The organism is Rhodocytophaga aerolata (assembly GCF_030503435.1).
Taxonomy (GTDB): domain Bacteria; phylum Bacteroidota; class Bacteroidia; order Cytophagales; family 172606-1; genus Rhodocytophaga; species Rhodocytophaga aerolata.
In genome coordinates, this window is record NZ_JAUKPO010000005.1 from 288,357 (window position 1) to 346,027 (window position 57,671).

General features: G+C 41.5%; 49 protein-coding genes (1 of these 49 only partly in view). 24 read left to right on the top strand and 25 right to left on the bottom strand.

Translation table 11 applies throughout. From position 1 onward, the window contains the following. The 9 genes from Q0590_RS11755 to Q0590_RS11795 form a co-directional block, all read left to right on the top strand. Window positions 1-362, top strand: the 3' portion of a protein-coding gene (locus Q0590_RS11755; RefSeq protein WP_302037736.1) for an START-like domain-containing protein. The gene continues 34 nt to the left of window position 1, outside the view; 362 of the gene's 396 nt are visible here — the last part of the coding sequence; the start codon falls outside the window, past its left edge; the stop codon is at window positions 360-362. An 11-nt stretch (window positions 363-373) separates the two neighbouring features. After that, window positions 374-1,849, top strand: coding sequence for an LptF/LptG family permease (locus Q0590_RS11760; protein WP_302037737.1), 1,476 nt, complete (start codon window positions 374-376; stop codon window positions 1,847-1,849). Window positions 1,850-2,106: 257 nt separating this feature from the next. After that, window positions 2,107-2,382, top strand: coding sequence for a 30S ribosomal protein S15 (gene rpsO / locus Q0590_RS11765; protein WP_302037738.1), 276 nt, complete (start codon window positions 2,107-2,109; stop codon window positions 2,380-2,382). 345 nt (window positions 2,383-2,727) lie between these two features. Next, the gene (gene pnp / locus Q0590_RS11770; protein WP_302037739.1) at window positions 2,728-4,869 is read left to right on the top strand and encodes a polyribonucleotide nucleotidyltransferase; all 2,142 of its coding nucleotides are present in this window, start codon (window positions 2,728-2,730) and stop codon (window positions 4,867-4,869) included. A 147-nt stretch (window positions 4,870-5,016) separates the two neighbouring features. Beyond that, a complete protein-coding gene (locus tag Q0590_RS11775; protein ID WP_162441898.1) occupies window positions 5,017-5,880 on the top strand; it encodes a sigma-70 family RNA polymerase sigma factor in 864 nt (287 codons plus the stop codon). 538 nt (window positions 5,881-6,418) lie between these two features. Continuing rightward, window positions 6,419-7,417 carry a M23 family metallopeptidase gene (locus Q0590_RS11780; protein ID WP_302037740.1) on the top strand — a complete coding sequence of 333 codons (999 nt, stop codon included), beginning with the start codon at window positions 6,419-6,421 and terminating at the stop codon, window positions 7,415-7,417. Window positions 7,418-7,452: 35 nt separating this feature from the next. Then, on the top strand, window positions 7,453-8,211 hold the full coding sequence (gene map / locus Q0590_RS11785; protein WP_302037741.1) for a type I methionyl aminopeptidase: 759 nt from the start codon (window positions 7,453-7,455) through the stop codon (window positions 8,209-8,211). 58 nt (window positions 8,212-8,269) lie between these two features. Further along, window positions 8,270-8,986 carry a bacillithiol biosynthesis deacetylase BshB1 gene (bshB1, locus tag Q0590_RS11790; RefSeq protein WP_302037742.1) on the top strand — a complete coding sequence of 239 codons (717 nt, stop codon included), beginning with the start codon at window positions 8,270-8,272 and terminating at the stop codon, window positions 8,984-8,986. 126 nt (window positions 8,987-9,112) lie between these two features. Continuing rightward, on the top strand, window positions 9,113-9,541 hold the full coding sequence (locus Q0590_RS11795; protein ID WP_302037743.1) for a DUF3471 domain-containing protein: 429 nt from the start codon (window positions 9,113-9,115) through the stop codon (window positions 9,539-9,541). 104 nt (window positions 9,542-9,645) lie between these two features. On the opposite strand, the gene Q0590_RS11800 is transcribed toward Q0590_RS11795, so the two are convergent. After that, a complete protein-coding gene (locus Q0590_RS11800) occupies window positions 9,646-10,347 on the bottom strand; it encodes an SDR family oxidoreductase (RefSeq protein ID WP_302037744.1) in 702 nt (233 codons plus the stop codon). A 124-nt stretch (window positions 10,348-10,471) separates the two neighbouring features. Beyond that, window positions 10,472-11,380, bottom strand: a complete 909-nt coding sequence (locus tag Q0590_RS11805) for a manganese catalase family protein (RefSeq protein WP_302037745.1) — start codon at window positions 11,378-11,380, stop codon at window positions 10,472-10,474. Window positions 11,381-11,830: 450 nt separating this feature from the next. Between Q0590_RS11805 and Q0590_RS11810 the strand changes: the two genes are divergently transcribed. The 7 genes from Q0590_RS11810 (at window position 11,831) to Q0590_RS11840 (ending at window position 19,420) form a co-directional block, all read left to right on the top strand. After that, on the top strand, window positions 11,831-13,117 hold the full coding sequence (locus tag Q0590_RS11810) for a hypothetical protein (RefSeq protein ID WP_302037746.1): 1,287 nt from the start codon (window positions 11,831-11,833) through the stop codon (window positions 13,115-13,117). Beyond that, window positions 13,098-13,667, top strand: a complete 570-nt coding sequence (locus tag Q0590_RS11815) for an acyltransferase (RefSeq protein ID WP_302037747.1) — start codon at window positions 13,098-13,100, stop codon at window positions 13,665-13,667. The genes Q0590_RS11810 and Q0590_RS11815 overlap by 20 nt, the downstream gene beginning before the upstream one ends. After that, complete coding sequence (locus Q0590_RS11820) at window positions 13,664-14,737, top strand: glycosyltransferase family 4 protein (protein WP_302037748.1); 1,074 nt, start codon at window positions 13,664-13,666, stop codon at window positions 14,735-14,737. Before Q0590_RS11815 ends, Q0590_RS11820 begins: the two co-directional genes overlap by 4 nt. Before the next feature lie 69 nt (window positions 14,738-14,806). After that, window positions 14,807-15,928 carry a non-hydrolyzing UDP-N-acetylglucosamine 2-epimerase gene (gene wecB, locus Q0590_RS11825; RefSeq protein ID WP_302037749.1) on the top strand — a complete coding sequence of 374 codons (1,122 nt, stop codon included), beginning with the start codon at window positions 14,807-14,809 and terminating at the stop codon, window positions 15,926-15,928. Between the two features lie 20 nt (window positions 15,929-15,948). Next, window positions 15,949-16,989 (top strand): glycosyltransferase family protein, encoded by a 1,041-nt coding sequence (locus Q0590_RS11830; RefSeq protein WP_302037750.1) that lies wholly within the window; start codon window positions 15,949-15,951, stop codon window positions 16,987-16,989. Next, window positions 16,986-18,110, top strand: a complete 1,125-nt coding sequence (locus Q0590_RS11835) for a glycosyltransferase family 4 protein (RefSeq protein ID WP_302037751.1) — start codon at window positions 16,986-16,988, stop codon at window positions 18,108-18,110. The genes Q0590_RS11830 and Q0590_RS11835 overlap by 4 nt, the downstream gene beginning before the upstream one ends. Window positions 18,111-18,196: 86 nt before the next feature. After that, the gene (locus tag Q0590_RS11840) at window positions 18,197-19,420 is read left to right on the top strand and encodes an O-antigen ligase family protein (protein WP_302037752.1); all 1,224 of its coding nucleotides are present in this window, start codon (window positions 18,197-18,199) and stop codon (window positions 19,418-19,420) included. A 50-nt stretch (window positions 19,421-19,470) separates the two neighbouring features. On the opposite strand, the gene Q0590_RS11845 is transcribed toward Q0590_RS11840, so the two are convergent. The 7 genes from Q0590_RS11845 to purE all read right to left on the bottom strand — a co-directional run bounded on the left by Q0590_RS11845 (window position 19,471) and on the right by purE (window position 29,917). After that, window positions 19,471-22,494: a serine hydrolase domain-containing protein gene (locus Q0590_RS11845; RefSeq protein ID WP_302037753.1), complete on the bottom strand. Its 3,024-nt coding sequence runs from the start codon at window positions 22,492-22,494 to the stop codon at window positions 19,471-19,473. A gap of 78 nt (window positions 22,495-22,572) precedes the next feature. Then, window positions 22,573-23,805, bottom strand: a complete 1,233-nt coding sequence (locus Q0590_RS11850; protein ID WP_302037754.1) for a nucleoside recognition domain-containing protein — start codon at window positions 23,803-23,805, stop codon at window positions 22,573-22,575. Between the two features lie 187 nt (window positions 23,806-23,992). Then, complete coding sequence (locus Q0590_RS11855; protein ID WP_302037755.1) at window positions 23,993-25,525, bottom strand: serine/threonine protein kinase; 1,533 nt, start codon at window positions 25,523-25,525, stop codon at window positions 23,993-23,995. Continuing rightward, complete coding sequence (locus Q0590_RS11860) at window positions 25,526-27,004, bottom strand: Stp1/IreP family PP2C-type Ser/Thr phosphatase (RefSeq protein ID WP_302037756.1); 1,479 nt, start codon at window positions 27,002-27,004, stop codon at window positions 25,526-25,528. A 162-nt stretch (window positions 27,005-27,166) separates the two neighbouring features. Continuing rightward, on the bottom strand, window positions 27,167-28,648 hold the full coding sequence (locus tag Q0590_RS11865; protein ID WP_302037757.1) for an FHA domain-containing protein: 1,482 nt from the start codon (window positions 28,646-28,648) through the stop codon (window positions 27,167-27,169). 62 nt (window positions 28,649-28,710) lie between these two features. Continuing rightward, window positions 28,711-29,316, bottom strand: a complete 606-nt coding sequence (locus tag Q0590_RS11870; protein WP_302037758.1) for an FHA domain-containing protein — start codon at window positions 29,314-29,316, stop codon at window positions 28,711-28,713. Between the two features lie 118 nt (window positions 29,317-29,434). Further along, the gene (gene purE / locus Q0590_RS11875; protein WP_302037759.1) at window positions 29,435-29,917 is read right to left on the bottom strand and encodes a 5-(carboxyamino)imidazole ribonucleotide mutase; all 483 of its coding nucleotides are present in this window, start codon (window positions 29,915-29,917) and stop codon (window positions 29,435-29,437) included. A gap of 145 nt (window positions 29,918-30,062) precedes the next feature. Between purE and pth the strand changes: the two genes are divergently transcribed. Next, window positions 30,063-30,623 carry an aminoacyl-tRNA hydrolase gene (pth, locus tag Q0590_RS11880; protein WP_302037760.1) on the top strand — a complete coding sequence of 187 codons (561 nt, stop codon included), beginning with the start codon at window positions 30,063-30,065 and terminating at the stop codon, window positions 30,621-30,623. A gap of 33 nt (window positions 30,624-30,656) precedes the next feature. Here the strand turns inward: pth and Q0590_RS11885 are convergent, their stop codons facing one another. Continuing rightward, the gene (locus Q0590_RS11885; protein ID WP_302037761.1) at window positions 30,657-31,085 is read right to left on the bottom strand and encodes a DoxX family protein; all 429 of its coding nucleotides are present in this window, start codon (window positions 31,083-31,085) and stop codon (window positions 30,657-30,659) included. Between the two features lie 145 nt (window positions 31,086-31,230). Here Q0590_RS11885 and Q0590_RS11890 point away from each other — a divergent pair, with 145 nt between their 5' ends. After that, window positions 31,231-31,896, top strand: a complete 666-nt coding sequence (locus Q0590_RS11890) for a response regulator transcription factor (protein ID WP_302037762.1) — start codon at window positions 31,231-31,233, stop codon at window positions 31,894-31,896. Here the strand turns inward: Q0590_RS11890 and Q0590_RS11895 are convergent. Beyond that, window positions 31,873-35,226 carry a sensor histidine kinase gene (locus Q0590_RS11895; RefSeq protein WP_302037763.1) on the bottom strand — a complete coding sequence of 1,118 codons (3,354 nt, stop codon included), beginning with the start codon at window positions 35,224-35,226 and terminating at the stop codon, window positions 31,873-31,875. The two genes, Q0590_RS11890 and Q0590_RS11895, sit on opposite strands and share 24 nt — an antisense overlap. A gap of 319 nt (window positions 35,227-35,545) precedes the next feature. On the opposite strand from Q0590_RS11895, the gene Q0590_RS11900 reads away from it, so the two are divergent. Next, a complete protein-coding gene (locus tag Q0590_RS11900; protein ID WP_302037764.1) occupies window positions 35,546-35,809 on the top strand; it encodes a hypothetical protein in 264 nt (87 codons plus the stop codon). Between the two features lie 12 nt (window positions 35,810-35,821). Here the strand turns inward: Q0590_RS11900 and Q0590_RS11905 are convergent, their stop codons facing one another. The 12 genes from Q0590_RS11905 to rpsT all read right to left on the bottom strand — a co-directional run bounded on the left by Q0590_RS11905 (window position 35,822) and on the right by rpsT (window position 48,514). Further along, on the bottom strand, window positions 35,822-36,037 hold the full coding sequence (locus Q0590_RS11905; RefSeq protein ID WP_302037765.1) for a hypothetical protein: 216 nt from the start codon (window positions 36,035-36,037) through the stop codon (window positions 35,822-35,824). A 139-nt stretch (window positions 36,038-36,176) separates the two neighbouring features. Next, window positions 36,177-38,321 carry a xanthine dehydrogenase family protein molybdopterin-binding subunit gene (locus Q0590_RS11910; protein ID WP_302037766.1) on the bottom strand — a complete coding sequence of 715 codons (2,145 nt, stop codon included), beginning with the start codon at window positions 38,319-38,321 and terminating at the stop codon, window positions 36,177-36,179. Window positions 38,322-38,323: 2 nt separating this feature from the next. Continuing rightward, on the bottom strand, window positions 38,324-38,785 hold the full coding sequence (locus tag Q0590_RS11915; protein ID WP_302037767.1) for a (2Fe-2S)-binding protein: 462 nt from the start codon (window positions 38,783-38,785) through the stop codon (window positions 38,324-38,326). 171 nt (window positions 38,786-38,956) lie between these two features. Next, the gene (locus Q0590_RS11920) at window positions 38,957-40,552 is read right to left on the bottom strand and encodes an amidohydrolase family protein (protein ID WP_302037768.1); all 1,596 of its coding nucleotides are present in this window, start codon (window positions 40,550-40,552) and stop codon (window positions 38,957-38,959) included. 100 nt (window positions 40,553-40,652) lie between these two features. After that, complete coding sequence (locus Q0590_RS11925; RefSeq protein ID WP_302037769.1) at window positions 40,653-41,516, bottom strand: glycoside hydrolase family 16 protein; 864 nt, start codon at window positions 41,514-41,516, stop codon at window positions 40,653-40,655. A 127-nt stretch (window positions 41,517-41,643) separates the two neighbouring features. Next, window positions 41,644-43,230 (bottom strand): ribonuclease Y, encoded by a 1,587-nt coding sequence (gene rny / locus Q0590_RS11930; protein ID WP_302037770.1) that lies wholly within the window; start codon window positions 43,228-43,230, stop codon window positions 41,644-41,646. A 181-nt stretch (window positions 43,231-43,411) separates the two neighbouring features. After that, a complete protein-coding gene (locus Q0590_RS11935; RefSeq protein ID WP_302037771.1) occupies window positions 43,412-43,696 on the bottom strand; it encodes a cell division protein ZapA in 285 nt (94 codons plus the stop codon). A 12-nt stretch (window positions 43,697-43,708) separates the two neighbouring features. Further along, window positions 43,709-44,044 (bottom strand): hypothetical protein, encoded by a 336-nt coding sequence (locus tag Q0590_RS11940; RefSeq protein WP_302037772.1) that lies wholly within the window; start codon window positions 44,042-44,044, stop codon window positions 43,709-43,711. A 50-nt stretch (window positions 44,045-44,094) separates the two neighbouring features. Further along, window positions 44,095-46,509: a phenylalanine--tRNA ligase subunit beta gene (pheT, locus tag Q0590_RS11945; protein ID WP_302037773.1), complete on the bottom strand. Its 2,415-nt coding sequence runs from the start codon at window positions 46,507-46,509 to the stop codon at window positions 44,095-44,097. Between the two features lie 189 nt (window positions 46,510-46,698). Continuing rightward, on the bottom strand, window positions 46,699-47,325 hold the full coding sequence (locus tag Q0590_RS11950) for a DUF1684 domain-containing protein (protein ID WP_302037774.1): 627 nt from the start codon (window positions 47,323-47,325) through the stop codon (window positions 46,699-46,701). An 88-nt stretch (window positions 47,326-47,413) separates the two neighbouring features. After that, window positions 47,414-48,118, bottom strand: coding sequence for a RadC family protein (gene radC / locus Q0590_RS11955; protein ID WP_302037828.1), 705 nt, complete (start codon window positions 48,116-48,118; stop codon window positions 47,414-47,416). A gap of 141 nt (window positions 48,119-48,259) precedes the next feature. Next, window positions 48,260-48,514, bottom strand: a complete 255-nt coding sequence (gene rpsT / locus Q0590_RS11960) for a 30S ribosomal protein S20 (RefSeq protein ID WP_302037775.1) — start codon at window positions 48,512-48,514, stop codon at window positions 48,260-48,262. Between the two features lie 133 nt (window positions 48,515-48,647). On the opposite strand from rpsT, the gene Q0590_RS11965 reads away from it, so the two are divergent. Continuing rightward, complete coding sequence (locus Q0590_RS11965) at window positions 48,648-49,622, top strand: zinc dependent phospholipase C family protein (RefSeq protein WP_302037776.1); 975 nt, start codon at window positions 48,648-48,650, stop codon at window positions 49,620-49,622. A gap of 938 nt (window positions 49,623-50,560) precedes the next feature. On the opposite strand, the gene Q0590_RS11970 is transcribed toward Q0590_RS11965, so the two are convergent. Further along, complete coding sequence (locus tag Q0590_RS11970; protein WP_302037777.1) at window positions 50,561-51,532, bottom strand: aldo/keto reductase; 972 nt, start codon at window positions 51,530-51,532, stop codon at window positions 50,561-50,563. A 143-nt stretch (window positions 51,533-51,675) separates the two neighbouring features. Here Q0590_RS11970 and Q0590_RS11975 point away from each other — a divergent pair, with 143 nt between their 5' ends. Continuing rightward, the gene (locus Q0590_RS11975) at window positions 51,676-51,888 is read left to right on the top strand and encodes a hypothetical protein (RefSeq protein ID WP_302037778.1); all 213 of its coding nucleotides are present in this window, start codon (window positions 51,676-51,678) and stop codon (window positions 51,886-51,888) included. Window positions 51,889-51,945: 57 nt separating this feature from the next. On the opposite strand, the gene Q0590_RS11980 is transcribed toward Q0590_RS11975, so the two are convergent. Further along, window positions 51,946-54,063: a hypothetical protein gene (locus Q0590_RS11980; protein ID WP_302037779.1), complete on the bottom strand. Its 2,118-nt coding sequence runs from the start codon at window positions 54,061-54,063 to the stop codon at window positions 51,946-51,948. A 353-nt stretch (window positions 54,064-54,416) separates the two neighbouring features. Here Q0590_RS11980 and Q0590_RS11985 point away from each other — a divergent pair, with 353 nt between their 5' ends. The 3 genes from Q0590_RS11985 to Q0590_RS11995 all read left to right on the top strand — a co-directional run bounded on the left by Q0590_RS11985 (window position 54,417) and on the right by Q0590_RS11995 (window position 57,531). Further along, on the top strand, window positions 54,417-54,884 hold the full coding sequence (locus Q0590_RS11985; RefSeq protein ID WP_302037780.1) for an HAD family hydrolase: 468 nt from the start codon (window positions 54,417-54,419) through the stop codon (window positions 54,882-54,884). A gap of 16 nt (window positions 54,885-54,900) precedes the next feature. Further along, on the top strand, window positions 54,901-55,812 hold the full coding sequence (locus Q0590_RS11990; RefSeq protein WP_302037781.1) for an SMP-30/gluconolactonase/LRE family protein: 912 nt from the start codon (window positions 54,901-54,903) through the stop codon (window positions 55,810-55,812). Window positions 55,813-56,103: 291 nt separating this feature from the next. Then, window positions 56,104-57,531 (top strand): FGGY-family carbohydrate kinase, encoded by a 1,428-nt coding sequence (locus tag Q0590_RS11995; RefSeq protein ID WP_302037782.1) that lies wholly within the window; start codon window positions 56,104-56,106, stop codon window positions 57,529-57,531. Window positions 57,532-57,671: the final 140 nt, after the last annotated feature.

Sequence of the window (57,671 nt, forward strand, 5' to 3'; positions counted from 1 at the left end):
TCAGAGCCAATAATAAAATGCTGTTTAATTACCTGGTTACCCCAGCAGGCCTTGCCCAGTGGTTTGCAGACCAGGTAACTATTGACGATTACAAGATATTTAACTTTGTCTGGGATAACCGGCCACACTATGCCCGGATGACCGCTCAACGTTTGAACCGCTATGTAAAATTTGAATTTATTCCTGAAGACAGTCAAGCTACTTACGAGCCTTCGTATATAGAATTTAAGCTGGATATGAACGATCTTACGCAATCTTCGTTTCTTAAAATAACCGATTTTTCCGATACCGAAAACGAAGAAGACTTACGTGAGCTATGGACACATCTGGTATCGAATTTGAGGGAAATCGTGGGCGGGTAAGTCTAGCATACATGAAAAAAATTGATAAATTAATATTAAAATCTTTTTTAGGTCCATTCTTTTTAACATTCGTGGTAGTAGTGTTCATACTACTTACCCAAACCCTTATAAAATATTTTGATGAATTTGTAGGTAAAGACCTGGGGTTTGCTGTGTTTTCAGAGCTAATTTTTTACTTTAGCCTTACTACTACCCCGGTAGCCTTACCCCTGGCTATGCTGCTCTCCACATTGATTTGTTTTGGTAACCTGGGTGAGCATTATGAACTGACGGCCATTAAAAGTTCTGGTATTTCTCTGATCCGTGTACTTTTTCCTATTTTCATTTTTGCTATTCTGCTTACTTTCATCGCCTTCTGGTTCAATAATACGATTGTACCGCATTCTAATCTTAATGCATATAGCCTGCTTTGGGATATACGGCAAAAAAAACCATCCCTGGATATAAAAGAGGGTGTATTTTACAATGGCCTCACCGGATTTAGCATTAAAGCAAACAAAAAAATACTTGGAAAAGACGGAAAAGAAACACTGCTGGATGTAATGCTTTATAACCATCAGGATGGCAACGGCAACAACCAGGTAATTCTGGCCGACTCCGCAAAAATGTATACAACTTTTAATGAACGCTATCTGGTGTTGGAATTATTTAGTGGCAACAGTTATGCAGTATTAGAGCCGGACGCACGGAAATCCCAAAAAGATGAATTCCAGCGGGACGCCTTCAAACAAAGTAAATGGATTATCAGTCTGGCATCTTTTGACTTAACCCGGACTAAAAAGGAGTTATTTTCCAGTAGCAAATACATGATGAATGTAGGGCAGCTTCAACATGTGGCAGATTCTGTATATAATGACTATGCCGTGCTACGCAAGAATGCTCCTAGTTCAGCCTCGCAGTATTATTACAACCACTTTAAACCGCTTTCCGCCAAGGTTGATTCTATTCAAGGAAAGTGGATAGATTCTTTAAGCAGCCTCAAGTTAGAGCAGTATGCTGTACAGGATATATTGACTTCGGCCACCAGCCAGGCCAGAAACATGAAAAGCTTTACGCAGAGCCATGTACAACAGATTGATTACACCCTAAAAGAAAGCCGTACGTTCACGGTTGAAAAATATAAAAAATATACCCAGTCGGTTGCCTGCCTGATTATGTTCCTGATTGGTGCACCTTTAGGAGCTATTATTAAAAAAGGCGGATTGGGGGTTCCTGTACTGGTATCTATTACCTTCTTTATTATCTTCTATGTTTTTTCGCTGCTAGGCGAGAAATGGGCCAGAGAAGGAATAGTGGCTATCCCGCCAGGCGTATGGACGGCCAACTTTGTTTTACTACTCTGTGGCTTGTTTTTCCTTCGGCAGGCCAGAAATGACTCCCGGCTATTTGAAGCAGATATGTATAAGGTAGCGTTCAGCCGCTTACTGGAAAAATGGAAAAAAGTTTTTCCTTCCAAACAACGGAAAATAGCAAAGTTGCCCCAATAATCATCTGATCTGATTATTTCTTTATTGGTATGTGCTCACCTCCCACCAGAAGTCAACTTCTGTTATTTGCTGCGTTGACAAGGGTTAAATAAAACCGTTTACCAGGTAAGCACTCAAAACACTGAGATGAGAAAAGCTATAGAATTGAAATAAAATATAGGGAAACTTAAGGTTTATTTGGTTTTGAGAGAACAAGACCCTAAATTTGCGGTTTGTAAAAAGAAGAATTAATATAAAGATTTTCAATCCATCATACGATGTATCTGACTAAAGAAAAGAAACAAGAGTTATTCCAAACACACGGAACTGCTAAGAAGAAAACTGATACCGGATCTGCTGAATCCCAGATAGCTTTATTTACTTACCGAATCAATCATTTGACTGATCATTTAAAAACCCATAAGCAAGATTTCTCGTCCCGCTTAGGCTTGCTGAAGCTGGTAGGTAAAAGAAGAAGATTGCTTGATTATTTGGTAAGCAACGATATTGAAAGATATAGAGCTATTGTGGCTGAATTACAACTGAGAAAATAAAGCGCAGACAAGACAAGGGGAATCTTTCTAATAGGGTTCCCTCTTTTGTTGCTTAAAAGAAATAGTAATTTTACTAGTCAAAATATTGACTTTCCATTCCCCTATTGCGTACCTCTCTAGAATAAATACGCATAGATAATTTAAATGTGCAGGTTTGAATGTGTAGCCATGAATTTAAAATTGTATCATACTTTAGAGGCTAGCGTTGCATAAGCATTTGTACACACAAGTGCCTACCGGTCTATCACATTTTATACGCCTCCTTTGTACAGTTTAAATTACCACATCCCTACATTTTCAATTCCGCAAACTTCCTTTTTTTGTAGTGTTAAAGTTTAGATAGATATGTTACCAAATGTAATCACCAAGACCATTGAATTATCAGATGGACGAAAAATAACCATTGAAACAGGCAAACTGGCAAAACAAGCTGATGGATCTGTAGTCGTACGTATGGGCGATACCATGCTGTTAGCCACTGTTGTTGCTACAGCAGAAGCCCGCGAAGGTGTAGATTTTATGCCTTTGTCTGTAGATTATCAGGAAAAATTTGCGGCAGCAGGTAAAATTCCCGGTGGCTTTTTACGCCGCGAAGGCAAACTTTCCGACCATGAAGTATTGGTAAGCCGGCTGGTAGACAGGGCTATGCGTCCCTTGTTTCCAGACGATTTCCATGCTGATACCCAGATAAATATATTTCTTATCTCTGCCGATAGGAATGTGCCGCCAGATGCCCTTGCTGCATTAGCCGCCTCTTCTGCCATAGCTGTTTCTGATATACCCTTTAATGGACCTATCTCTGAAGTAAGAGTAGCTAAAATAGATGGCCAGTATGTAATCAACCCGCCTACTTCCCAATTAGACAAAGCAAGCCTCGATCTGATTGTAGGGGCTTCCTATCAGGATATACTGATGGTAGAAGGTGAAATGAATGAAGTATCAGAAGAAGAAGTGCTGGAAGCCTTGAAAGTAGCCCATGAAGCAATCAAGGTTCACTGCCTGGTTCAAAAAGAATTAACGGAGGCAGTAGGCAAAACCCAGAAACGAGAATACTCTCATGAAACCAATGATCTGGAATTAAAGGCAAAACTGCACGAATTGCTGTACGAAAAAGCGTATAATGCGGCTAAACAACTGATTGTTAGTAAACACCAGCGTAGCGATGCTTTTAAAGCCATAAAGCAGGAATATTTAGACGCCCTGCCAGAAGATCATACCATAGACCTGGATCTGGTAGACAAATACTACCACGATATTCAGAAAGAAGCCGCCAGAAACCTGGTGCTCAACGAAAGAGTCCGCCTGGATGGCCGTAAACCTGATCAAATCCGCCCTATCTGGAGTGAAATTGATTACTTACCCTCTGCTCATGGTTCGGCCATCTTCACCCGTGGAGAAACACAGTCACTTACTACCGTTACGCTAGGCACCAAGCTGGATGAGCAAATGATAGACAGTGCCATGTTATCAGGTACGAGCAAATTTATGTTGCATTACAACTTCCCTGGTTTTTCTACCGGAGAAGTAAAACCTAACCGCGGTCCTGGCCGCCGGGAAGTAGGACATGGCAACCTGGCTCACCGGGCATTAAAGAAAGTGCTGCCGCCTGAAGATGAGAATCCGTATACCATCCGGGTAGTATCCGATATTCTGGAATCCAACGGCTCTTCTTCCATGGCAACTGTATGTGCTGGCACACTGGCCCTGATGGATGCAGGCATTAAAATTAAGGCCCCTGTATCGGGTATAGCCATGGGTATGATTTCTGATAGTAAAACAGGCAACTATGCAGTGCTCTCTGATATCCTAGGAGATGAAGATCATCTGGGAGACATGGATTTTAAAGTAACCGGTACAGTTAATGGCATTACTGCCTGCCAGATGGATATGAAGGTAGAAGGTTTATCCTATGAAGTACTGGCACAAGCATTAGCACAAGCCAAACAAGGCCGGTTGCATATTCTGCAGGAAATGAACAAGACCCTGGCAGAGCCTAAGGCAGACCTTAAACCAAACGCACCCCGCTCTGTTACCATCCGCATCGAACGCGACCAGATTGGCGCAGTTATCGGGCCAGGTGGCAAAGTAGTACAAGACATTCAGAAAGAATCCGGGGCTACGATTGTGATAGAGGAAAAAGACAATGCAGGCTTTGTTAATATTTTTGCTGTAGACAAAGATGCTATGGAAAAAGCCCTCAGACGTGTGAAAGGTATTGTAGCTATTCCTACCGTAGGCGATACCTACGAAGGCAAGGTTAAAACCATTATGCCTTTCGGAGCATTCGTAGAATTTATGCCGGGCAAAGACGGATTGCTTCACATTTCAGAGATTAAGTGGGAACGGCTGGAAACAATGGACGGCGTACTGGAAGTAGGCGAAGAGATACGGGTAAAGTTAGTAGACATCGATAAGAAGACCGGCAAATACCGTTTATCCCGGAAAGTTTTATTACCTAAACCGGACGGAAAACCTGCAAATTCCTGATTTTTTTTACATAAAGTTCTTGGTTACCCATTTTTGTTACTGCAAACTATTAAGTAGCTTTACACAAGTAGCAAACTGTAATCAGGAACTTTGTGCATTATGTTGCCTTTCCAACGCAGATGAATTCCAATATAAATAATTAACTGAATGAGACAGCTTAAAATCAGTAAGCAGATTACCAACCGCGAGAGTCAGTCGTTAGACAAGTATTTGCAGGAAATTGGTAAGGTCGACTTGTTAACACCCGACGAAGAGGTGGAATTAGCAAAACGGATTAGAGAAGGCGATCAACTGGCTCTGGAGAAGTTAACCAAAGCTAATCTTCGCTTTGTAGTGTCTGTTGCCAAGCAGTACCAGAATCAGGGCTTATCACTGGGTGATTTGATTAATGAAGGGAATCTAGGCTTAATTAAAGCTGCCCAGCGTTTTGATGAAACCAGAGGTTTTAAGTTTATTTCATATGCTGTTTGGTGGATACGCCAATCCATTCTGCAGGCATTGGCTGAGCAATCACGTATTGTGCGCCTTCCCTTGAACAGAGTAGGCTCCCTGAACAAAATTTCTAAAACATTTTCTGAACTGGAACAAAAATACGAAAGAGAACCCTCACCGGATGAATTAGCCGAAGTATTGGAAGTAACTACTTCTGAAGTAGTAGATACGCTGAAAATCTCTGGCAGACACGTATCCATGGATGCGCCGTTTGTACAAGGGGAAGAAAACAGCTTACTGGATGTATTAGAAAACGACAGTGAAGATACGCCTGATTCTGAGTTAATTAACGACTCACTCCGCAGGGAAGTGCAACGGGCGCTGGCCACTCTTACCATGAGGGAAGCTGAAGTGATTACCTTTTATTTTGGACTTAACGGCGAACATGCCATGACTCTGGAAGAAATCGGTGAGAAATTCAACCTGACTCGGGAACGGGTGCGGCAGATTAAAGAAAAAGCCATCAGAAGATTAAGACATACCTCTAGAAGTAAAGCATTAAAACCTTATCTTGGATAAAAACTCTACAAATACATTTATAAAGCCTTCTTAGGGAGGCTTTTTTTATTATAAGAATGCTGTTAACTTGGGTGACCATTGCAAAAAACTATTTTTATGCCATGATCCGAAGAAACACCAGTGAACGGCAGCTAAAAACCTGGGGGCCAACGTTTGTTTAGCAAACAAGCAATATAGTCATCTGACAGTGTAGTTGCTCCATAGAACAGCCAGTTGGCCGGTTAACAAAGGAATGGATATTTGGCAGGTGATTGATAGATAAAGCCCATGTATTGGCAGTAATGATAGAGTGCTTTACAAAATTTTGCTGAATAATACCAAGTATACAAACGAATTAATTAAATGTAACCACTAAAACCGATATAATCTTTTTACATTTATTACATTATCAAAAGAAAAATCTACTGTAGCTATTTAGAGAATTATTGAGATAGAAAAGATACAAACCCGGCTGCCCGGACGAAGGATTTCTAGAGTAGATTTTGTTTTATTGTTTGCACCAATGCGTATATACTGCTGTTTTTTAGTTATATTCTTTTTGCTTTGCTTTCAGGCACACGCACAAGAAGGTAAAAAATTTAAAAAACCTCTCAAAATTAAAGCTCCTGCCGAGCAACCTACCGAACAGCCTGCTCCTCCTCAGGAACCAGAGCCAGAACCGCCTCAGGAGGAAGAAGAATCTGAAATGGATGAAGGACCAGCCTTCGCCCCTGTAAAAGCTCCTTCCATGGTAAGTGAAGATACTACCACCCTTGACGAAGGTGAACTAAGTGTAGTAGAAGTAACAGAAGAAGTAAAAGTAGACTCAGTATGGGTTAAAATTGCTGAATACTATGCCATATGGGACTCCCGGTATGTAAACCCCTACAAAATAGACCCAACAAAGTTTTCCGATACGGTAGTTATTCATCTATACGACGAAGCTAAAGGCCAGATGTGGGCTGCTCCACTAGCCACTACACACGTAACCTCTAATTTCGGATTCCGGGGATACCGCTGGCATTATGGCACAGATCTGGAACTAGATACCGGCGATACGGTAAGAGCAGCATTTGATGGCATGGTCCGTATTGTGCGCTATGACCAGAGAGGCTGGGGTAAGTATGTGGTGGTGCGTCATTATAATGGCCTGGAAACATTATACGGCCACTTGAGCCGGCAAGATGTAGAAACCGGCCAACTAGTGAAAGCTGGCGATGTACTTGGGCTTGGTGGAAGCACAGGCCGTAGTTCCGGCCCACATTTACACATGGAAATACGTTACCAGGGAAATGCAATTAATCCGACTACCATTTACGATTTTACCAGCAACACACTCGTACAACCAGTATTTACATTAACCCCTCAGCATTTTGCTTACTATGGTTCTGCCAAAACAGCTGTTGTACGTAAAACGATGTACCACACGGTACGTTCCGGAGACAACCTGGGGAAAATCGCCCGCAGATATGGCGTGAGTGTATCCTACCTATGTAAAATTAACCGGATTACGACCAAAACCATATTACGGACAGGACGCAGACTGCGGGTAAAATAATAGTTAAAAACACCTTAACACCTCAAGAAATACCTATGTCTATTGAATCTGACAATGACCTGATAGGGCTGAAACTAGCCAGTGAAGCGGTGGCTAATACTTTAAGGCTGATGCAGGAGTATGCACACCCTGGTATGACCACTAAAGAACTGGATGAGTATGGCGGCCAACTGCTAAAACAATATGGTGCCAAATCGGCTCCCCGGGAAACATACGGCTTTCCTGGGTGGACGTGTATAAGCCTGAATAATGAAGTAGCGCATGGCATACCCGCAACAAACAAAATTCTACACGAAGGAGATCTGGTCAATATCGATGTGTCTGCCGAACTGAATGGATACTGGGCAGATAACGGTAGTTCTTTTGTGTTGGGTACAGATATACATACCCATGCACCTTTAGTAGCTGCTTCCCGCAACATCCTACACAAAGCCATAAGTCAGATTAAAGGCGGAGTCAAAATTGCAGACATTGGCCGGTTAATTGAAACAGAAGCCAGAAAAGCAGGCTACAGAGTCATTAAAAACCTGGTTGGCCATGGCATTGGCAGAAGTCTACACGAAGAACCCCATGAAATTCCCTGCTACTACGATCCTTTTAATAAAAAACGGTTCAAAAAAAATTCTGTAGTGGCTATAGAAACTTTTATCTCGACCAAAGCAGTGTATGCGCACGAAAAAGGAGATGGATGGACATTTGTAACCAAGGATGGCAGTTTTGTAGCTCAGCATGAACACACGATTGTTATTACCGATCATACGCCCATTATCCTGACAGCTGCAAATGGCATTTAATCCATCGCTTTCTGTAAAAATTATAAATTAATTAGTTTTGCAACCACCGTAATACTTTATGAAATTAGATATATTAGCTATAGCCGCCCATCCCGACGATGTAGAGCTTTCTTGTGCAGGCACCTTGCTGTTGCATAAATCAATGGGACATAAAGTAGGCGTTATAGACCTGACACGTGGCGAACTGGGTACCAGAGGTACACCTGAAACCCGTAAAGAAGAAGCAGCCGCCGCCAGTAAAATTCTCAACCTGGATGTGCGGGAAAACATGAACTTTTCCGATGGTTTCTTCTTGAACGACCGCTTTCACCAGGTAGCGCTGATAGAAGCCATCCGTGCTTACCAGCCAGAAGTAGTACTGCTCAATGCCATTGAAGACCGCCACCCAGACCATGGCAAAGGCGCTCAATTAGGCATAGATGCCTGCTTTCTATCTGGCCTCTCCAAAATTATTACCTACCGCGAAAATCAGCTACAGGAAGCCTGGCGGCCCAAAGCAGTTTACCATTTCATACAAGACCGTTACATTCGCCCTGATTTTGTAGTAGATATCACGCCTTTCTGGGAAAAGAAAGCAGAAGCGATTAAAGCCTATAAAACGCAGTTTTACAATCCAGATGAAGAAGGACCAGTAACCTATATCTCTACTTCCGATTTCTTCGATTTTTTATCTTCCAGAGCACAAGAATGGGGGCATTCTATTGGCGTAAAATATGGAGAAGGTTTTACTAAAACCCGTCAACTGGCTGTCAAAAACTTATTCCATCTAGTATAAAAACACAGTTAACACTGTTCATACAAGTTATTGGAAAGTATACTTGAAATTAAGATCTGTTAGTTGCTTCTATCTATATTCTCCTTTTTACCTATTCAATAAAAAATCAAACCAATCCTATTACTTATGTTTACGAAACTCAAAAAAAGCACCACTCATTTAATTCTATTTCTGGCTCTTGCTACGCTACATGTGCATTGTACAAAAAAACAAGTAGCCACCGCTGCCAATACGAATTCAACCAATACAACCAGTACCAGCACAACTGCTTCAAGTGAAGGCACTATAGATGCCACAGACTTACAGAAGTATATCGGACGGTATGATATTGAATCTGATGAGATAAGCTGGGCAGAAGTTACAGTTGAAAACAATAAACTATATGGGAAATCAAACGAACAGCCCAAAACTGAACTGATCAATGAATCGGGAGATAAATTCCGGGTACAAGGGCTAGATGCTACAGTTACCTTCACCCGCGATGGCCAGCAGCAAATAACAGGCCTTGTAATCTCTTATCAGGGATACGAATTTAAAGGTGAAAAAGTGAAATAAGTGTGTTTAGCTAGCTAACTAACAGCTGCTGTAAATCAATTATTATATTTCACACAAAAGGCCTGCTGAGTTCAGCAGGCCTTTTGTGTGAAATATAATAATGGTTAAAATGGATTCGTAGCCCAAACACTCACTTCCGGAATAAATCCCCGGTTATCCATTTCCAGCGCAGCCTTTATCACGTGGGCAATTTCTGTTGCCCGCAATTTCTTTGTCTCCTCTGCCCGTTCCTTCCTCTCCGGATTACCAAAAGCCGTAGTTACTTCACTAGGATTGACCAGCATAACCCGGATATTAAATGGACGTAATTCGTCCCGCCAGCACTCGGTCATGCCGCGCAGGGCAAACTTGGATGAGGCATAGATAGAACCATTCTTAAAACCCCGTACACCTGCTGAAGAAGCTATGTTGATGATATTACCGGATGATTGTTGTTTAAAAAGTTTCACGGCTTGCTGGGTCAGCATCGCCAACCCGAACACATTAACAGCATATACTTTATGAAATTGTTCCAGGCGTAGTTCCTCCAGGGAAGCAAACTCTCCTATACCAGCATTATTAATTAATACATCCAGGCCTCCTAGTTGCTCATGCACAGCCTGCATCATTTTTTCAATGCCTTCAGGCTTACCTATGTCTGCAGTTACCGGGATAGCTCCTATCTCCTGAGATGCCTGTTGTAGGCGTTGTTCGTTGCGTCCGGTAATCAGTACTTTGGCACCGGCTTGTATGAGTACCCTGGCTGTTTCTTTTCCTATTCCCAGGCTTCCGCCGGTAAGTAAAATTTTGGCGTTTTTTAATTGCATACTATTGGGGTTTGTTTGAAATGTGTAACTGTAACGGAAATTTTTTTTCTATAGTGCTTATAAACAACAGTCCACAGCTATTTACTGGATAGCTGTGGACTATAAGTTGCGGAAGAAAGCCCTTTTAACTTAGTTTATCTCTAACTTTATCTACTACCGTTTTAATTCCGGCAGCCGCCTCCCCTACTATTCCGCCTGTCATCTGTTCTGTTTGCGCATGACCTTTAGGATCTGGTGCACCTAGTTTAGGCTCCTGTCCGTGTGGTGCAGCTTTTACAAAACTAAAGTTACTTTTTCCATCTATAGAAGTACCCATTGCCCATCTGCCGGTATCAGATAAGCCTTTATCAGTGGGATCAATATTAGTGGAGATAAAAGAGTAAGCAAATTCACTATTCTCTTTGCTTTGCGGGAAACTATTAGGTATCGGATGAACATTCTTCAGTCCTCCCAATTCTTCTAATACCGCCAGCCACTGATTTTGGTGCATAGTATCGCGGGCAATTAGAAATGAGAGCATGTCTTTCATACCAGCATCATCCGTAGATTCGTACAAACGAGTAGCCAATACACGGCCAGTAGATTCAGCCATCACGTTGGCATACATGTCTGCTGCAATATTTCCGCTACCTACTACCCACGATCCATTAAAAGGAACCCCATTGCTATCTACTGCCATGGCGGCTAATCCAGATGATAGAAAATGCCGGGGGTCCATACCACCCATTACTGCACCCAGAAGAGGGTTTTCTCCTACCAACTTGTCTTTTAAATCGTTGGTAGCGCCTTCTAGATTCAAAGCCACTGCAGTAGCCAGCATTTCAATATGGGCTATCTCTTCGGTACCTGTATCCAGTAACATATCGCGGTATTTTTCAGGACCTCGGGAACCCCAGGCTTGAAACAGATATTGCAGGCATACTCTAATCTCTCCCTCAATACCGCCAATGGCTTGCTGAAGCATGCGGGCAAATTGTGGATTGGGTTTGTCTACACGTACTTTGTACTGCAGTTTCTTATCATGATAAAACATAAGCTATTATTTTTTGGTGGTTAATGATATATATAAACCATACGCTTATATTTTTATTTTGTTTAAATCAAATCGAATTAGTCATTTAAATAATCTAACAAAATTATTTAAACATACGAATGTTACTTATAAGATAATGACTAAATACTTTATCTATTAAATATTATTGCAAGGCAAGAAAACGATCCATAGGTTTACGATAGAATTTCTCAAAATCCATTGTTAGTAATTTTAAGTATTTTTGATCTAACTTTGGGTGCATTTTGCAAGGTTGCATGTTCAAACACATATAAATGCCTGTTACAAGTGTTCATTGAATAATGGCATTTTACGGAAAATCCCTATACAGAAACCTGATAATTACGATACAATTTGATTCATGTTATACTATGCTCCTAACAAACGTGTAGGCAGGTATATCTATAACATGGTTTACTTAGAAAACTTTTCATGAAAATAGGTTTTGTGGTACACTTTTTTGATTTCAGAAATGATGTTAGAAAGGTAGTAGAACAAGTTAATAAACAACATCAAGTAATTCTTTTTGCCAGAAAAGAGGATGTAGCTAACATTCAGAAACATAGCAGCAATCAGATAGAAGTGCGGATCGTAGATGAATTTATCCCTACTCCACGCAACATCGTACTTCAGAATATGTTCCGTTTCTTTGGCAAACTTCCCAAGAGCATCCAGAACTATTACTTAATGGAAGTATTTAAAATTTCCCTGAATCCACCTACCGAACAAAAAAAGGCTAAGTCTCTGCTGGATTTAGCCATGAAACTTCCTAAAACAATAAGCTATGATTATTATTTAAATAAGCTGCAATATAAAAAAGCTACTTATATAGATGACATAGACCAGTTTATCTGCTTTACCGATATCAGTGACAGCTATTTTCTGGCGAGATTAATCCGGGAAAAAAGAAATGTAAAGATATACGTATACAGTTGGGACCATCCATGTAAACAAATGAAATACTCCCGCCAGGTGAAATATATGGTGTGGAATGAAGGGATCAAACAAGATTTAATCGAATTGCAAAATGTATCTCCCAAGCAGATTACTGTTTCTGGTGCCTCTCAGTTTGCATATGTTCAACAATTTTTGACTACATACCTGCATCAGGCAAATAACGTATTTCCTTTTCGTTACATATATTTCGGCTGTGCCATAGGCGCTCCAGAAATTGTAAAAGAAGAAATCAAAGTAATTAAGCTCATTAGTGAAGTTATGCAGCAGGTAGTACCCGATATACGTCTGGTTGTTAGGCCTTATCCGGTAATGAAAGACTGGCAAATCTATGAGCCGTTAAAAGCTATGCCCAATATTATATTAGATGATGAGTTCAGGGCTAAAGATCTGTCGGTTGGTGAAGCTTTTATTATGGATAAATTTTCGAAAATACATTTTGCAGAAGCATTTATTCATTTAGGTACTACGCTTGGCTTTGAAGCTTGCTTTTTAGATACGCCTTCCGTTATAATTGACTTTCAATGGTTTCAAGAAAAGAAAAGCCTCCTGAGCATTTACAACTTTGTGCACCAATACCAGAATGAAAAATATTTATTACTATCAGACTACCCCAATGTGGTGCATTCTCAAGAAGAACTTACCAGTTTGATACAAAATCTAGTGATCAACAAAGCCCGTTACCTGAAATATAATTATGCTGTACGGGCCACGACAGCGTTAAAAGATTTTAAGCAATTTGCTGATGCCATACTTCATACCTAACAGCACGATGGCTACCATTAATTTATTTCTATATAGTTTATTTTTTTATGTATTTAACAGGTTCATTACCTATATTCCTTCTTACCACATACGTAGGATTTTTATAAAAAATTTAGTAGCCCACTTAGGTAAAAACAATAGTATTTTAATGGGGGTAGAACTCCGCAAACCCGCCAATATTCATATAGGTGACCATGTAATCATAAACCGTAATGTGCTTTTAGACGGACGGGGGGGGAAACTAGTCATCGGCAACAATGTAGACATTGGCCAGGAGACCAACATCTGGACACTAGAGCACGATGTCCATGATGACTTTCATAGCGATAAAGGAGCCTATGTAATTATTGAAGAGTATGTGTGGATTGCTTCCAGATGTACCATTCTGCCAGGCGTAACTATTGGGCGTGGCGCAGTAGTAGCCACGAATGCAGTAGTAACCAAAAATGTACCTCCTATGGCGATTGTTGCCGGAGTGCCTGCCAAAATCATAGGAGAGCGAAAAAGTAATTTGATGTATACTTTAAAAAACAGACCTTGGTTTCAGTGACGAAAATACTCGTTCTTCCGGACGCCGGACCTCAAAATCCTTTTCAATACCAGATGATTGACTTGCTGAAAAAAAATGGCTATCAGGTAATAAAGGCTCCCAGGAGAAGGTTTTTTGCTACCTTGAGTGCCTTTGATAAATATCAACCTGATATCGTTTATTTTGACTGGATACAGAGTTTCATTCTGGGTAAAACTCTAGTATTGACTCTGGTAAAATGTGTATGTTTTTTTCTAGAACTTCAGTATATAAGCAGGATTAAGAAAAAACCCATTCTTCATACCCTGCACAATATGCATAACCATGCAAAAAGATGGCTATGGATAGAACGGCAAATTTATACGTACTTCTTAAAAAAGTGCTACCGTATACGTGTCTACTCACAGACTACAAAAGATAAGGTAGTGAACATCTTTAAAGTAAATCCTGATAAAATTCATATCATAGAAGATGTTCCTTTCCACTTATATTATCCCAATACAGTTACCCGTGAAGAAAGCCGGAAATTTTTGAATATCCCCGCTCAGCAGTATGTATACTTGTTTCAAGGGATGATAAAACCTTATAAAGGCATAGATGATTTACTTTCAGCCTTTAAGCAGATGTATTCAAAGGATGACATGCTTATTATTGCAGGTCCTACAGATAACCCAGAATATGTATCGCAATTACAAACAATGGCAAAAGACTTGTCTGCACACATACGCTTTGTGAATGAATTCATACCTATACAGCACATTCAGTATTATTTTAATGCTGCCAATGTGGTAGTGCTTCCATTCAAAAATATTGAACATTCTAGCTCCATAGACCTAGCTATGTCTTTTGCTAAGCCAATTATTACCCTTCGAACAGAATTTCTGGCGGCACTGCTTCCACATCAGTTTGGTCTTCTTTTTACAACAATTGATGATCTGAAAGAGAAAATGATAACTGTAAAAACCATAGATGAACAATTTGTTGGGCGAAGAAATTTTTTAATTGCCGATAACTCTAACTATAAAGAATTTTTGTCATTTTTTGATCTTAATGGTCAGTTGAAGAAGCAAAATAAATATATACTGAAGTAGAACGATGATTTGTGTAAAGCTTGGTAGAAACTTTCCATTATTTTAAGAACTTTACACCTGCAAAAGATTATGAAAGTTCTGACAGTATTTGGTACCCGCCCTGAAGCCATTAAAATGGCTGTTCTAGTGAAGAAACTGAGCAATGACCCTTATTTTGAACACAAATTGTGTGTAACCGGCCAACACCGCCAAATGCTTGATCAGGTATTGGAGTTATTTGGCCTGCAACCCGATTTTGACTTGAACATTATGCAGCCCAAACAAGATCTGTCAGACATTACAAGTAATATCCTGCTTGCTATCCGGAATGTATTTAAACAGTTCAGGCCAGAGGTAGTGTTGGTACACGGCGATACTACAACCTGCTTTGCTGCTGCGCTTGCAGGTTTCTATGCCCAGATAAAAATAGGTCATGTGGAAGCAGGTTTACGTACAGGTAATTTGCAATCACCTTACCCGGAAGAAGCCAACCGGACTTTGGTAAGCAGGCTGGCAAATTATCATTTTGCTCCTACAACAAAGAATATTGAAAATTTGTTAAGGGAGGGGATTTCACCCGAAAGTATTATCCAGACTGGCAATACAGTTATTGATGCGCTACAGCAAATTTCCACTACCATTCATTCCCTTTCCGGCTCACTAAAAGATAGCCCAGTAGCAAAATTAATTGAGAATAAAGAGAAAATTCTTCTGGTTACCGGACATAGACGCGAAAATTTTGGACAAGGGTTTATTGAGATCTGCAGAGCCCTACGAACAATCTCTGAGAAATATCCCCGGCTGCATATTGTTTATCCTGTACATTTGAATCCTAATGTGCTGGAGCCTGTGCATAGCATCATAGGAAATATTGCAGCTATTCATTTGCTGGAACCCTTATCGTATACCGATTTTGTTTTCCTGATGAAAAACAGCTACCTGGTATTAACTGATTCGGGGGGAGTGCAAGAAGAGGCTCCAGGCCTGGGGAAACCCGTACTGGTAATGCGGGACACAACCGAACGTCCGGAAGCAGTAGAGGCCGGTACGGTGAAGCTAGTAGGAGCAAATGAACATAATATTGTTCAGGGTATTTCCGAGTTGCTAAACAATGAAAGTTTATATAGGCAGATGTCAACAGCAAGAAATCCGTATGGAGACGGCCTGGCCAGTGACCGGATTGTTACATTTCTAAAAAATCTCTCCTACTAATTAATTTTATCTTTTCCTTGATGAGCAAACCTGCACTTTTATATATTTCTATTAATGACGGCTCAGATACAAGAATAAACAAAGAAATTCAGACATTAGCTGCCCACTTTTCTATATACTACATTGGAATAGGAAAAAGTGAAGAAAAAGCATTTGTACAACGTTATTGTAAAAGTTTTCAAACAGTAAAAGGGCATCACAAAAGTTTACTAGCCTTACTTAAGTTTTATCTGCTTTTTTTAAAATTATACTTTACCAGGCCCTTTCAAGCAATTCATGTAATCAATGAACAACTATTACTGATTTTTTATCCGTTTCTATACGTGAGTAGAAAAAAAGTAGTGTTAGATATTTTCGATTCTATTTTCCTCCGGTCAGGCAAACAAATGGAGCTGCTCAAAAAAATCACCTACCATTTACCCGTTGTTATTCTGGTTACGGATGATAATCGCAAAACCTTAATGCCTATTCAGTTTGGGAATAAAATAAAAGTGCTGGAAAACTATCCTTATAAATATGCAGGTGTAGCTGCTAAAATACCGGATCCTGGTAAACTGGTTATTTTTTACAACGGCTCTATGAGTAAGGCCAGAGGAACGGAAATACTACAACAGTTACTACGCCTTTCTCCGGATATTTCCATAAAAATGGCAGGATGGATTTATGATGAACCTACAAAAGAATTGTCCTTGCACCCGCAAGTAACATATCTGGGAGTAATTACCCAACAGGAATCCATGCAAGTGGCCAGTACCTGCGATTATATACTTTCTTTGTACGAACCTAAAAATGAGAATAATATTAATGCAAGTCCTAATAAAATATATGATGCCATTCAGGCCCGTACGCCGGTGATTATTAATGCAGAAGTTAAAATTGCCGGTTTTGTAAAAAAGCAAGGGATTGGCTATGTTACAGATTCTTTTTACAACCTTAATTATCAACAGCTGCTACAAGACCTATGTAGGCTCAAGGGTACATTTGTCTTTAGCCCAGATCTACAGCATACCTATACCTGGGAAGCAATTGAACACAAATTAGTAGAGGCACATAGACAATGAAGATATTATTATGTACCAATGCTTTTGAAAATATTACCAATGGACCGGCAAAATTTGCCAATCTGGTATTGCAAATCAATGACCGCTATCCTCAACACCAGATCCGGATTTTAACAGAGGATGTTTCCGAAAGCAGACTAACTTCCCTAAAATATGTATATAAAGTAACGCTGAACTATCCTGGGTTTCTACGACTATTTGGTCAGTTTCTCCGTATGTTTATCTACTATAACAAAGCTAAGCAGATACAAAAAGAATATGACTACGATGTATTAGTGTATATTAATTCATTTAATGGATTATGGGCTTCCTTGGTATCAGACAAACCTACCATAGGAATGATTAACGATGATAATAACTTACGTACTAATTTCAAAAATTTTACTAACCAAAGGTGGGCAAAGAAGATAATATTTAAATATTTAGAGAAACTTTCTGCAAAGCATCACAAAGGCATTATTTCAAATTCAGATTATCTAACTCAGCAAATACTTAAAGCCTATTCACTACCATCTACCAGAGTGACCCGGCTTTATAAATCTATAGATCTAGATAATACCACTTTCCAACCTCATAGAGAATTTAAACAACCTATACGAGTTTTATTTATAAAAGCAGATTACATTAGAGGCGGCCTTACAGTATTGGCTGCTGCGCTGCAAAGCCTGCAACCCTTAACTTTTGAATTAACGATTATAGGTCCAAGCCAAGGGTTTGGCAACCATATCTCTTCTATCTTTAAAGACACCACAAATACCACTGTTCACTTCTTAGGTGAACAACCACAAGCAACTGTATTTACGCTCCTGACAACACAAGATATCTTTTGTGTTCCTTCTTTACAAGAAGCTTTGGGAGTTGCCAATATCGAAGCATTGGCTTATGGAATTCCAGTTGTAAGTACAAAGGCAGGAGGTATACCAGAAGTATTAGATAATGGCAACAATGGATGGATGGCAGTCCCCGGTAATCCACTAGATCTGGCCTCTGCTTTACAAGCCTGTATACAGAACACTGAACAACGATTACAAAAATCGATAAATGGCCGCAGGTACATTGAAAGGTTCTCGGCTCCATACATGTTTAAAGAATTTCTTCGTATTTTAGAAGAATGCAAGTAAGCATCGCAGAACAAACTCAACCGGCTTCATCCGTTGCCGCGCAAACTACACCCACTAAGCGCGACTATCATCGTATACTTTTCTTTATGAATGTAGTATTAGTTGTGGTAGGTTATGGCCTTGCGCATCCAACAGGGTTTGCTTCAGTTGGGCCAATGAAAATACTCCGAATTCTAGTTTTAGGTTTTTCATTATTCTACCTTTTTAATTCTAAAAAGCATTATCAGTATATCTTCAAAGGAAGTTCATCCTGGATTCTATGGGTATTTATTACACTGAATATTTATGTTCTGCCTTTTAGCGCAAACATTTTTATAAGTTTTGAGAAATTTATCAATCTTGTTCCATATTTTATTTATATAAATTATTTTGTTATCTATCTCTTCCGAGCTTACGATAAGGAATATGTTATTACCTTTATTTTAAGGTGTCTCAATATAACCTATTTGATCCCAGTAGCTTCATTTATTTTGTTTGGTGGCGGCTTTGCACAAGACGATATTTATGGAGAAGTAGTAGGTGGCTTCGTCTCTAATCACTATGGGTGGGGTTGTGCCATATTCTTGGCCTCCAGCTTAGATTTACTGAGAAATAGAGTTATTGTCTCTAAAAACAAGAAAATTCTCCTCATTTTTTTATGCCTGATTGCAACCTATATATTAGCCATTAGTGGCTCTCGAAGTGGATATTTAACTTTTGCCCTCTGCTTTCTGATTTTTGTGCTTAAAAACAGTAATACTAGTTTTTATATAAAAATATTTAGCACCATTGCTGCAACGTACTTTGTGTTTCATCTCTACACAGACAATGATTCAGCTTTAAATAAAAGATTAGCAAAAACAGAAACGCAATTGGAAAAAGGAGATGCCAGAAGTGCAATTTATGAATTAGGATTTAATACAATGGCAAATCACCCCGAAAACATTCTCACCGGTTTTGGTTTTTATACATTTAGAGAAGCCATGTTTGAATTGAATTCCAATGTTGATCCAAAAGTGCTTAGAATCAACCTTCATAATTCTTATTTAGAATTGTTTTTTGGTAGCGGTTTGTTCGTTTTTACGTTTTTTTTATTATTTTTTGTAGGGAAAAGTTTATGGAATTTTGCTGTTTATCACTCGTCGCGTTATACCTTTCTTCCACCTATCCTGCTAATTCCTTTTTTTGAGAACAATTTTAATCCAGGACAATTTTTATTCTTTCCCTGGTTTGCCATCATGTTCTATTATATTCATTACAATGAGCGGCAAATAAAAATTGAAGAGGTTATCACACCAATGCCCCCAGTTAGAAAACACCAGTTCTTATAGCCAGCTTCCTTTAGCGGGAGTTAAATCTTTTTATTAACCTCCCTTTCAATCTATTTTCTGTCTACGTCCAGTAAGCTACTATTTACCTGGCTTTGTTGAATTACTTCATAAACAGCTTGTTGTATGCCTGTACGTGTATTGAGCTGGCCTAACTTTGGATTATTTCTGGTAGGATATACGCGGTTAGACAGAAATACATAAAGCAGGTCATTGGCAGGGTCAACCCAGGTGAAGGTACCGGTAAATCCTGAATGGCCGAAACTTTCTTTACTGGCACTATAGGCTGCACTCCCACTCCGTGATGGAATAATATCCGGCTTATCAAACCCGATGGCCCGCCGGTTGCCACTCTCACAAAACTGGCATTGAGTAAACTCACTAAGGGTAGCTGCATTGATAAATTGCCTTCCTCCATACATCCCCTTCTGCAAATACATCTGCATGAGTTTAGCTAGATCGTTGGCTGTACCAAACAATCCGGCATGGCCAGATAAGCCGTTTAACATGGCTGCTCCTTCGTCATGTACACGGCCATGAATCTGATTTTTCCGGAATAAAGAATCATATTCGGTGGGCACAATCCTGGAAAGAGGAAAATGTTTGTATGGATTATAGGTTAGGGTATATGCTCCCAGTGGTTGATAAAAAGTCGTTTTCAGGTAACTTTCAAAATCCTGTCCGGTTTGCTTTTTTACCAGTTGTGGATACAGATAATAGGATAAATCGGAATACACATAGCCTGGTTTTTCGTTCAATGGGGAATTCTTAATGGCTTTGTATAGCTTTTTATGATAATTGCGGTTCAGGTATAAGTTATCAGCAACTTTGTAAGGAAAACGTCTGCTGGAATCTGCTTTGAAGGTAAACCACTTAAACTTCCCGTTTTTCTTAATAGTACTCTGCCAGAAGGGAATCCAGGCTTTCAGGCGGGCCTGGTGTGTGAGTATTTGCCGGAAAGAAAGATCTGCTTTGTTGGAATTTTTGTATGCCGGCAAATAGGTTCCAAGCGTAGCATCTACATTAAATTTCCCTTCATCCTGCAATTTCATGAGGGCAGGCAATGAAGCACTGATTTTAGTTATAGAAGCCAGGTCGTATACATCAGTAGGGCTTACAGGCGTAGTATTGTCGTACGTATGATAGCCATACGTTTTATGGAAAATCACCTTTCCTTCTTTTGCGATCAGTACCTGACACCCTGGAACGGCCTTTTCATTTAGCGCCTGCATAGCCAGTGAGTCTATCTTACGGGTTAGCAGGGCGCCATCTATACCAACTTCCTCTGGCATGGTATACTTTAGCCGCCTCAAATCATCAGACTGCATACCCATAAACAAAGGAAAGTCGGGTTTAACAGATACCGGAAGTTTACCAGTAGCAGTAATGGCTCCAAAAATCAACTGGGCAGCCAGCTCCTGGGCATGGATACTTTCCTGATAAGCCATCACCAGTCCGGGATATTTTTGTATATTGGTTAATTTGGAGAGGGTATACACATTGCCAAACAGGCTAATCACCGCTTTTTTAGAAAGGGCTAATTGCTTTACGGCATTGATCATAGAAGGAGTAATACCAAAGTTGCGGGGCGGACGAATAGAGGGCACGTGTACGCCAACAATTACCAGATTGTAGGCCTTTAACTTTTCTTGTAAAGCCGGCAAAGCGTTCTCCTGGCTGTTGAGGGGCAAAGTAAAATGATCTACGTTGGTGTATTTTGCCAGCATTTGCTGGTAAGGGGTAACGGCCTCTACACCTATCGAAACAGAAGCTATTTTTAAGGTGTCCAACCGGAGTAGCGGAAGAATACTTCCTTCGTTCTTCAAGACGGTAAGCGAAGCTTCTGTTAGCTTGCGGTTAATTAATTGGGCTTCCGGCCGGTTCAGGTCTTCTACCAGATTAGCCATTTCAATGGGTGTATAGGTATGTAAACCTGCCCAATATTTCGCAAACAGAATTTTACGGCAGCGGATATCTATTTCCTGCTGGGTAATCTGTTTATTTTTGATTGCCTTTTTAATTTCTTCTATTGCTTTGGGTACACTCTCTGTGAATTCCAACACATCATTACCGGCCAGTACAGCCTTTACATCGGCTACTCCCGGGGAGTAATAACTGGTAACCCCTTTCATATTCATGGCATCCGTAAAGATCAAGCCTTTAAAACCTAATTCATTCTTCAGCAGGTCCGTAATAATGGGTTTGGACAATGTAGAAGGAAGATTTTTAGCAGTATCCAGCTGAGGGATACTTAGATGCGCCACCATTACCCCACCTATTCCTTCATTAATAAGTGTTTGGAAAGGGTACAATTCCAGAGAATCCAGCCGCTGTCTGTCATGTTTGATGACTGGAAGGGAGTAATGCGAATCGGCATCGGTATCGCCGTGTCCCGGAAAATGTTTGGCTGTAGCTATAATTCCGTTATCCTGCATGCCTTTCATATAAGCATAACCTTTTTCAGCTACTTTATATTTATCCTCCCCGAAGGAACGGAAGCTAATGACCGGGTTATTCGGATTGTTGTTCACATCTACTACCGGAGCAAAATTTACATGCATCCCAATCCGCTTAAATTGCCTTGCCACTTCTGACCCCATCTGGTAAATTAGCTGATTATCCTGTATGGCGCCTAAAGTCATCTGGTAAGGAAAACGGATAGTGCTATCCAGCCGCATGCCCAGCCCCCATTCGGCGTCCATAGCTACCATTAATGGCACCTTAGATATCGCCTGGTAATTGTTTGTTAAATTGGCTTGCCGAACTGGCCCTCCCTGAAAAAAGATCAACCCACCAATTTTGTATTGCTGAATCAGCTTGCTAATGGTATCTGCATGCCCTGGACCTCGGTTTGAATAGGCGGCCACCATCAGCAACTGGCCTATCCGCTCATCTGGGGTGAGTTTATTCATCACTGAATCTACCCACTGCTGGCCGCTAGGCAAAAAGGGAGGTTCTGCATGGGGATTAGCTCGCTGTTGCTGAGCAAAGGCTGCCATGGTTAAGCAGGTGAAAACAAGTAGAAAGAAAAACTTATATATCCGGGAAGCAAACCAAACAGGTAAATAGGTGGACATTCTGGTAAGTAGGTTAAATGCTTTAAAAAAAGATTGACAGACAAAACATGCCGGGCAAGCTTCTGTAGAAAAATAAAATTAATGAAAAAACAGATATGCTAATGAAATAGCTGCAATAACACCGGCTAAATCAGCTAACAATCCACAAGTAGCGGCATTACGCGTTTTGCGTATCCCTACTGATCCAAAGTAAACAGCTAATACATAAAAAGTAGTTTCAGTAGCACCATTCAAAATAGAGGCGGTTCTTCCGGCAAAAGAATCGGCACCATATGTTTTCAGGATGTCAACCATCATGCCCCGGGCGCCTCCGCCGCTCAAGGGCATCATTAAGGCTACTGGCAAGGCAGGAACAAAATCGGTGTTAAAGCCTAAGAAACCAAAAAATGCTCCTAATCCATTTACTAAAATATCCAGTGCTCCGGAAGCTCTAAACACGCCAATAGCTACCAGAATAGCCACCAGATAGGGAATAATAGTAATGGCTACATTGAACCCTTCTTTAGCCCCCTCAATGAATGCCTCGTACACGTTAATTTTTTTCAGAAAAGCAGAAGTGATGAATGAAACAATAACAGAGAACAACAAGACATTACTGGCTACGGTAGAAATAAGGCTGATCTGCTCCTGGGTAATGGTAGAAAAATAATAGATAAGCCCACCCAATGCTAAAATAATAGTACCCAGATATGCAAAAATTACTTTATCAAGCAAGTTTATTTTCTGGGAGATGGCAACTACAATAATCCCTGTAAGTGTGGAAAAAAAAGTAGCCAGCAGGATTGGTAAAAATACATCGGATGGGTCGGCTGCCCCTTGCTGGGCACGGTAGGTCATGATAGTTATCGGAATTAAGGTAAGACCAGAGGTGTTCAGCACCAGAAACATGATCTGCGGATTAGAAGCGGTGTCTTTTACCGGATTCAGTTCTTGCATGCCTTGCATAGCTTTGAGTCCTAGTGGCGTAGCAGCATTATCCAGGCCCAGCATATTAGCCGCAAAATTCATGAGGATAGCTCCCATTACCGGATGGTTTTTGGGTATTTGTGGAAAAAGCCTGCTAAAAAAAGGGTTTACCAGGTGGGTCAGAAAACCAATAGCTCCTCCCTTCTCTCCCACCCTCATCAGGCCTAGCCACAGCGTCATAACGCCTGTAAGGCCCAGGGATATTTCAAATGCCAGCTTGGAGTTATCGAACGTAATACCCACTATGCGCTGGAATATTTCGGTATCATTAAAAAAAAGAAGCCTGACTACAGCAATAACAAAGGCAATTAGAAAAAAGAATATCCAGATATAATTAAGAACCATAAAAGTAGATGTGCTGATTGAAACCGGGCTACCTTCGCTGTTACGCTGGCAGGCACTGATGAAAAGCTTGTAAAAGCTTTCAAATAAAGAAATATCTGGAAAACAATAAAAACAATCTAGTATATATTATTACACTTCGCCGGCGCATTTATCATTCACTCATTTTCAAAACGGATGGGCCAGGTACTTATAAAGTATCGTTAGGGCTGTCTGCATCTGTAGTTTGCACTGCCTGGGCAGAAGCAATAGAACAATCTACCCGTGAAGCCCGTAATTGCCTATCTATCAGAAAACGTTCTTCTTGCCCGGCATCCAGGCGGCCGTGTTCATAAATATAACTTCCTACCTGGCTGTTGTTTTCGTCATAAAACGCAAACTTGATAGATACATTATCATAGGCGGTATCTTGTGAAGTATTCGACAAAACGATCAGAACTTTAATATTCTCCCGTACACTGTCCTGTTCTGAATCTGAGATTTCGCAATATAAGGTAATAGAAGGTACATTCACCCCTGGTTCACGCCTGATAATATCTTCCGGAGCAATAACTTCTGTTTCTCGTTCCGCTTCCCTTTGAGTAGCTTCTTCCTCCCTGTTTTCGGCGTTTTTATTTCCTGAGGCTTCCTCTTTGGCAGGTGTATTCTGCCTGGCTGGTCTAGCATTGCCTGACTCTCCTCCTGTGTCTTTCTGGCTAATATACCATACACCTGCTGCTAGCACAATGGCCAGCAACATACCCATCAGCCATGACTTGCTTGATTGCTTTTTAGCCTCAAAAGGCGCCTTTTCCTGTGCGGGCGGTTGTTGGTAAGTGGTTTTTGAAGTAGCACTTCCTGCTGGGTCAGGCGTCATAGGTGCCGGCCGGACGTTTGTTTGAGTTTGGCTTGCCGGAGAAAAGCTACTTCCCTGGAGGGCAAGCCTAAACTCCTGGCAATCCTGGAATCGGTCGTCTGGATTTTTTGCGGTGGCTTTATCTATAATCGCTTGTATGCGGTTGGAGATATTGGGGTAATAGGTTTTTGCCGGAGGAAGCGGCTCATTCACTATTTTATTATACACAGCAAATTCTGTCGCCTCTGGGTCATCATATGGGCTTCGGCCAGTCAGCATCTGAAAGAAGGTAACTCCCAGAGAATAAACGTCACTGCGTTTGTCAACCTTTTCGCCTTTTACCTGCTCTGGGCTCATGTATAGTACTGTACCCATCTTTACACCAGTCTGGGTAAGGGTTTGTAATTTCTGGCTTAGGAGTTTAGCAATACCAAAATCCAGTATTTTTATCTTTTCCCTGGCCGTAATCATAATATTGGCCGGTTTCACATCCCGGTGTACCACGCCTTGCTCGTGCGCATAAGCAAATCCTTCTAAGACTTGTGCAAACAAAGGAATGGCCCGTATTTCAGGAATAGGGCCAGAAACCGTCTGGATGTATTCTTCCAGGGTTTTGCCTTCTACATACTCCATGATCAGGTAAAGGGCTTCTTCTTCCTCCAGATAATCGAACAGAATTACAATGTTGGGATGATGTAACTGAGAAAGTGTAGCTGCTTCATTCTTAAACCGGGCCCGGATACCAGGATTCTTTACTAAGGTAGGATTCAGGGCTTTGATGGCTACCTTCCGGTTTAGCTGGGTATGTACAGCCAGATACACACTGCCCATTCCTCCTTCGCCCAACAGCGATTCTATTTTATAATTTAGGATTTGCTTGCCAATCATCTACTTTTTTTCTGCGAAAGGAATTACCAGTGTTTCTCCTCTGGCCGCCCGGTCTGCGGTTTTTCCATTAGCCGCCATAATCAATTCTTTGTTTACGCCGTATTTTTTACTTACCACATCCAACACATCGCCTGGCCCTACTGTATGTGTGGCTTTTACTTTTACGCGGAGTTTGGTAGCATCTGCCTTTATATCCGTATCTTTTACGGAGGGATTCCAGGATTGCAATGTTTTGTTAGTCACATTATACCTTCTGGCTACGGCGCTGAAGGTTTCTCCGGTACGCACCGTATGGGTTATAAAGGTTTCTCCGGTAGATCCAGAAGAAGTTTTTTCAGCTGTTGCCGGAGAAGTATTCTTACCTGTGGCAGGTTTAGCAGATTCTGTTTTTTTAGAAGTTACTGGCGCGGTAGTCTGGCTGACTGGTTTTGGCTCTGCAACTTGTGTTTCTTCTCTGGCCGCATTGTCAGCCGGGTCAGCACTTTCTTCATCAGAGGAGGCCGCTTGTTCCAGTTTCAGCTCGGAAGTAGAAATAGTTTGGTCTGACAGCTGGTCCATGCCAATAAAAAATAGGATGGCTACTATTCCTATCATCAAACAAAGGATGATAAAAGCCGGGTCTATCTTCTGGTTTTTAGCCGCACTGGCGGCCTGAGTTCTGGTGCTTTTCTTTTTAGTTGTAGTGGTTTTGGTAGATGCCATATCTTCTGCAATAGTTGGGGTGGTACGGCTGTTGAACTGGATCAACTGCACAGTAATATTATCGTATCCGCCGGCTTCATTGGCCATTTCTACGAGCCGCAATGCTTTATGCTGAACAGAAATAGGTTCATTCAATACACGTTCCATACTTTTATCATCAATCATTCCATTCAGTCCGTCGGTACAGAGAAGAAGGATATCATTTGATGCCGGAAGCAGCGGTTTTTCGCTGACAGCTACTTCCAGGTGGGGCATGGTACCTAAGGCTTGCGTAATTTCATTCTTTCTTGGATGGCTTTCGGCCTCTTGTTCGGTAATCATGCCGGCGTCTATCATTTGCTGTACCACCGAATGGTCTTTGGTTAGGCGGGTAAGCTGCTGGCCAGTCTGCAAATAGATGCGGCTATCCCCGGCATGTGCATAATAAACGGCTCCTTCCCTTACCAGCACTACCACACAGGTAGTACCCATGCCACGCAGATGCGGATTCTGGCTGGCGTAGGTCAGTATCTGCTGATTAGCATAGAGAATAGATTGACGCAAGGCTTCCTGTACCTGATCGTAGCGGCCATGTTCAAAAAATTTATGAATGCTTTCTACGGCCAACTGTGAAGCCGTGGCCCCTCCTACATGTCCGCCCATGCCATCGCATACTACAAACAAATACCCATTTACGGTTTCAAAATAGCCCAGGTAATCTTCATTGGCCTGCCTGACTCTTCCTATATCTGTATGATTTCCGAATTGAAATTCTTTACTATCTTTTCCAGCTGACATTATAGTAACAAATGAGTAATGAATAATGATGAATTAGCTCTATAAGCTCAGTGCCTCCCCTTGCATCAATCGTGGTTTTTACTAATAAAGCTACAATAAAATGGCAGTATTTCGCCTACTATTTTCTTTTTATATCTGCCAGATTCAGGCAACATCCGTTTTCTATACCACAAACTTTGCCTGAGCAGTACCCATGCGGATAGTGTCTCCTGGCTTTAGTAAGTGTTTGCCCTGAATTCTGGTTGTATGAATGAAGGTGCCATTGGTGCTGCCTAAGTCGGTTATATAAAACTGGCCACCTTCCTGGGTAATGGTGGCATGTTTGCCGGAAACGGTAGCCTCCGGAATAACAATATCATTTCCTGCAGCCCTGCCTATGCTAAGCAGTGGACGGTCTAGAGCAAAATTTTGGGCAAAAGTACCGGCTGTAACTTGTATAGCCGGGGTAGCTATTCCTCCGGCTACCATTGTTCTTTTTAAATCTTTCGGAGGAGCCTGGTTGATGGGCTTACTTACTGGTTTTACCTCAGGTTGGGCCTGCCTTTCCTTTATTTCTGCTTCACGAAATCTGGCTTCTTGCTCTGGTATTTTACTTGATTCATCCGCTACTTTTTTCTGCCTGGCCTGGTAAACCAGCCAGCCCATACCTCCGGCCAGTACTAATATTATTGGAACGACATACACTCCATACCCGGATAAAAAGCCTTTCTCTGCTTCTGGAGCTTTATAGGTAGCCGCCTGCCGTTGACCCTTATACCGCACCTCGTATTGAAACATACGTCCGTTTTTTGGATTGGAAGTGGTAAAAGCCAACACATAATCGCCTGAAGAGGCGGGTTTGGTAGGTGGCAGGCTAATGAAGTCACGGGATGCCGTACGGATTTCGCTTAAAGTTTTGGCCAGGGTAGTTTCGCCATTGGTACGGTCGCTGAGGCGTACAAAGTTATCCGGCGCATAACGGTTGCCGGTTTTGTAGGTAATGGTGTATACAGGAATTTTTAATCGTTGCGACTTTTCAATGCAATCGTCCGCCTTAATGGGTGAACGGCTGTTATTAATGGCGGCTGAAAGTACAATCAACTGTTTGTTTTGGGGCAGATTCTGTTTTTCCGCCATGTAGTCCAGTGCTTCATAAATAGCTTTGTATACATCGGCTGCATAGGTAGTATCGCGGCTGGTGGTAACTTTGCTTGTAATTTCATTTTTCAGCGTGGTAATATCCGAAGTGAATTCCGCACTGAGCATATTCAGCGCTTTGTTACTTTTATTTGCTTTGCCGAAATAGGCTACATTTACTTTGTCTCCAGTCCGTAATCCGCTTAAAGCCTCAATCGTGGCTTGTTTAAAATTATTTAATGCCGTACCATACGTAAATCCGGAAGCTTCCATCAATAGAAAGATTGCTTTATTTTTACCGGTATCTGAGGCCGAATCTGGTGCCTGGCTGAAATCGAAATTCAGCTCTTTGCCCTCTTCTACTACTTTAAACTCAGAAGATTTTGGCGAAGTGCCGGCAGGAACCTGTACCGTAGAACGGATAACCGGAAAAGCGGAAGCATCGGTGCTTTTAATGGTGAAGCTCTGGCTTTGTGCTTGAAAACCAACGAAGCTCAGCAAAAACCAGAAAAGAAGGATAATCCTCATAAACAACTCAGTTAATTAGTATTTACACCCGAACAACATGCAGTAAATCGCTTCTGTCCTTTTTATCCGACAGTTCTGAATTTAAATACGGTACTACCAATTTTTATGGTATCACCATCTTTCAGGTTGCCTTCTTCTTCAAACGTATCATTAATAAACGTACCGTTGGTAGATAATTCATCTTTAAACTTAAAGGCCCCCATACGGTTGAGAATTGTTAAGTGTTTACTGGAAACAGCCCCATCATTAGTTACTACAATATCGCAACCTAGATCAGAACCGATGGTATTACGGCCTTCATATACCCGAAAATCAGCTCCATTTGAATCAATAGTAAATGAAACAAGCCAGCCAACTAATTTGCGTCCTGTTTGTGGAGGAGCCGGTTTATGCTGTGGTGTGGGGCTGCTTACCGGCGAATTGCCAGTAAAAATCTGGGTTTTGGCCAGATTACTTGTGTTCCCAGGCTGTGTATTGCCTAACTCTTCGTTGGGTGTTTGCATAATTTTGGTTTTATCTAAGCCTTCCTCTACCACCGGATTAACTACTCTGGTTTTATCCAGAGCAGCAGGCTCCGGACGGTGAGCCGTTGTTTTGGGGCAATATGGGCACTCTGCCAGCGAACTCTGGTAGTAATGTCCGTTCTTACATAAAGTAAATTCACTCATAGCTTTCGTAAGTCTTTAATATCTGGTCTTCAGTCTTTAATAGTAACTTTATAGTTGTGTAGGGCGAGAAAAACATCCTTATTCACTTCTCCAATCAACACATCAACTTATAAGCATATTATTTTCCTTCCAAGTTACGGACAGAATCTTCTACTTTTTCACGCAATCCGTCTTTATAACGTTGCAGATTTGCTGCTATTACTTCATCGGTAGTACCAATAATTTGTGCTGCCAGGATGCCAGCGTTTTTAGCTCCATCCAGCGCAACGGTAGCTACTGGCACACCGCCAGGCATTTGCAGAATAGATAAGACAGAATCCCATCCATCTATGGAGTTGGAAGATTTAACTGGTACGCCAATAACTGGCAATGTTGTTAGAGAGGCTACCATACCCGGCAAGTGAGCGGCTCCCCCGGCACCGGCAATAATCACTTTCAACCCCCGGCTTCTGGCCGATTCAGCGTACTGAACCATGCGGTGTGGCGTGCGGTGTGCCGATACAATGGTGAGCTCGTAGGTTACGCCCAGTTCTTTTAATACATCAGCAGCCGCAGACATTACCCGCATATCTGACTCACTGCCCATAATTATTCCGATCATAGTTGTGTAGGTCTTTCAACAGACAAGGTTAATAAAAACTTTTGTAATTTCGCTTCTATATATAGGGTTTGTGCCTATTCTGGAAAAGATTCTACTACTGAATAAATAATGCAGACTCGTATCATCGCTTAAACTCAAAAATAGAATGAAATATTTGATAGTCGGCTTAGGAAACATTGGGCCAGAATATGAACTAACCCGCCATAACATTGGCTTCCTTACCGTAGACCAGCTAACTGACAAAAACGGGACAGATTTTGTCAGCAACCGCCTGGCCTATACTGCTGATTTCCGATATAAAGGCAAAAGCATTTATGTGCTAAAGCCTACTACGTTTATGAACCTGAGTGGCAAAGCTGTAAACTATTGGATGAAGGAGCTGAAAATTCCAATTGAGAATGTATTGATCATTACTGATGATATAGCCCTGCCTTATGGAAAGCTGAGGCTGCGCCCCAAAGGCTCGCATGGTGGGCATAATGGATTGCGGAATATCGAAGAAACGTTAGGAACACAAGAATATGCCAGGTTGCGGTTTGGTGTGGGCGGAGATTTTCCCAAAGGAAAACAAATAGAGTATGTATTGGGGAATTTCGATAAAAATGAATTTGCTGAACTTCCGCTGCATATTGACAAAGCCTGTGACATTGCTTTGTCCTTTTGCTCGGCTGGTATTCAGAATACGATGAATCAGTTTAATAACTAAGTGATGTGCAGGTGCTAAGCAGGAGACTAGCTTTTAAAGATTATTATTTTTCCTATCGAATAACAGGTAATCCAGGCTCCATTTGCCAGGGCCGGCAAAGAAAAAAACAAGAAAAAGCAGCATATACATAAAAGACACTTCAGCATCACTCCAGAATTTGCCATTGTTGGCAATAAAGGTAGCCACAAACATGGTAGTTGCCAGCATAAGGGATGCAAGCCTGGTGAATAAACCTAAGGCTAGAAATAGTCCACCAAAAAATTCGGTGCCTTTTGCCAGATAAGCCAGAAAATACGGAGCTGGAAACTTAATTACATTTTCAAAAAAATCGAATTGCCCTTGCATTTCACTACTGCTAAAAAGCACTTTCCCGTATTTCATGATCAGCATACCAGTAAATATCCGGACAAGTACCAGCCCATTGAGCCAAAAAGGAGCAGAAGTAAAAAATTGCCTGAACATAGAATAGCTGCCTAGGTAAGAGAAACGATGTTTAAATTTAACTAAATAAGCTTAGCAACTGAACAAAATAATTCAATAAATACTCAATTTTAAGTATTTACATGGGCCGGATTATCGCGTATATTCGCTTTATGATTTAGCTCTTATGCCCTCTCTTATACGACTGATTATTGCCGATGACCATCAGATGTTCCTGGATGGCATATGTGAACTGACAGCTAATCTGCCTGATGTGGAGGTAGTGGCGACGGCTGCCAACGGCGAACAAGTAATCCATCTGCTGGAACGCATGCCCTGCGACATGGTTATTCTCGATATTCAGATGCCAGTACAAGATGGCCTGACTACTACCCGGCAAATAAAAAAACGGTTTCCACATGTAAAAGTGCTTATCCTGACGATGAATAACGAACTCTCCTTAATTAAACATATGCTGGAGGCCGGGGCGTTAGGGTATATTTTGAAGACCAATGGCCGGGAAGAACTAGCCAGAGCCATCCGGCGGGTGGCCAGTGGACTCAATTATTTCAGCGATGCAGTAGCTCAGGAACTTGCCCGGCAATACTTAACTTCCGAAGGAGCCAAAACCAGAGAAAACGGCAATACAGCCGCGGAAGCTCATCTCTCCGACAGAGAAAAAGAAATAATAGCCCTGGTCGCCCGTGAATATTCGTCGGTAGAAATTGCTGATATATTATTTATTGCCCCAACTACTGTGGATACTCACCGGAGAAATGCCATGAACAAGCTGGGTGTAAAGAATCTGGCCGGCCTGGTGAAATATGCACTAAAATCTGGTCTGATCAATTGACCTTCCTGCACCTGGATTAGAACCTGCCTCATCCTCATCAGTATAGTTCTGTGCCGGTATCTGCACGATAAATGTAGTTCCTTGCCTCTCCCCATTACTTTCTACCTGTATAGTGCCGGCATGGAGCTGTACAATCTGATGTACAATAGATAGTCCAAGTCCGGTAGAGTTCTCTCCGCCAGTAGGCCTTGCCGACAAGCGCTGAAATGGCCGGAATAGTTTCTGAAGCTCATCGGGTCTGAATCCTGGGCCCTCGTCCTGCACAATCAGTTTAATCCTGTCATTTGCAGCCTGTACATACACCCATATATTTTTATGTGGTGGTGTAAATTTGATAGCATTACTTATCAGGTTTTCTATCAGATCATTCATCAGATCCAGGTCTACCTCAGCATAACAGCCCTGTTCTCCTTCAAAATAAAGCTGCTGATTTTTATGCAAAGCCAGAGGTATATTCCGGTCTACAACTACCCGTACCAGCAAAGCCATATCAATTACGTCTTTTTGCAAGCTTATAAAGGTACTGCCCAGGCGGTTGCGTTTCAACAAGTTGGAAATCAGGTGAAACATATTCTGCGATGTTTCCCGGATGGTGTTTACCAGCCTGTCTACTTTTGCCGGATCATGTAAAGATTCTTTCACCAGATCGGTATACATCAGAATGCCCCCTAATGGATTTTTCAGATCATGTACTGTAATATTGGTTAACTCTGTTTTCAGGCGGTTGGCTTCTTCGGCTATCTGCCTTTGTTGCTCGGCTTCCTGCTTTTGCCGGTTAGTTTCCTGTAGTGACTGCTCCAGCTGCAGGCTTCGCAGCCGCAATTCTTCCGTACGTTGTTTTACCAGATTTTCCAGCTTTCTGTTTTGTATTTTAATAGTCCGGATGCGAATACCATATACCAGAAATATAAGCGACAAAGCTAGTAGCCCAAGTATAGCTCTGAACCATCGCTGCTGCCATAAGGGCGGCTCTATATAAACGTTGATGGCTGTCCCCTGCTCATTCCATATGCCATCACTATTGGCTGCTTTTACAAAGAATGTATATTTGCCACCTTCCAGATTGGTATAACTTACATACCGCCGGGTGCCACTATATACCGTATCTTCATCAACGCCAGACAAATAGTAGGCATATTGGTTTTGTGCTGTTTCTTCGAAGCTGAGAGCTGCAAATTCAAAAGAAATATTATTTTCGGTGTACTGAAGCTCTATGGTAGGTTGCGCCAGCAGGTGCGGACGTGAAGTATTGGCTATTTTTACATCTGTAATCACTATGGGCGGCACAAAACTATTGTCACGTATGCTATCCGGATGAAAAACATTCAATCCTTTAAACGTACCAAAATACAATTGCCCTGTAGCTCCCTGATGGTACCCTCCCACACTGTATTCATTGCCTAGCAAGCCGTCGCCCTCATCATAGATGGTAAACTTTTGTTGAATGGTATTATATCTGGCTAAGCCCTTATTTGTACTAATCCAGATAGTGTTATTCTCATCTCCAACAATGCCATAAATCCCATTATCGGGCAAACCATCTTTCTGGCTGATAGTTGTAAACGTTCCTTTCTGCAGATCAAAGCGATTCAGGCCACCTTCCGAGGTTCCAATCCAGAAGATGCCCTGCTGATCTTCATACACACAGCGGATATAGTTACTGCTTAGCGTTTCGGGCTTTCCAGGAGTGTGAGTATATCTTTGGAAAGTTTGTGTGGCTTTATCAAATCGGTTCAGCCCATCTTTGGTACCAATCCAGATATTCCCCCGTCGATCTTTGTAAAGGCACCGGATGGCATTGCTACTAATACTGCCGCTATCATCCGGATGGTGCTGAAAATGCTGAAAATGCCCTGTTTTTGGATCAAGCTTATCTAGTCCTCCTTCATACGTACCCACCCAGATATAGCCTTCGTCTGCCAACAGGGCCAGTATCCGGTTATCAGCCAGACTTAAGCTGTCCGTTGAATTATGAACATACCTGGTTATTTGGTTTGTTTTGGAATCTATTCTATTGAGTCCATCTTCGTACGTCCCAACCCATATATTCTGCTCCGGATCTTTACAGAGAGAAATCACCGCTAAACCGGAAATAGTGTTATTATTGGTTGGATCTGGCATATGATGCCGGGCTTTGCCAGTTAACAAATTCAAGTGATCTAATCCGCTGCCATTGGTACCCACCCACACCTGGCTATCTGTATCTTCCAGAATAGCCCGTATAGCGTTGTCACTTAAGCCATCTGGTTGTCCTGGATCAAACGCATAGGTTCTGAAACTGGAGCCTAAAGGGTTGAACTGATTTACTCCTTGTCCGTTGGTGCCTACCCATATTAACCCCGACTTGTCTTGAAATAAGGTATAGATGGTACTGCTGCCGAGTTTGTCTGGCAAATAGGGATGATAGGCATATTGTACAGCTTTGCCTGTACGGGGATTAAATTTATTTAACCCTCCGCCCCAGGTACCTACCCACAGGTTGCCCTCCTGGTCGCCAATGATAGCTGTAAGGTTATTATGCGATAGGCTCTGTGGATTGGCAGGATTATTTTTATATACCTGAAATTGAGCTGTTTGCTTATCAAACCGTAATAAGCCATCGCCATCGGTTGCCAGCCACAAAAATCCTGCATCATCTGCACAGATTCCCCATACAGGTGCCATCTTTTTCTTACCAGATGTGTCTATATGATATGCCTGAAATGTTTTATTCTCTGGATCAAATTTATTTAAGCCTCCTCTCTCCGTGCCAATCCATAGCATCCCTGCCTCATCGGCATACATGGCCTGTATATAATCGTCAGAAAGGCTGTTGGTATCTCCTTTTTTATGCCGGAAACTGGTAAACGTGCCACTATCCGGATTGAATAAATTAAGTCCGCCTCCATAGGTACCTACCCAAAAATTATTTTGTTTATCAATAGTAATGGCATATACGTCACTGTGGCTCAAACTGTCGGGTTGGGTAGCATCGTGTTTATATTGCTTGTATTTCCCGCTCACCGGATCGAATTTGATCAAGCCATGATTATCGATTCCTAGCCAGATATTGCCTTGCGCATCCTGATGTATTACCCGGATAATATTGTTAGGTAATGCAGTTGAGTCGGTGTGGCTTCTGCTGAAAACTTTAAAGCCATAGCCATCAAACCGGTTTAATCCATTTGGCGTGCCAAACCAAAGGTAACCCTTATTGTCCTGGGTAATACTCGTAACTGAACCATGGGAAAGACCTTGCTTTGTGGAAATCCGTTCAATGCGGATTGATTGAGCATTTAGTAGAGAAGCAGAAAAAAAAATAGCAGTTAAAAGATGAACAATACACCTCATAAACAGTGCGATAAAAACCAAATATACTTATTTTATAGCCATCGTAAAAGGTATTTTTATATTTTGCATGTTACTTAATTTCATCATTTACAGTAGAGCTACTACAAAACAGTATAGTGTATTTTCTTCGTCAGAATCAATCATTAGTTAAAAACAAACTTCTGAGCAGTATAGTATATAAAAAAGTAGCATGCTGAATAGCCTTTGTCTGATAAAATCGTATAACTCCCTTATGCTTAACTGGTAGCTTCTCTACATGAGGGATAATCCCTTTTTGTGTGAGCTCACTGTGTGCTATAGCCTACTTTTTACTGAACGTATGAAACAAAGAGAAATTACTGACAGCCAAACTACTAAATGGATATGTGTACAAGCGTTAGCTGGTATTGAGGGGAAAACCGCCAAAAAAGCAGAAAACCTATTGGAAGGCAATGGAAATAAAATCCCTGTGGTTTGTACTCCCAGCGGAGGCGAACAATCTGTGCGCTTACTGCTAAATGCCGACTGGTACGAACGATTGCCGGATGAAAAATTGATTCAGGCCATAGAGCAAGCCAGCAAAGAAGATAAGCGGGAGTTCTAACCAGTTGGTTATTTATTGTTTCAACATTTGTTTCCGGTAATCGTTGATTGCCTGCCGTAATACAGCTACATAGGTTTCTTTATCTAAGGCACTATTAGCTGGTATCCGGTCGGTTTCATCAACTACCTGTAGGTATTCTATAAAGTCTTCCAGGCCTTTAATTTTGATAAATTCTATGGAGGCCCGGTATACCAGACCTTTTTGGTAGTCAAGTTCTTCCTGATCCATTAGTTATTTTTTCTAACCTAAGAGCTAATACGAAAACTTTTAAGATTGTTTTGGCTATTTTACTCTGTAAAATACAGAAGCCTGATACAAAAGTTAACTTGTGTACCAGGCTTTGTTGAATAGATAGCTATGCTTTACATCAGGAAACTCCTTTGAAAGCATCCTGCTCTATAAACGGCTGATTTTTTAAGCGTTTGTTGGTTGCCTTAAAAATAGCATTGGCTACAGCAGCTCCTGTTGGAGGAAGAGCTGGCTCACCCAACCCAGTTGGATCTATGCCATTATCCACAAAGTGGACTTCTACTTCCGGAATTTCGTTGATGCGGATAAGCCGGTAACTGTTGTAATTGGTTTGCTCTGGTGCACCCTCCTTAAAAGTCAGATTACCATACATGGCATGGCCTAAACCATCTACAACACCTCCTATTACCTGCTGACGGGCGCCGCTTAGATTTACTACTACTCCACAATCGGCAGCTGCATATATCTTTTTCAAGACTGGTTTGCCATTTTGCATCGCTACTTCTCCAACCTGAGCTACATAAGACAGGTGAGAGAAATACACACTAAATCCTTGGGCTACGTCTTTCTTTTTACCCCAGCCAGACTTCTCGGCTGCCAGTTGAATGACAGCTTTCATACGATCTATATCGTATTTGATTTCGCCGACAGGTGCTTTCTTGGCTTTATCTAGTAAGTCCAAACGGAACTGCACCGGATCTTTGCCTGCGGTAATGGCTACTTCATCCAGAAACGATTGTTCGGCAAAAGCAAGGAAATTGGTAATAGGTGCCCGCCAAGCTCCAGTAGTAATCGGAGACTTATGCTCTACAGAATCTATCAACAGATTATCTACCGCACCAGAAGGGAAATTATGTTCACGGGTAGAATTACCTGCGTTGATCCCTACGCCCCGGAGCTTATAGCCGATCATGTTGCCTTGTGCATCCAGGGCTGCCTCAAAGCGGTAACGTACAGCCGGACGGTAGCTTCCGCCAGTCATGTCGTCTTCCCTGGTCCAGATTAGTTTTACTGGGGCTTTTACTAACCTCGAAACTTCTACAGCTTCAATGGCAAAATCAGCTTTCAGACGGCGGCCAAACCCCCCTCCCATCCGTGTCATTTCTACCGTTACTTTCTCAGGGTCTATTCCCAGTAGCTTAGCGGTTTCATTTCTGGCCAGGTCTGGTGTTTGAGTAGGCCCAACCAATTCTACGCCATCTGGCCGCACATGAGCAAAGAAGTTCATGGGTTCTAGCGGGCTGTGGGGCAGAAAGGGGCATTGGTATTCACTCTTTATTACTTTCGCTGCATTCTTAAAAGCGGCTTCCACATCTCCATCTTTCCGGCGTTCGGTGGCTTCCCCGTTGTTCATCAGCTCCGTAAATAAACGGTCGTGGTCGGAAGTACTTTCCAGATCCCCTTCTTTTTCGTATTCTACTTTTAAGGCTTTGCGGGCTTTCATAACCTGCCAGGTAGATTTACCTACCACAGCTACATTGTTGTTGAAGGTTACCACATCTACAATTCCGGGCATGGCTTTAGCAGCTGTAACATCGGCTGATTTAATTTTCATGCCGAATGCAGAGGGCCTTTGTATCATGGCATACAACATGCCTTCCCGGTGAAAATCTATTCCGAACAGCGGCTTTCCGGTGAACAGGTTTTTGTTTTCTACATTTTTTACTGACGTTCCAATGAGCTTAAAGTCCTTGATGTCTTTCAATTTTACATCAGTTGGTGCAGTAAGCTTGGCAGCATCAGCAGCTAATTCGCCATAACTTAATTTTTTATTGCTAGCCTTATGAATCACCATCCCTTTTTCCGTAGATAGTTCACCGGCCGGTACATTAAGCCGTTTAGCCGCTGCTTCCATCAGCATCTGACGGGCAGTAGCACCTGCTTGCCTTAGCCGCTTCCAGGAGTGCGGAATAGCCCCACTGCCTCCGGTTACCTGGCGTTCAAATTTATTTTTATCCAGAGGAGCCTGTACTGTTTTTACTTTCGTCCAGTCTACATCCAGTTCTTCGGCTACAATCATGGGAAAGGCTGTTTTAATGCCTTGTCCCACTTCCGGATTGGGAGAAAAGATAGTAACTATTCCATCTGCCGCAATAGACAAATAACTGTTAAACTCTGTGCCTGCTGCGAGGGCAGTATTATTTACAACGGAAGCAGTAGCTGCTCCAGAATTGGTCCAGTTGAAACCTAGCAAAAGGCCACCACCTGCTGTAGCAGCCAGCTTCATAAAATTACGTCTGCTTGTATGTAGTTGAGTGGACATGGCTATTTGGTTTTAGTGGAGGCTACTTGTACAGCTTGGCGGATGCGGTGGTAGGTTCCGCAACGGCAGATATTGCCGGTCATGGCAGCATCTATTTCTTCAGAAGAAGGCTTTGGCTTTTTCTTTAACAGGGCGGCAGCCGTCATGATCTGGCCGGCCTGGCAATAGCCGCACTGCGCTACGTCTACTTCGTCCCAGGCTACTTGTACTGGGTGGTCGCCTTTTTCAGAAAGCCCTTCAATGGTGGTAACTTTGGATGTACCCACTGCGGAAACCGGCAGTACACATGAACGGACAGCTTCACCATTTACATGCACGGTGCAGGCACCACACTGTGCAATTCCACAGCCATATTTGGTGCCTACCAGGCCCAGGTGGTCGCGTAGCACCCAAAGCAGTGGAGTATCCGGCTCCACATCGGCCTGATAACTCTTACTATTGATTTGTAACTTATATTTAGCCATTGGTTATAAGTAGTTATTTTAATAGGACAAGTTAAAAAAAATATTGCAATTTTATTAGAAGACTAGCGTAAAATATCCAAAATAGCCCTTTTACATTCCTATAAATTTAGTATAAGGTAAATTTCACGTCTGCTTTTCCAATAGCATACCGTTTTAACGACTTTATGTACTTTACTTTTTTACACCTGGTTGTGCCACCTGGTAATTAGATTTTGCTTTGGCATCAGCTACCATTTTGCGTACATCAGCAAGTAGTTGTTTAGCATCGTATACTATTCCATCTTTTATGGTGTACTTTACCCCTCCTACTCTGGTAACTTCGTTCTGTTCGTTGAGTTTAATAGCTCCGGTGCCATAGAGTACTTTCAGGTTTTGCAAAGGATTTTCTTCTACAATTACAAAGTCAGCCAATTTACCTACTTCTACAGATCCTATTTCGTTAGCTAGCCCTAATGCTTCCGCACTTTTCAGCGTGGCAGCCCGGATCACTTCTAGGGGATGAAACCCTGCTTCGCGGAGTAATTCCAGCTCCCGGATGTAGGCAAACCCATAAAGTTGAAAAATATACCCTGAATCTGAACCTGTTGTTACACGGCCTCCCCGGTTTTTATATTCATTGACAAAGGTCATCCACAGGCGGTAATTTTCCTTCCAGGCTACTTCCTGCTCGGTGCCCCAGTAATGCCAATGGGAACCATGCGAAACCCGGCTAGGTTGGTAAAATTCCCATAAAGAAGGCAGCGTATATTCGTCGTGCCACTCTGCCCGCCGGGCGAGCATCAGCTCCCGGTTAGCTTCGTAGATGTTAAACGTAGGATCGATGGTGAAATCCAGGGCAATGAGTTCATCCATTACTTTATTCCATTTTTCAGAATAGGGTTGGGCTGCCTGTTTCCACAAAATACCTGCTTCCCCGAAGCGGTGTTGTTCATTCTGGTAATTATACTCTACCGGATAGTCCTGGATGGTGCGGTCAGTAAATAGGGCTTCTGGCAATCCATACCAGTGTTCCATAGTGGTAAGTCCCATTTTAGCCGTTTGCAGGACATTCAGCCAGGCTACATCCATTTGTGCATGGTGACAAGCCGACCGTAACCCTTGCAGTTTGGCTTCGCTTAGTGCGGCTGCCATAATATCTGGACGGGTTCCGAAAAACTTAATGCCATCGGCTCCCCGTTTAGCCAGGTTTTTTACCCATTCTTTAGCTGCCTCCGGAGACGTTACGGGGGTTTTAGCATCTTGTCCGAAGTAGGCATATGCTTCTATGCGGGGAGCAGTAATGGTACTCTGGATGCTTTTGTTTTTATGTTCCAAAGTCCAGGTAAGGCCATTGGCGCAGGAGGGGTCGCGGATGGTAGTAATGCCGTGTGCCATCCATAATTTAAATACATATTCAGCGGTAGTGCCCTGTTCTGCCCCTCCACTGTGGCCATGCATATCTATAAATCCTGGCAGCAGATACATTCCTTCTGCATTTAGTTCTTTATCACCAGGATTAGCTGTTGGCCGGCTCTCTGGTTTTATAGGCACACCAGGGTAACCTACTACTTTAATAGTCTTAATCCTGTTTTTCTCTACTACAATATCTACCGGTCCAATAGGCGGTGCCCCTGTGCCATTGATCAGTGTAACTCCGCGGATAATTAGCTGATTAAAGGGGCCTTCTCCCTCAGCTCTAGGTGGAGATTTAGGCACTTCCTTTTCCTGAGCAAACGTAGATAACGTAACTGTGCTGAGAAGTATAAGGAATAGGATGGTTTGTTTCATGAAATCACAGGCAATTATAAATGTATATCAAACGAAAAAATTAATAAGGCAAGAACAGGTATTGAATCATCCACTCTGTAGCACATCTTAAATTAGCACCTTATCCTGGCTTTTTGTATATCCGTACATAATCTACCAGCAGTTTCTGTGGAAAAACTGTTGTATCATCCGGGTTGCCCGGCCAGTTACCGCCAATAGCTAGGTTCAGGAGCATATGAAACTTTGCATTAAACGGATAAATATGAGGTTTGAGGTCTTCTGGTTTAATGGTAAAATAGTGTGTACCATCTATATACCATCGAATGAGGTTTTTATCCCAGATAATAGAATATACGTGAAAATCGTCGGAGAAGTCTCCGGCAGGTAATACATAAGATGTAGTTTTCTGTTGATTATTTGGCCAAGCGGGGCCAAAGTGAACCGTACCATGTAACGTATTGGGCTTATTACCAATTATTTCCATAATATCTATTTCGCCACTTCTGGGCCATCCGCCAAATTCTTCGTCCGTAGGCAGCATCCATATGGCAGGCCATATTCCCTGGCCTTTGGGCACTTTAGCTCTGACTTCAATTTTACCGTATAGCCAGTCAGCTTTCCCTTTGGTATTGAGGCGGGCCGAAGTATACTTTCTGGTTTTGTAGTCCTCTTTAATAGCCTCAATAACCAGGTTGCCATTCTCAAGGTAGGAATTTCTGGTATCTGCTGTGTAATACTGCAATTCATTGTTTCCACCACCGTTATCATTTACTTCGTGTTGCCATTTTGTTAAATCAATCTGGTTACCATCAAATTCATCACTCCAAAGTAACTGGGAATAGGCAGAAGGCGGAGAAGGTTGCTGAGCGGGCGTAATGGGTTTATTATCATCGTTGGATGCTACTTTATCTTTACAGGCAAGGGCTAGGAAAACAAACAGGAATAGGGCGGTGAATTTACTAATCAGGATATAGTTGTCAGCCATGTGTCAGGAGAATTGAAACCAGCCTAAACTTACAAATTACTAGCATAAACTGCACATAATCTACTAAAAAACAAAAGAGACGCGTTTTATCGCGTCTCCATATAATCAGGTTATGTTTATGTATCCATTACTTGGCATAGCTCACCGCACGCATTTCCCGGATTACGGTTACTTTTATCTGACCCGGATACTGCATATCTTTTTCTATTTTCTGTGAGATATCGTACGAAAGCAGATTAGCTCTTTCATCGGTTACATTTTCTGCATCTACCATCACACGCAGTTCGCGGCCGGCTTGTATTGCATAACATTTGGTTACTCCCTGGAACGAAACAGCCAGTTCTTCCAATTCTTTCAACCGTTTGATATACGATTCCATTACCTCGCGGCGGGCACCTGGCCTGGAACCAGAGATAGCATCACAGGTTTGTATAATCGGAGAGATAAGCGAAGTCATTTCTATTTCATCGTGGTGTGCACCTATAGCGTTGCAAACTTCCGGATGTTCTTTGTATTTCTTTGCCAGCTCCATACCCAAAATCGCATGAGGCAGTTCAGGTTCTTCGGGCCAGACTTTCCCAATATCATGAAGCAAGCCTGCTCTTTTAGCTAACTTCACATTTAAGCCTAATTCAGCTGCCATGGTTGCACAAAGTTTGGCTACCTCTCTGGAGTGCTGCAACAGATTTTGACCATACGAAGACCGGAAACGCATGCGGCCTATCAGTTTGATCAGTTCCGGATGTAAGCCATGTATGCCAAGGTCAATAACAGTACGTTCCCCTATCTCGATTATTTCTTCTTCAATATTCTTTTGAGTCTTTGCTACAATTTCCTCAATACGTGCCGGGTGAATGCGGCCATCTTGTACGAGTCTATGTAACGATAATCGGGCAATTTCCCGGCGGACAGGATCAAACCCAGAGATAATAATAGCTTCCGGGGTATCATCTACGATGATTTCTACACCGGTAGCAGCTTCCAGGGCACGTATATTCCGGCCTTCCCTGCCAATAATTTTCCCTTTTACATCGTCGCTTTCAATATTAAAAACCGATACACAGTTTTCTATAGCATTCTCGGTAGCGGTGCGTTGAATGGTTTCAATCACTACTTTTTTGGCTTCTTTGGTAGCTGTCAGACGGGCTTCTTCTACAATGTTTTTGATATAGGAAGAAGCACGGGTTTGAGCTTCATCTTTCAAGGCTTCCACCAACTGGTCGCGGGCTTCATCGGCGGTGAGGTTGGCAATTTTTTCCAGCTTGGCCACTTGTGAGGAACGCAGTTTTTCAGCTTCTTCCCGCTTTTTATTGGTGATATCCAGCTGCTCGGTCAGATTTTCCTTCATACTGTCGAGTTCAGCCTCGCGGCGCTTGTTCTGCTCCAGCATTTTGGCAATATTTTGCTCTTTCTGGATCAGGCTTTGCTCCCGCTGCTTCAGCTTATTTTCATTGGTAATCAGAATTTGTTTTTTCTTGTTGGCTTCTTCTTCAAATTCAGCTTTCAGTTTTAAAAACTTCTCTTTTGCCTCTAAAATGCGGTCTTTCTTTATATTCTCTGCAGTAAGTTCTGCTTCTTTAATAATTAGTTTAGCTCTGTCTTGAGCTTCTACTTCCTCTTTTTTGAATACTTTTCTTAAAAGTACTCTGCCAATCACTATTCCTATTCCTAGTGACAGAAGGGCGGCTATGGATACTACTACTACATCGGGCATATCTTTTTGTAATTGAACGGTAAAAATATAGTTACAAAAAGCAGAGCCTGAAGAAAACTGTATTACCTATCTAAAGTAATCGTAAACGAATGGTAGAAAGAAGTTGAAGTAGAATACATTGCTAATGCTAATAATACCAAGGCAAACCCATGCGATAACCTTAGTCACCTAATGCTAAATTTTACAAAGCAGAGGATAGCAGATGATCCAGGCGATCCATTTTGTCTGTGATCACCGAATTTACACCCAGCTTATCTTCGTCTGCCTGTATTTTTTCAACCATACAATCAATAGCAACCATTGCCAGTAAATCTTGCTTATCATCTATTCCAAATTGTGCTCTGTATTGTCTGAGCTTATCATTAATGGCTTTACCGGCATTTCGTAGCTTTGCCTCTTCACTTGCCGGAGCTTTAATGGGATATTCACGGTCAGCAATTTTTATTTTTATCGAGAGGTTTCCCATTCTAATAAATGTTTATTTACTCAGATGAGCAATGCATCTAGTTAACTCTTGTATATATTCGTCAATTTTTAATTTCAGATCTGTAGTTTCTTCCGAATCTGCAGGTATTGAGTTTACAAGTTTACTAATTTTATAAACATTTTGAAAATTATTTTCATTCTTCGATGTTTCCTGTTTTTTACCAATCGACCGTATTTCTGCCGCCTGATTCTTAACGGTACTTTTCAGCTGTTCATTCTCCGTGGTAAGCCGTTGCACTTCGCCTTTCAGGTGATCTGATAAAGCAATTAACTGTAAAGCTTTACTTTCCAATATCTCAAATTTCGTTATAGCTTCTTCTAGGTTCATGGCTTTGCCTTGTTTGTACTAACTGTAAGTATATAAAAGCGTACTTTTTCTTATTTGCGAATAACAGCACTTAGCTCTTTTTCAAACACTTGCATTAACCGTTGCATCGTTTTATCAATTACTACATCGGTAAGTGTAGCGTTTTCATCCTGCAGAATAAAACTTACCGAATACGATTTTTTCTCTTTTCCTATGTTTTCTCCCTCGTATACATCAAATACATTTACCGATTTAAGCAAGCGGCGTTCACTCGCCATAGCTAGTTGTCTGATGGTCTGGAAACTTATATTTTTATCAATTACCAGAGACAGATCCCTGCGTACTTCCGGGTATTTGGGCACTTCTTTTACTTCCAGATTCCCTGAATATTGTTTTAATAAATAATCCCAGTCAATATCTGCATAAAATACCTGCCCTTTCATATCCATAAATTTACAGATAGATGGTTGCAACAGCCCTATGTTAGCTACCTCCCGGTTGTTTATTTTATAACATAGCCCATACGAGAATATTGCCAGTTCGGTATCTTTACTTTCTATGTTTTTTACATGCATCCGTTGCAACAACTTCTGCACGGTGCTAAGCAGATCATGAAAATTTACAGATTTGCTTTTTTGCTGCCAGCTTTCAGCCTGCTTATCACCTGCTAAGAACAAAGCCAGCCGGTTTTTTTCCACGTATTTACCCTCAGTTTTGTAGTAGGTGGTACCAAATTCAAATAGTTTCAGCTCTTTCTGGCGCCGGTTGCTGTTATAGGCCATCACCTCTAGCCCTGAAAACAGAAGTGTCTGGCGCATCACGCCCAGGTCTTCACTCAGTTTATTTAGTATTTCTACATTTTGCCCGGCAGCTACAAACGCAAACTTCTCGGTATAAATGGCCTTTGTCAGAGAATTGGTAATAATTTCATAATAGCCATTATCCGATAGCAAGGCCGTAATTTTATATTGCAGTTTGTTTTTATCAACTGACGGAAATTCAGCCAGGTAGTCTGCATGTAAACGGTCAGGAATTTCTATATTGTCGTAGCCATATATGCGTAAGATTTCCTCTATCACATCCGCTTCCCGTTGTACATCTACCCGGTAAGGAGGAATACTAAGTTGCAGTGCAGCATCTGTTTCACTAGTAATGTGAATATCCAGATTACTAAGGATGGATTTAATGGTGTCCTTATCTAATACCTTCCCAATAAGCCTGTTAACGTTTTTGTAGAGGAGGTTTACTTCAAAATTTGCTACTGGCTGAGGATAAATGTCTATAATTTCTGAAGTAACTACCCCGCCTGCTAGTTCTCCAATTAGTAAAGCGGCCCGTTTTAATGCATATACGGTAATATTCGGATCAGTACCCCGTTCAAACCGGAAGGAAGCATCCGTTTTTAAGCTATGTTGCTGGCTTGTTTTGCGAATGTACACTGGATTAAAGCAGGCACTTTCCAGAAATATGGCTTTTGTTTCTGTAGTAACGCCTGAGTTAATTCCTCCAAAAACACCAGCTATGCACATAGGTTCTTCTGCATTACAGATCATCAGATCAGTATCGTGCAGCTTTCTTTCTTGTCCGTCTAAGGTTACAAAAGGGGTTCCCGGAGATAGCGTTTTTACTACTACCTTATTGCCGGTAATTTTTGCCGCATCAAATGCATGCAAGGGCTGCCCTAATTCGTGCAGCACAAAATTGGTAACATCCACCACATTGTTAATGGGAGTTAAGCCAATAGACTGCAGCCGTTTTTTTAGCCATTCGGGAGACTCTTGTACTGTAAGATTGCTAATGGTTACACCAGAGTATCTTGGCGCTGCTTCTGTATTTTCTACGATCACTTCAATAGAAGCACTTGTTTGATGCACATGAAAAGCCTCTACCGACGGCAGTTGGTATTCGCGGTGAAGCAAGGCTTTTAAATCACGCACTACGCCTATATGAGAGGCCGCATCAGCCCGGTTGGGAGTTAAGCCGATTTCCAATACATAATCTGGCTCCAGGTTAAAATATTTGGCAGCAGGCGTTCCATTGGGCAGATCGGTATGGAGCACCATTATTCCGGCATGTGAGGTACCTATGCCTATTTCATCTTCCGCACAAATCATCCCTTCTGATACCTCTCCACGAATCTTGGCTTTTTTTATTTTTAATGGTTCCCCTTCGGAAGGATATAACGTAGCACCCACTGTCGCCACCACTACTTTTTGTCCGGCAGCTACATTAGAGGCTCCACAAACAATAGGAACCACCGAGCCATTGCCAATATCTACAGTAGTTAAACTGAGCTTATCAGCTTCCGGATGTTTTTTGCAGGTAAGCACCTCTCCTATCACTATTCCTTGCAGCCCGCCTTTTATCGATTCTACTCCCTCCACATGTTCTACCTCTAGCCCCGACCGGGTTAGCAGATTTGCTATTTCCTGTGCACTTTCGTCTACTTGTATATATTGCTTTAACCAGTTATATGATATCTTCATGAAACAGATGTTAATAAAAGTTGCCAATCAGCAACATTTTTTAAACTCAAAAATAAAAAAGGTTATTGAGTAAGTAGGCGAAGAAAGATATTTATTTTATTAGCACCAAAATTAAAACCTTTGACGTAATCACCTAATCCTGGTAATACGTCAAAGGTTCAATCTCCTGGTAGAGATAAACTTGATCAGTTAAGAATCATCCCGGGGATAATCCTTCTCGCCTGCATTAATCTTTATACCAATATGGTTTTCTTTAGGGGGAACCGGACAGGTATAATTATGATTATAAGCACAGAAAGGATTATAGGCAAAATTAAAATCTATCATCAACTCATTATTTTTATCTAGTTCCAGATCCAAGTAACGGCCCCCGCCATAGGTTTCAAAGCCATTCGTTTCATCAGTAAAGGGCAGAAACAAGCCATCTTCTTCTCCATCTTCTCCCATTTTTAGCAGCAAAAGCACCTTGTGTTCCTGATCTTTAAGTTTAAAAGAGGCGTACCCATACCTAACGAAACTTTCTTCTTCGCCTCCAGTCATCCGTAATTTGAGCTTGGCTGTATCTCTAATCGGCTCTACCGTTGCTTTAATCCGGTAAGCCTGATCTGGAGCAAAGTAAGTGAGTTTGGTAAACTTTTTTTTGTCTTCAAAGGGGGATTCTTCTGAGCTTTGGAAGAATCTATCTTTCTCAGCCCGGAATTTAGTGAGCTTCTCCAGATACGAATCATTAGCCGACGTATCTGCAAAGGTATAGACGAGAATAAAAATAACGGCTATAATGATTCCGAAAAAATAGACAGCATTGGATTTTTTCATACAGGCAAGTTAAGACGAAACTAATAAATGCAGCTTATATTTCTCTTCATCTACTAACGAAGCCTCTACTATTTTCAGTACATCTTCCTTACAAGATACCCTCGTCGGCAAAGCTATAGAATACTCTGTCAGCAAAAATCACATGATCCAGTACAGGAATATCCAGCAGTTTACCTGCTTCCTTCATCTTTTTGGTAAGTTCCTTATCTGCCTGGCTTGGCATCATGTTGCCCGAGGGATGATTATGGACCAAGATAATACTGCTAGCCAGGTTTTCCAGAGCTGTTTTAAATATCAGTTTTGGGTCAGCCACTGTACCGGCTACTCCACCTGCGCTAATCTGTACTTTCTTAATCACAGCATTTGCCCGGTTTAATAGCAATACCCAAAACTCTTCGTGTGGTAAGTCAAGCAGATTAGCCGCCATCATATCGTATACATCTTTAGAAGAAGTAATACGTAATTTTTTAGGCAAATCACTCTCTTTTCGCCTTCTGCCCAGTTCCAGTGCACTCATAATACTGATGGCTTTTGCTTCTCCAATTCCTTTGAACTTTTGCAGATCTTTCACCGAAAGTTTAGCCAGTTCGTTGAGGTTGTTATTTACATCGTTCAGGATTATCTTGGCCAGATCCACAGCACTCATAGATATAGTACCAGAGCCAATTAAAATACCTATCAGTTCAGCATCCGACAAGGCTGATTTGCCTTTCATCAGTAATTTTTCTCGTGGGCGGTCTTCTTCTGCCCAGCTTAATATTTTCAAACTCTGCGTATAATTGTCAGTTTCCATGTGCAAATTGATGCATAACCCAGGAATCGTTTTTCCCATGTAATATTATGCTGACCTTTATACCCTACTTACAGACTTATGTAAACAAAAAAACCTTATGCGTTGAGGCATAAGGCTGAACCGTATCTTCAAGACAGATACTTAAGCGAGCTTATTTACCAGTCTGGCAAGCTTAGATTTCTTGTTAGCGGCATTATTTTTATGAATAATGTTCTTTTTAGCCAGGCGGTCAATCATCGAAGATACTTTCTTGAACAGCTCCTGTGCTTCAGCCTTATCAGTAGTAGTAGTTAACTTTTTGATGAACGTACGGGTAGTTTTTGCCTGATACTTATTTCTCAAACGCTTAGCTTCGTTAGCTCTTATTCTTTTTAATGCAGATTTATGATTTGCCATCTCTTTTGTAAATATAATTCTATGCTTGAAAGTCTTGATTCCTATAAAGGAGTGCAAATGTAAGCTAATTTATAATAATTGCAAAATTACTTTTTAGGTTTTATTTAGCTTGCTCAGCTCATTGTTTATCAGAATGAAGAAAGTATTTTTTACGTTGGGCTTGTTAATATTAGGTAGCCTGTATGAAAGTTTTGCTTGGGGATTTTTAGCTCATCAACGGATTAACCGCCTGGCTGTTTTCTGCTTACCTCCGGAAATGATCACTTTTTATAAATACCATATCCGGTATATTACAGAGAATGCCGTAAACCCGGATAAACGTCGCTATGCTGTGGCTGGTGAAGCCCCCAGGCATTATATCGATCTGGATGTTTACAGCGATGATACACGCTCTACCTTACCGCACAGCTGGAAAGAAGCAGTGGATGTATATTCTGAAGATACTTTAATGGCTTATGGTATTGTGCCCTGGCAGATCAATTTTATGAAATACCAGCTCACAGAAGCTTTCCTGCAAAAAGATGCTAAACGTATATTACGGGTATCAGCCGACCTGGGCCACTATATTGCCGATGCCCATGTGCCATTGCATACGACTGAAAACTACAATGGCCAGCTTACTAACCAGCATGGTATTCATGGATTGTGGGAATCTCGTCTGCCGGAAATATTCTCGGATGATTATGATTACTTTACTGGTACAGCTACCTATATTGACAATCCTCTGGAAGCCGCCTGGCAAGCGGTCATGAGTTCGCATCAAGCCCTGGATTCTGTTTTGCGATTCGAAAAAGAGTTAACGTCGCGTTTTCCCGAAGATAAAAAATATAGCTTTGAGCAGCGGGGAAACATAACAACAAAGGTATATTCTAAAGCCTTTTGTAAAGCCTACCACACCATGCTAGCAGGTCAGGTAGAAAGAAGATTAAAAGCCTCTATCAAGCTGGTAAGTGATTTATGGTATACAAGCTGGGTAGACGCTGGCCAACCAGATTTAAACAGCCTGTTAACCTTTACCTTCTCTAAGGAAGATTTAGAAGAGATAGCCGAAGAGAAACTCCAATGGGAAAAGAGACATATTCTAACCCGTCCGCATGAAGTTGAGTAGAGAGAAAGCTACAAAATCAACTAGTAGTTACTGATACCTCAGCTTGGCTATGGATGTTTGTAAACCTATTTTTCTAAATCTGTACACAGGGTAAATGCTTTATACCCGCATTCTGTAAGATGAAAAAATAGTTGAAAAAACTTTAGAATGTACAATCTTTTTTTTCGTTTCGGTAACCATTCTGATAATCAACATACTATGAAACATTCCTTTCGATAGGCATTGAAATCAAAAAGCCTTTGTTTAAAACAAAGGCTTTCTTCATAAAAAAACATTAATAATTTTTTCAGAAAATACATGCTTGGAACGAATATTGCAGTATTTTTTTCAGTTGTGTAGGTGACTACATAATGCAAAAAGTGTATATTTATAAAGGCCTCTACCTCTGGTGGAGGTTTTTATTTTGTATATGTGGCGTAAATATACAAACGAGAATCTGTTTGCAAAAATAGGCTAATCATCATCCAGATAAAATCCAAATCCTTGATTTTCCTTACTCAAGCTTTTACCCTTTAAAGTTAAGTATGCTGCTTTTTCCTACCCACAAACTACTGACGCTAGGTAGCAGCTCATCTACTCAGACTTTTTTTCTACAATAACCACAAATATCCTACACAAGCACAATAATTCCTGATAAATTCAGTTAAACTCATTTATTACGGATTAACAACTGCTAAACAGATGCTTTCAAACATAATAAATGTGCTTGATTAGGGAGTTTTTTTATTAGCTAACAGCCGGATACTATTCAAACTTAAAAGTCAGTCTTGCCAATATCCTAAACCTGTTTTTTATAAGCTATCTAGTAAACTTGATTTAATCGCAATTATTGTATAGAGCCCTATTTATTTTTTTTAACAGTATACCGGAAACTGGTACATTATATCTATCATACTCTATAAAAATACTCCTTTTATTAGCACTGCAAGCGACACAACTTATTGCGACCAGCTGTTAGGCTGACGGTCCCATCTGTGCTCTTTCAACTTTTTTAGTAAATCTTCAGGCAAACCTTTGCCATCACTTGTACTCACATTAGACTTAACATGATTCAATTTTCGCATGCCTGGTATAGTGGTATGTACATGTTGATTACTAAGAATAAACCGGAGAGCCATTTCTGGCATAGTCATTCCACTGGGGACCAATGGTTTTAACTGGTCTGCATGTTCCACACTGGACTGCAGGTTTTCCGGAACAAAATAGGTACTTCGCCAGTCGTCTTTGGGAAATGTGGTATCTTTTGTCAGATTTCCGGTAAGTGTGCCTTCATCGAAAGGAACACGGGCTATAATGCCAATGTCGAGTTTCTGGCATAGCGGAAAAAGTTCATCCTCAGGAGCCTGGTCAAATATATTATAAATCACTTGCACAGCATCTATAAGGCCGGTTTTCAGGCTTTCGAGGCAATTTTCCGGTTCCCAGCGGTTTACACTGATTCCCATTGCTTGTATCTTTCCTTCTTTTTTCAAATCTTCTACAGTCCGTTGCCAGCGTTCATCGGTGGCCCAGCTATCTTCCCACACATGGAACTGCTGCAAGGCAATGGTTTCTACATTTAAGTTTTTCAGGCTTTTTTCGGTATACTCCCGGATATGGTCGGGGGGGAAACATTCATCCAGGGTGAAGCCTTTTCTAGAAGGCCATGTAAAATTTTTCGGTGGAATTTTTGTTGCCAGGTACAATGTTTTTTCCGGATGCCGTTTCAGTAACTTTCCCAGAATTTGTTCGCTCCTGCCGCTGCCATAGCCCCAGGCTGTATCAAAAAAATTACAGCCCATTTCTACGGCTACATCTAAGGATCTTTCGGACTCTTGGTCATCCGAGCCTGTCCAGCCAGCCAGCCCCCACATGCCATAGCCAATTTCACTGACATGCCAGCCTGTTCTTCCAAATCTTCTGTATTGCATAGGTGTTTGTTAGGTTAAGAGTATACTATATGTTGAAATAAAATTTTCCGCCATGCTTAGACGGGCCACAATATACTCAATCGAAGGAAAAATTGATAATTTATTATTTTATCTCTATATTGACTATCAGCAACCCATATATTATGACCTGTCTGTTTGTTATTACCCAGGTTTATACCTCTACTCCCAAGGTTGGAGGCTCCGGATTGGATCTTCTCATTAGTATTGTCTGCTTGAGTTTACTGGCAGGGTTAGTGTATCTGTTTAAGTTCTTACTGGAGAAATACAGAATTGCCCGCAACAACACTATCTGGCAGAATGAAGCTGGAGATATAATAAATAAGTCTGAACAGTAGCACAATAAAAAAGGATTACACCGCCGTGTAATCCTTTTGTGTGGCCCTCGCCTGCATTTACTGGATGGAATACATAATGGTCACTGTCTTGGTATCGCCGTCGTCGGTATTATTGGGTAATTTACCTGGATCTAGTTCCAGCACTTCGCTGCCAGTTAGTTCTTTTACCGGCTTTTCCCACTTCATAGCTACTTTTGCATCAGCAGCGCTTTTACCTTTCAACATTTCGACAATCACTTTATCGTCCTCATGTATGTAATAGGTGTGCGTGTATAAATTATCAATATTCTTATTTGCCGGAATCATCGCCGATTGATAGAGCACTCGGTCTGCTGAGCTGATTCGCCACATAATATCACCGGTATCGGCTTTTTTGAGGCGGATATTTGAAATGCCCAACGTTACAAAGCGCAGCTTTTTATTATCGAGCTCAAACCGGATGGCTGAGTTACTAGTGCCTACTTCAACCGGCGGCGTACCCTCCTTTACTACCAATGTTTTCACAGCAAACGCTACTGGCGCTTTCTCCTGACGGTTCAGGTCTGTATAAGGCATAAACAAATCTATAGAGCTGACAGGCTTTGAAATCTGGAAAGAAACGCCTTTTTTATTGCCTGCATCAGCAGCTTTTTCCACATTCTTATTTATCAAGGTCATGTTTTTCAGCAGATCAGCGCCACGGGTTTCTTTAGCTGATGCTTCAGCCAGCTGAATAATAAGACTATTGGGAAGCATATCTGTGTAAAGCTTTGGTAACTGGTAGGGAATATGGACAACAAGCCCCCTGGAGTTATTATATACAGTATCCACGGCTTTTACCACAGCCGCTATCTTGGCATCCTGCACCACACTTACCGGCAAATTCTGTTTTATCTGCTTCTGCGTAATAAGTCCCTCACTGTTATGCAATTTTACTTGCAACGCAAACTCACTGGGATTTTCCTGCCGGATTTCCGGATGATGCAGCAACAGGTTAAAAGATGGATAGAAAACCGAAACTTTTCCGGGAGTATTATAGGGCAATATAACTGCACCGGCTGAATCGATTTCGGCCTTGCCGGATACAACTAGGCCACCATTCAGGAAATTAGCTGAACCAGTAGCCGTAGTATAAACAGGTACGGCAGCTACAGCTGGCGTATTGGGAGCAGCCTGGGCATTATAGGCAAATGTAAGCATTGCACCAGCAACCCCTTCGTGTGTGGCATGTGGATTAACGGCAAAATCGGTGATGCGCACTGCCGGTACTTTGGTACGGCTTATGTCAGCTACTATCTGCAGTGCTTCATTTTTTAACGTAAGCGTTTTTTGCTTAGGGTCCAGAGTCCACTCTCCTTCCAGAGCAGTTTTATTGTCGAAATTAGTTATGACCTGGCCTCCGGCGGCACGCAAAGCCCGTACCTTCTTAGTAGCTACCAATCCTTTACTAGTACTTTTTTGCACTTTCAACCGGAGGGCATCCCCTTCTACATACAAAAATGAAAAGGGAGTATTTAATACTACATTTCCACTGGCATTTATATCTTTTTTCGCCTTATTGCTACCTGGTGCAACAGCAAAATCCTGTTCCAGGCTTTGGGCTTCGTATTTTTTGCCTGCCTTATCAGTTATCGTAATCTGCTTGGGAGTAATGCTGATAAAAGAAGCGGCTGGTTTGGTTAACGTAATATCCTGGTTATAAACTCTGTCGAAAGGATTGCCTTTGCCGGGAATAGCCCCAATATATAATTTTATAGGCGTAGTACCTTCCGGTAAATCCAGGTGATAATAGGGTATAAATAATTCAATGCCAGTATTGCGGCGGCCTTGTGCTTTATTCTGTGGGTCATAGGCATGTTCTTCCGATACATGCATGGCTACGGTGTTACTGGCTTTGTTATACTGTTTGTAGTTTAGGCCGTTATAAAATGTTTCGTTGGTGCCTTTGTTTACCAGGCTTGCATAAAAAGTGAACAGGTTTTTGCCTTCTCCGTTTTTCATACCGGTGTACTCGGCAGCTGAAAAATTATACTCGCAGCTGAAAAACAAAGATATTCCCTGGATTCCCTCTTTCTGTGCTTTGTCGTTTACCGTTATTTTATAGATATCCAGTTTTGGTTTAGTTGCTGTTGCCCCCTGCCCGAAAGCAGTATGAATGAACAAAAAAACCAGTAAAAACAAATTAATATATCGCATAAATAAATCAAAAAATAAAGATATAATTGAGGTAATGTAAGTCTGAGTAAAGTCTATGCAGACTGGCTAAATTCAATATTGGTTTGTAAGTGAACGATTGCTTACCATTCAGATTGCCTCTGCTGTTCAACATTTTCCACAAAAATAGACAAAAGAAAGGATTTGGTTTTATCCTTGCTCAAACAACCCGGCTCTTTAGTAGCAGGCAACAAAGATTTTTTTATGAGTCCTGCATCGTTCTTTAAGAATAAATGTACATATTAGCTATTTGACCATGCCAGTTATTTATTCCAGTTGGCTCAGAATAATGAACAAATTAATACATTTTAAATTGCCTGCATAAACCTAAACCGATGCGCATAGCCTTTGACCTAGATAATACCTTAATTCCCTGCGGTGGCGAATTTCCCACTGTAAGGCGGTTTCCTAAACCTTTAATGGATCTCTGCGGATGGGAGCCACTCCGCGAAGGCACTATCGAACTGATGAAGTATCTGAAAAGCCAGAACAATGAGATCTGGATCTATACTACATCTTTACGCAATCCTTCTTCAATTAAATGGCTATTTCTGCTTTATGGCATCCGAATAGACGGTGTTGTAAATCAGCAGATTCATAACAAAAAGGTACGCAATGAACATATTTACTGCTCCAAATATCCGCCTGCTTTCGGAATTGATATGCTGGTAGACGATCAGGAAGGCGTACAGGTTGAAGCAGCCAAATATAATTTCAACATGATCTGGATAAAACCTGAAGATACCAACTGGGTAGACAAAGTAAAACAAATGTGTAGTGGCTATTCTATAAAATACACCTAACCAAACGGCATTCCCCATGAACCATTTAAGTAACAGTTCTTCACTCAATCAGTTGAAAGTTGAAGTGGTAGTAGACGCAAAAGCAATTTTAGGTGAAGGAGCCATCTGGGACAGCCGCAGCAAACTACTCTACTGGGTAGATATTATGCAAGGCTTCGTGCATAGTTACAATCCTGCTAATGGACAAACCCATACAAGTGATGTAGGGCAATACGTAGGCACCGTAGTTCCCAGGCATAGCGGTGAATTACTGCTTGCTGTAAAGAATGGATTTTCCAGCCTAAATCCTGCTACCGGAAAACTAACGCCTATTAGCAATCCGGAAGCACACCTGCCCGGCAACCGTTTCAACGATGGTAAATGTGACCCAGCCGGACGGTTCTGGGCCGGAACCATGTCTTTAAAACAATCAACGGGTGCTGGCAGCCTTTACTGCCTCCACACCGACCTTAGGGTGGAAAAAGTGATAGAGCAGGTAACCATCTCTAATGGCTTGGTCTGGAGTTCTGACCATAAAACCTTTTACTATATAGATACGCCTACTCTAGAAATAGCGGCCTATGACTATGATCTGCAAACCGGAAAGATCAGTAACCGCAGAGTAGCTATTACTGTCCCAAAGGAAGAAGGCTCGCCGGATGGAATGACTATAGATGCCGAAAATATGCTCTGGATAGCCCATTATGGTGGCGCACAAGTAGCACGGTGGAATCCGTATACTGGCAAAAAAATGCAATCTGTTACGTTGCCGGTTAGCCAGCCTACCTCCTGTGCTTTTGGAGGCGAAAAGTTGAATGACTTATATATCACTACCTGCCGGGAGAATATGAAGGAGGAGCAACTACAGAAAGAACCACTAGCCGGAGCTTTATTTAGAGTATCCGCAATGCCAGTGCAGGGTGTACTTGCTTATGAATTTAAAGGCTAGTAAAATTTACAGGTAAGCTACAGATAAACCACCCCTTCTTTAGCAATGAGTTAGCACTTCTGGTAACTCTGTATTCAATAAATCAAAAATGGACAAATAAAATCTTATGGCGAAAAGTGTTGTTTTGCGTTACATTTATAATTATATTTAGAAATTATACTATTAAACAAAGTTATTATAGTAATTAGAGAAGTTTTATTAATACAAGAAGTTGTCTTTATTGTTTCAAAGCTATTTTAATAAACAATCAGCTGTTCAGAACCGGAAGATAGCTACTAAACTATATTGCTTATGAGAACTGGTGTGCCAGTCATAGCCATATTCGACATTGGCAAGACAAACAAAAAGTTTTTGCTATTTGACAGAGAATACAATGTCGTATATGAAACAAGCACTGTCCTTGATATATCCTTGGATGAAGACGGCGAACCTTGTGAAAATTTGCCTGCCTTAACCTCCTGGATGAAGCAAACCCTCGACGATGCGCTGTTTGATCAACGCTTTCATATAAGAGCCTTAAATTTTTCAGCCTATGGAGCCAGTTTTGTACATTTAGATAAACGGGGCTATCCGGTAACAGATCTGTATTCTTATCTTAAAAAGTATCCGGAATCATTGTTGCATACCTTCTACGAAAAATATGGTACTAAAGAAACCATTGCTACCGAAACAGCCTCTCCTCCATTGGGCATGTTAAACGCGGGCTTGCAACTTTACTGGCTGAAATACCACAAACCTGGCATTTTTAAAAAAATAAAACATTCGTTACACTTACCTCAATACTGCAGTTACCTGTTTACCAACAAAGCCTTTACAGAGATGACCAGTCTGGGATGCCACTCCACTTTGTGGAATTTCTACAAAAAGGACTATCACAGCTGGGCCAGGCAGGAAGATCTGGTAAAGTTATTTCCCTCTATCAGCTCTACCTATACCAGAATGGATATTCCATTAGGAAAGTATAAGTTCTGTGCCGGCATAGGCATACATGATGATTCTGCCGCTTTACTACCCTATTCCATTACTGTGGGTGAGCCTTTTATGCTCTTATCTACCGGTACCTGGAATGTCACCTTCAATCCGTATAACGACGATCCGTTAACCAGTGCAGAATTGAGCAAAGACTGTCTGGCCTATATGAGTGCCAACGGCAGGCCCGTTAAAGCTTCCAGGCTTTTTCTGGGATATGAGTATGCGTACTTTGAGAAAAAAATGGCTACTTATTTTAACAAAAATAAACATTACCACCAAACAGTAAAATTTGACAAAAACCTCGTTCAGCAACTTATTTTCCAGAACAACAGCCGGAAAAAGTTTTTTCCTCAGCCTATGGAGGCCACGAATTCATCTTCTTTCAGGAAACATAGGGCAGTGGATTTGTCTTTGTTCAGTAGCTATGAAGAGGCCTATCATCAGCTTAATATAGATCTGGTTGTACTACAAGCAATGTCTTTAGAGGCTATTATGGGTAGTATCCCCATAAAAAAGATATACATCACTGGAGGCTTTTGTGAGAATGAAATTTTTATTCAACTTCTGGCAAGCCGCTTTCCGGAAATAGAAGTATACACCGCTTCTATGTCGGAAGCCAGTGCATTAGGAGCAGCCCTGCTCCTACACGACTGTTGGAATAACCTTAAACCAATTCAAACTTTATTTAAATTTACACACTTTGCTCCTCAGAAAGACATTGCTATCCTTCAATATGAAATCTTATAAGGAATACCCTCCGCATGTACAATTTGTCCTGGATCTATAAAACAAAAACTAAATAAGTAGTTTGATCAGATTGATGAATTCGGAAATGAGCTAGTTCCGTCAAATAAGTTAAAAAGTACACGAAATCTCTGGGGAATGCT

Excerpts from the sequence above, each read along its gene's own strand:
- Q0590_RS11760 (WP_302037737.1), top strand. The coding sequence starts at position 374 with ATGAAAAAAATTGATAAATTAATATTAAAATCTTTTTTAGGTCCATTC.
- rpsO (WP_302037738.1), top strand. The coding sequence starts at position 2,107 with ATGTATCTGACTAAAGAAAAGAAACAAGAGTTATTCCAAACACACGGA.
- pnp (WP_302037739.1), top strand. The coding sequence starts at position 2,728 with ATGTTACCAAATGTAATCACCAAGACCATTGAATTATCAGATGGACGA.
- Q0590_RS11775 (WP_162441898.1), top strand. The coding sequence starts at position 5,017 with ATGAGACAGCTTAAAATCAGTAAGCAGATTACCAACCGCGAGAGTCAG.
- map (WP_302037741.1), top strand. The coding sequence starts at position 7,453 with ATGTCTATTGAATCTGACAATGACCTGATAGGGCTGAAACTAGCCAGT.
- bshB1 (WP_302037742.1), top strand. The coding sequence starts at position 8,270 with ATGAAATTAGATATATTAGCTATAGCCGCCCATCCCGACGATGTAGAG.
- Q0590_RS11795 (WP_302037743.1), top strand. The coding sequence starts at position 9,113 with ATGTTTACGAAACTCAAAAAAAGCACCACTCATTTAATTCTATTTCTG.
- Q0590_RS11800 (WP_302037744.1), bottom strand. The coding sequence starts at position 10,347 with ATGCAATTAAAAAACGCCAAAATTTTACTTACCGGCGGAAGCCTGGGA.
- Q0590_RS11805 (WP_302037745.1), bottom strand. The coding sequence starts at position 11,380 with ATGTTTTATCATGATAAGAAACTGCAGTACAAAGTACGTGTAGACAAA.
- Q0590_RS11810 (WP_302037746.1), top strand. The coding sequence starts at position 11,831 with ATGAAAATAGGTTTTGTGGTACACTTTTTTGATTTCAGAAATGATGTT.
- Q0590_RS11815 (WP_302037747.1), top strand. The coding sequence starts at position 13,098 with ATGCCATACTTCATACCTAACAGCACGATGGCTACCATTAATTTATTT.
- wecB (WP_302037749.1), top strand. The coding sequence starts at position 14,807 with ATGAAAGTTCTGACAGTATTTGGTACCCGCCCTGAAGCCATTAAAATG.
- Q0590_RS11830 (WP_302037750.1), top strand. The coding sequence starts at position 15,949 with ATGAGCAAACCTGCACTTTTATATATTTCTATTAATGACGGCTCAGAT.
- Q0590_RS11835 (WP_302037751.1), top strand. The coding sequence starts at position 16,986 with ATGAAGATATTATTATGTACCAATGCTTTTGAAAATATTACCAATGGA.
- Q0590_RS11840 (WP_302037752.1), top strand. The coding sequence starts at position 18,197 with ATGAATGTAGTATTAGTTGTGGTAGGTTATGGCCTTGCGCATCCAACA.
- Q0590_RS11845 (WP_302037753.1), bottom strand. The coding sequence starts at position 22,494 with ATGTCCACCTATTTACCTGTTTGGTTTGCTTCCCGGATATATAAGTTT.
- Q0590_RS11850 (WP_302037754.1), bottom strand. The coding sequence starts at position 23,805 with ATGGTTCTTAATTATATCTGGATATTCTTTTTTCTAATTGCCTTTGTT.
- Q0590_RS11855 (WP_302037755.1), bottom strand. The coding sequence starts at position 25,525 with ATGATTGGCAAGCAAATCCTAAATTATAAAATAGAATCGCTGTTGGGC.
- Q0590_RS11860 (WP_302037756.1), bottom strand. The coding sequence starts at position 27,004 with ATGTCAGCTGGAAAAGATAGTAAAGAATTTCAATTCGGAAATCATACA.
- Q0590_RS11865 (WP_302037757.1), bottom strand. The coding sequence starts at position 28,648 with ATGAGGATTATCCTTCTTTTCTGGTTTTTGCTGAGCTTCGTTGGTTTT.
- Q0590_RS11870 (WP_302037758.1), bottom strand. The coding sequence starts at position 29,316 with ATGAGTGAATTTACTTTATGTAAGAACGGACATTACTACCAGAGTTCG.
- purE (WP_302037759.1), bottom strand. The coding sequence starts at position 29,917 with ATGATCGGAATAATTATGGGCAGTGAGTCAGATATGCGGGTAATGTCT.
- pth (WP_302037760.1), top strand. The coding sequence starts at position 30,063 with ATGAAATATTTGATAGTCGGCTTAGGAAACATTGGGCCAGAATATGAA.
- Q0590_RS11885 (WP_302037761.1), bottom strand. The coding sequence starts at position 31,085 with ATGTTCAGGCAATTTTTTACTTCTGCTCCTTTTTGGCTCAATGGGCTG.
- Q0590_RS11890 (WP_302037762.1), top strand. The coding sequence starts at position 31,231 with ATGCCCTCTCTTATACGACTGATTATTGCCGATGACCATCAGATGTTC.
- Q0590_RS11895 (WP_302037763.1), bottom strand. The coding sequence starts at position 35,226 with ATGAGGTGTATTGTTCATCTTTTAACTGCTATTTTTTTTTCTGCTTCT.
- Q0590_RS11900 (WP_302037764.1), top strand. The coding sequence starts at position 35,546 with ATGAAACAAAGAGAAATTACTGACAGCCAAACTACTAAATGGATATGT.
- Q0590_RS11905 (WP_302037765.1), bottom strand. The coding sequence starts at position 36,037 with ATGGATCAGGAAGAACTTGACTACCAAAAAGGTCTGGTATACCGGGCC.
- Q0590_RS11910 (WP_302037766.1), bottom strand. The coding sequence starts at position 38,321 with ATGTCCACTCAACTACATACAAGCAGACGTAATTTTATGAAGCTGGCT.
- Q0590_RS11915 (WP_302037767.1), bottom strand. The coding sequence starts at position 38,785 with ATGGCTAAATATAAGTTACAAATCAATAGTAAGAGTTATCAGGCCGAT.
- Q0590_RS11920 (WP_302037768.1), bottom strand. The coding sequence starts at position 40,552 with ATGAAACAAACCATCCTATTCCTTATACTTCTCAGCACAGTTACGTTA.
- Q0590_RS11925 (WP_302037769.1), bottom strand. The coding sequence starts at position 41,516 with ATGGCTGACAACTATATCCTGATTAGTAAATTCACCGCCCTATTCCTG.
- rny (WP_302037770.1), bottom strand. The coding sequence starts at position 43,230 with ATGCCCGATGTAGTAGTAGTATCCATAGCCGCCCTTCTGTCACTAGGA.
- Q0590_RS11935 (WP_302037771.1), bottom strand. The coding sequence starts at position 43,696 with ATGGGAAACCTCTCGATAAAAATAAAAATTGCTGACCGTGAATATCCC.
- Q0590_RS11940 (WP_302037772.1), bottom strand. The coding sequence starts at position 44,044 with ATGAACCTAGAAGAAGCTATAACGAAATTTGAGATATTGGAAAGTAAA.
- pheT (WP_302037773.1), bottom strand. The coding sequence starts at position 46,509 with ATGAAGATATCATATAACTGGTTAAAGCAATATATACAAGTAGACGAA.
- Q0590_RS11950 (WP_302037774.1), bottom strand. The coding sequence starts at position 47,325 with ATGAAAAAATCCAATGCTGTCTATTTTTTCGGAATCATTATAGCCGTT.
- radC (WP_302037828.1), bottom strand. The coding sequence starts at position 48,118 with ATGGAAACTGACAATTATACGCAGAGTTTGAAAATATTAAGCTGGGCA.
- rpsT (WP_302037775.1), bottom strand. The coding sequence starts at position 48,514 with ATGGCAAATCATAAATCTGCATTAAAAAGAATAAGAGCTAACGAAGCT.
- Q0590_RS11965 (WP_302037776.1), top strand. The coding sequence starts at position 48,648 with ATGAAGAAAGTATTTTTTACGTTGGGCTTGTTAATATTAGGTAGCCTG.
- Q0590_RS11970 (WP_302037777.1), bottom strand. The coding sequence starts at position 51,532 with ATGCAATACAGAAGATTTGGAAGAACAGGCTGGCATGTCAGTGAAATT.
- Q0590_RS11975 (WP_302037778.1), top strand. The coding sequence starts at position 51,676 with ATGACCTGTCTGTTTGTTATTACCCAGGTTTATACCTCTACTCCCAAG.
- Q0590_RS11980 (WP_302037779.1), bottom strand. The coding sequence starts at position 54,063 with ATGCGATATATTAATTTGTTTTTACTGGTTTTTTTGTTCATTCATACT.
- Q0590_RS11985 (WP_302037780.1), top strand. The coding sequence starts at position 54,417 with ATGCGCATAGCCTTTGACCTAGATAATACCTTAATTCCCTGCGGTGGC.
- Q0590_RS11990 (WP_302037781.1), top strand. The coding sequence starts at position 54,901 with ATGAACCATTTAAGTAACAGTTCTTCACTCAATCAGTTGAAAGTTGAA.
- Q0590_RS11995 (WP_302037782.1), top strand. The coding sequence starts at position 56,104 with ATGAGAACTGGTGTGCCAGTCATAGCCATATTCGACATTGGCAAGACA.